Source organism: Roseovarius albus (assembly GCF_900172335.1).
Taxonomy (GTDB): domain Bacteria; phylum Pseudomonadota; class Alphaproteobacteria; order Rhodobacterales; family Rhodobacteraceae; genus Roseovarius; species Roseovarius albus.
Map to the genome: position 1 here is coordinate 1 of NZ_FWFX01000004.1, position 57,300 is coordinate 57,300.

Consider the following 57,300-nt stretch of genomic DNA (forward strand, 5'->3'; position numbering starts at 1 on the left):
ACCTGTTTGGCCAGATCAATGCCGATTGTTGTAACTTGCATTGGGTAGCTCCTTTCCTAGCAGTGATAAACAACTGCAGTATGGCGCATTGCGACGCCGGTTGGAGCAGGAGCTATCCACCCCATCGAGTTCGGCGGGCCGCATCGCAGCATGGCAGAAGGTGAGTGAATGTCCGGAATGGGCCGATCGCGGCTCCAGCATTTTCTTTTCAGCGTCATCCATTGTCATTAAGAAGCTCAAGAAACTCCTGTAAGATATGGGAATCTCGTCGGTCGCCCCTCCAAATGGCACAGATCGGCGTTGAATATCGATAAACCTCTGGTAGCAACTCATAGTACTCGCCACCCATCAAGTCCTGGCAGTGCAGCGGGAAAAAGCCAAGGTAGATACCACTTCTCACCAAGGCCAGAACCGCTTCGGTTTGATAGACAGTGCTGCCCACCGGAAATTTCTGTTTGCGCAGTCGTAACCTGTTGCTTTCGAAATACCCGCGAAACACTAGCTTGTGCTTGCACACCTCCTGCTCGGTCAGTTCAAGGCCCTGCTGGGCAGGCTTTGTGAGCGGATGATCTCCACCGCAGAAAAGTCCAACCGGCTCATCATAAAGCTTGTGGTATTCTAAGCTGGGATGGCGTTGGTAGTCAGGAACAATACCAATATGCAGCGTTCCATCTATCACACCACGCTCTACTTCGTTAGGAGATCCGATCATCAAGTCAACAGACACGCCCGGCGCTATGTGCTGATATTCGCGAATGGCAGGCACCAGAGGGTTCCGCAAGTCCGACACTGTGTAGTCGATCATCCCTATGTCTATCTTGCCGACCAAGCGGTTGCTAATACTTGCTATGTTTGACGTGAAGTCCTCGGCCGAGTTCAAAAGTTGATCGATATAGGTAAGCGCTTTTCGTCCCTGTTGAGTCAGGTAAAATCCCTTGCGCCCGCGATGGCAAAGACGCAGCCCTAGACGTGTTTCAAGATCTGAAATTTGCCGCGAAATAGTAGAGCGGCCGACGCCGAGCTCGGTCTGTGCAGCTGATAATCCACCACATTCGATGACGGTCTTGAAAACACGCATCAGTCGCAGATCTACCTCGCTAATTTTTCCTGAAAAGGCTTTCTTTCGTCGCGGCATAGGAGACCATTTTATAGATATGTTTGTTGCATATAAATGCAACAAACATTTGTTTTGTTCAAGTTTATACCTCCCTCAATTCATACTACTACTGCTGGAACACCATTTACGAGGCAGCGCGTGACCTGGACTCCCGAAAAACTATCCACCCTCAGACAAACGTTCTCCCATGCCACCGGCGGAGATATTCAAGACCTAAATTTCAGGCGGATTGCGGACAAGATTTTTTCCGAAGGTGGCCGCCGGCCGGCGCCGTACTCGGGCATGCCGACGCTGTTGGATGCTCCGCATCAAGTCGTCGGAGAAGATACGCTCGGAATCGCAGATCTGGATGTAGCCCTCTTTGGAGTGCCAATGGATCTGGGTGTAACGAACCGAAACGGGGCACGGTTTGGCCCGCGGGCCGTAAGGTCGATTGAACGCGTGGGACCCTATAACGACGCGCTTGATTGTGCCCCCGTATTTGAGATGGCCGTGGCGGACATTGGTGATGTACCGCTGCAGAGCCGGTTTGACTTAGCCCAAAGTCATGAAGATATCGAAAGCTTTGCCCGCAAGATTATCACTGATGGCGTGATCCCTCTTGCGGTTGGCGGCGATCATTCGATCAGCCATCCGATCCTGAAGGCCATAGGCGCGGATCGACCCGTCGGGATGATCCATATCGATGCTCACTGCGACACAGGCGGATCTTATGAGGGTGAGAAGTTTCATCATGGCGGACCGTTTCGAAATGCGGTGCTCGACGGAGTGTTGGACCCTGAACGTACCATTCAGATCGGCATTCGCGGCGCGGCTAAGTATATTTGGGAGTTCTCTGAGACCTCAGGAATGACAGTAATCGAAGCCGCGGACATCACAGATGCGGCCCTGCCCGACATCATACGCAGGGCCCGCGATGTGATAGGTGACGGCCCCACATACCTCTCCTTTGATATCGACAGCCTTGACCCGGCGTTTGCGCCGGGCACTGGCACGCCCGAAGTCGGCGGACTAACCACACGGGAGGCCCTGAGGATCTTGCGCGGCATGAAGGGCGCAAATCTGGTTGGCGGCGATGTCGTCGAAGTGGCACCAGCTTATGACCCAACAACAAACACAGCACAAAACGGGGCGCAAATGCTCTTTGAGATTCTGAGCCTGATGCAGTTTTCCCGGTCCAGAACAAGCTGAAGGAACATCAAGATGAAGATCACGCGCACCGAAAAGAGCACCCGCATGAGCCAAGTGGTTGTTCATGGGGACACGATTTATTTGGCGGGGCAAGTGGGCGAGGGCCCCGACATGTCAGCTCAGACCCAGCACATGTTGTCCGAGGTTGATAGATTGCTGGCCACTGTTGGAAGCGATAAATCACATATCCTGTCTGCGACAATTTGGGTTGCCGATATGGCGCAGGTCGATGACATGAATGCAGTCTGGGAGGCTTGGATTGATCCCAAAAACCCGCCTGCACGCGCCTGCGTCGAAAGCCGTCTGGTTGCACCTGAATTTCTGGTCGAGGTGATGGTGATTGCCGCCAAAGCGTAAAGCATCAGTTGCATAACAATCAATTAAACAGGGGAGAAAAGATGACACAGAAAAGCAACCAGACAATGAGCGACAGGCTGGCGCATGCCGCCCGCAAAGGAAAAATCTCACGCCGATCATTCATGAATTACTCAGCAGCCGCGGGTATGACTTCGTCTGCGGCAAGCGGCTTCTGGGGCACCTCAGCCAAGGCCGAACCCAAACGCGGTGGAAAATTCCGCATCGGTCAGCATGATGGCAACACCACTGATCAATACGATCCAGGTCAGTATATCTCATTCATGGACATTGCCTTAGGCCACACGCACCGGTCATACCTTACGCTGATCAATACAGATCAGACATTGGGGCCTGACGTGGCCTCGGAATGGTCAGCATCACCGGATGCCACAGAATGGACCTTCAAACTCAATGACCGCGCCACGTTCCACTCGGGTAAGAAGGTGACGGCCGCGGATGTTATCGCAACGATGAACCATCACCGCGGCGAGGCGTCCAGCTCTGCCGCTAAGGCGCTTTTGAGCAGTGTCGAGGATATCGTCGACAATGGCGATCACTCAATCACGTTCAAGCTTTCCGCGCCCAATGCCGACCTACCCTGGATCATGCCGGATTATCACCTGGCCATCGTACCCGGTAATGAGGACGGCACGGCCAACTGGCAGTCTGGAGATGGCTGCGGGCCCTACAAGATCGTGGAGAACGAACCCGGCATCGCCACCCGCTTGGTGCGCCACGAAGACTGGCATGGTGAGGGCGCTTGGTTTGATGAGGTCGAATTCATCATCATAAACGACCCCAATGCGCGTCAGACCGCCCTGCTGACAGGCGATGTGGATGCTATCAGCCAGATCGAAAACAAAACCATGTCCCTGCTTGCACGTGATCCCAACATCGAGGTCGAAAACGTGCCGTCGGCGCAATGCATTACCTTGCCGATGCATGTTGATACTGCGCCGTTCGACAATCCGGACGTGCGTATGGCGCTGAAATTGGCGATCAACCGTGAAGAGATGATTGAAAAAATCGCCTTTGGGGCTGCGACGATCGGCAATGATTTTCACCACTCTCCCGCCATGCCGTATTGGCCTGACGACATCCCGCAACGCGAATATGATCCGGATCAAGCCAGATCGCTTCTGAAAAAGGCTGGTATGGAGGATTTGAGCGTCAGTATCCACGCAGCGGAATCCATCACAAACGGGGCAATTGACGGGCTGATCCTTTACGCTGAACATGCCAAGGCTGCCGGCATCAATATTGACGTTGTGCGAGAACCAAATGATGGCTATTGGTCAGAGGTCTGGTTGAAAAAGCCGTGGTGCATCGTCGCCTGGGGCGCGCGCCCGACTCCTGACGTAATGTACAGCCTAGCCTACAAGGATGATGCGGCCTGGAACGAGACCCGCTGGAAGAACCCGCAGTTCAACGAAATTCTGCTGCTGGCCAAGGCCGAGTTGGATGACGCCAAGCGCGCAGAAATGTACCGCGATATGGCGTTGATCTTGCGCGATGATGGTGGCTCGGTCATTCCCTACTATCCTAATTTCGTTTATGCACGGCGCAGCAATGTGCAGCATTCCGGGCAGTTGGCCGCAAGCTGGATGATGGATGGGTTCCGCGCCGCCAGCCGTTGGTGGTTTAACGCCTAATCGAAGAAAGATGGGCGGCCTATCAGCTCTGGCAATGACCTCAGCTTGTGCATTGTCAGAGCGATTTTTTTTTGAACCACCTGGGTCGTCATGAGGTATCATCCTTCACCAAATGAACCGCGAAGGCAGAGTTATGAAAATTCCCTTTTTGTCGCAATCTGATTTGGAGGCCTTGAACCTCAGTACTCAAGAGATTGTTGACAGTATCGAGAAGGTTATCCGAGCCAAGGCCGCGGGCACCGTATGGGCAGCGCCCAAGGCTGTTGTCACGCCACCGAACGATCAGCGTTACATGATGGCGGCGTTGGCGGCGATGGACGACCCATCGCTTCTGGCCGTCAAAACAGTTGTGCTCAACCCTGACAACACGGCGAACGGGCTGCCCCAGATCAACGGTCTTGTGACCATGCTCGACAGTGTCACAGGCCTGCCCGCCGCGGTGATGGATGGAAATTGGATTACAGCTGTGCGCACGGCGGGTCTGAGTGCAGCCGCCGCGCGAAGAATGGCCCATCCGGAGGCCACGACAATAGGCTTTGTTGGCTGTGGTGTTCAGGCGCAAAGCCATCTGAACGCTTTTTCGGATATCTTTCCCCTCAGCCATGCGATCTATTACGGGCGCGGCCAGGCCAATCAGGATAAGCTTGCGGCCCTAGCCAAAGAACGCGGTATGACATCCTCGTCCTGCTGCACTGGTCAGGAGGTCGTTGAAAATTGTGACCTGTTGGTCACCACCGTCACGCATACTGGCGGCGACGCGCCATTCTTGGATGCCTCGGGCATGCGGCCCGGCGCCTTTGCCGCGATTGTAGACCTTGGTGCGCCTTGGAAACGCGAAAGCTTTGGCATGCTGGACAGGGTGGTCATTGATGATCTTGCTCAGGAAGCTGCTTTGCCCAATAAACTTTGCGACCCTGAACTTATTCATGCCGACCTTTCTCAGCTCATTCTAAGTCAGAACGATAGCACGACCGCGTCATCAGATCGAACAGCGTTCATTTTTCGAGGTCACGCCCTAGGGGATCTTGCACTGGCCGTTCTAGCCCTGGAGCGACACCACAACATAACAGGTTGAGCCTTCCTACAGAACTTCGTGATTTACGCAAAAATATTGAGCGACATTAGCATAGTTACTTCGTTCACGGGTCTTTTCAGGTGGTTGGATGGTCAGAATCTAGCTATGGATTACAGCTTTATTCTGTGCTGCCGTCGTCCAACTAGGCCAAAGTGCTGCAATCTGCACGAACGACCGCTTCGGAGAATGGGGTCGGTAAGAATTTCAGATCGTCGAATGTCCGGAAAGGGCCGTCCTTGCTGGTGATGGTGCGCCTGTGATGTGCACATGCTGCGACCGACATAATGGCGGCAGCGAGCCCAAACTGTATGGTGCTGCTCCGCGGTCGAACGGCGGCAATGCGGAGTGAACCAAACCTCCTTCTGTTGAGATCCATGTGCATTCCTAAACCCTTGTCAACCTAGCGCGTGGATCGCGTAATCCCTTTTTCGGTCGATCTGATATCTCTGGCCGACTTCTAAGAATCCTACGTACGTGATATGGTTTCGGTTGGGAAATCGCGTCTAATGAAGGGATCCAAATAAAATGTCAGCAGAAAAGCAATTGGAGGACCTGAAGGGTGGATGGGCGGCGCTCGCAGCAGGAGAGATGGACAAACTCGCCAGTTTCTATGCTGAGGACATGATCTTCGTGTTGCCAGGCCAAGACGATGTCTTGAAAGGACGGTCGGCCTTTCGGGTTGCGCTCGATGGCATAAGCCAGGCACTCCCGCCGGGTTTTGACATCACCGACCTGCGTTACTGCCAGGGTGAGAATGAGATCGTTAATATCATAGAGTTCAAGTCAGATAAGCTGCCGAACGGATCGCAATGTGCGGTCCTATTCAAGTTTGGCTCAGACAGCTTGATTATCGAAGAGCGCTGGTTCGTCGATACTGAGCAGTGGAAGGCCGCCTTTTAGAGGAAACTCTCAACTCTCTCGGCAGTATTGACGAAGCCAATCGTTCGAGCTTTCGTTACGATGGCTTGGAGCTCGTCCGCGACCTGCTCGCCACGCCCTGCTCTAGAAAGAATTCTGCCCCGTTCGGAAAAGAATCGGCTCCAGGGCAGCGGCTGTTCGCTGGTATAGTTTTCCAAGCATTGAGCATAGCGTTCTGCCTGATCCCAATCTTCAAGGTCTAGGCACACATCGATGGCGTCGCGGTAAAACCATAGTGGATTGTGTGCTCCGACGCCCTTTGCAAGCAGAGCTTCGCCCTCTTTTAATAGTGCTCGGCGTTTGTCCCCGGCTTGGCTCACGAGTGCAAGACTGCCCAGAGCACGGCCTCCCAAGAACAGCATGTTTGACACTGATTGTCGGAAACTCTCGACCGCACCGGAGATGAACCGTTCTGCTTCTTGACGATTCCCTTCGATTGCGGAGATTCGCCCAAGATACTCCCGGAAGACGTTCTCAAAGCGTGTTGCGCCAATACGGTTTGCGACTTTGATTCCGGTTAGCGCCCAATTCCGTGCCGCATCAGTATCGGTTAGTTCGAGGATGTAGACACCAACAAGCAGTGCAACAACCTCGGCGCGCGGGTTAAAGAGCTTCCGAGCGAGTTCCAGGGCGGCTTTACTGTCCGCGAGGGCGTCATGTGGTCGGCAGAGATATAGAAGGGTCTGCCCACGCATCGAGAGGTTGGCGGCGATGACATTTTCGAACCCGTGCTCTTGGCTCAGGGAAATGCATTGGTCAAACCGCTCATGGGCAGTGACCATCCGACCGGCCGCGAACTCCGCATCGCCTAAATTACCATAGGCCTGTGCTTCCAATTCTCGAGATCCTGCTTCAAGGGCAAAGTCGAGCGATCGATTGTTCTCTTTGAGACAGGCTTCGATATTGCCCCGCGTAAAATGAACACCGCCTCGAAGCTGGCATATTCTAGCGCGTTCCTTCGGAAGAGGTGACGAATTTGCTTCGCGGCGTGCGTCATCAAGTGTTTTCAAGAGTTCATCATGTGCCTCGGTGATGCGCAAACCTTCCGCTATACCAACGAGCGCCCGACATCTGCCCTTATTGTCTTGTGCCGAGTCATATGCATCGCGATAGGCTGCAATCATCTCACGGGAATTGCCCAGCCGTCGCGAGAGGTCACCCACAAGCATGTGAAGCTGAAATAGATCGGAACCCGAGGCGATCTCCCCGCCGCGCATAGCCAATTGGAGCGCACCCTCATAGCGAATTCGTTCCGCCGCTTCCTTTGCAGCGGCAAGCAAAGTGGCACCAGCCTCAGGTGCATTAGCGCGATCGAGATGTTCCGCATGCAAGGTGAGATTGCGATCTTTGTAATATACCGCCGCTCGCATGTTCAGCTCTCGCCGCCGATCACGCAGCAGGGAAGCATTCGCGCCGTCACATATGAGAACGTGACAAAATACGAATTCTTCACCTTCGACACGGAGCAACCTATGCTCGATCAGTGAGTGGCAATCATAGGATTTGGATCCAATTAAGCTGCGCAACGCCGCCAGCTCAAAGCGGTTGCCGAGCACCGAAGCAGCTAAGATCGCCTCGCGATCCTGTTCTGGTAGCCTATCGATCCGAGCTAGAACTAAGGCATGAATCGAGTCAGGCAGGTCTAAGTGTTGCTCTTCGGATAGATCGCCCATCATTTGTTCGAGGAACAGGGGATTTCCGTCGGCTCGCTCTACGATAGGCGCTAGCTCCATTATCGACGTCTGCGCGAACGCCTCAGCTAGGCGCATTGCGTCCTGGTGTTGAAGGGGTTGCAGCTCCATCATCGTAAATGGGCAGCCACGAAAGGACGATACAAAGTCTTGGGACAGAGCCCATTCCTCGGTCCGGCTCGTTAGCAAAAGCATCGATGGGCAGCTGCGAAGGTCGATCGCAAAGCCCGTCAACGCATCGAGCGTGCGTTTGTCTACCCAATGAACATCCTCAATCACGATCAGACGGGGAACATAAGCCGCCAAAGAGGAAGCTAGCGCACCCATAGTTCTCCTGATGCCAGAAAGGCGCTCGTCGCTTTGCATCTCCGCATAGCTGGACTGTAGGCGATCCGGTTGCGGCAAATCCAGAAGGTCATAAAGGAAGACCGCATCCTCGCTGGCAATGACATCTGATGAAATGAGCTGTTCATGGGCTCGACGCCGCTCTTTCTCACCGGCGTTGATCGGAATCTCCAACAAGCCCGCAACGAGGTCTCGTAACACCCGTGGCCCTCGCACAACCCCAAAGTCGACAATCTGAACAATGTGGGGAGCAAATCCAATCGCCTGGGCCGTTTTTAGAAACTCGCTGACGAGTCGCGTCTTGCCTATACCAGCCTCTCCGCGTAGCAATACAATCTGTCCTGATTGTTCCGCGAGAATGCTTTCCGATATAGCATGTAGCTGTCGACTCTCGGCTTCGCGACCAACGAAGACCGAGTCTTCTGCGTCCAGCATCGATTGCCGAAAACCCTCGAAAACCCATGCTGGAATAGGCGCTTCCAGCCCTTTCACTTTGGCGCTTCCGCGCGACTTGAAATTGGCGATCGTTGCAACGGCGCGATGTACTGCATCAGAAACAAGTGTCTCGCCGGGCTCTGCCATGTCGTCAAGCCGGGACGCCAGGTTCACGGTATCGCCAGTAACGGTGTATTCGACGTGACGAGCACTGCCTGTCTGGCTTGCGACTACACGACCCGAGGCGATTCCAAGGTGCGTGCGAAGCAAATGGCCTGATTGTTCGCTCAATCGGTGCATCGCCCTATGGATCTCAGCCGCGGCACGCAAGGCACGTTCTGGGTCGTTAGAGTGCGCAACCGGTGCGCCGAAGACAGCCATGACGCAGTCACCGATATGCTTATCTACTCTGCCGCCATGTTCTTCGATGATTGCGTCGACTGCGTTGAAGTAGCTGTTAAGCAATTGGTGCGTCTCTTCTGGGTCCAGCGTCGCCGAAAGCCTAGTGTAGCCGCTGAGATCAGCAAACAGCACTGTAACCGGCCGCCTCTCTGCGGGAAGCTGTGGTTCGTCAGCGCCAATTTGCCCTATCGCCTTGAGAATCTTCTTTCTGTGACCGAGTAAGACGCCGATTGAAGAAAGGTCGGCGTCCGTCAGCTCTGGCAGGGTCTCCATATCGATCGCGTTCTCGTCGAAGATCGTGCCATATTGATCTAGGCCGATTTCTTTCAACCAATCCAATACAGACATCGATAGTGATTCCCGGTTTCGATTTGAAGGTTAGGATAGCAAAGCCCGGAGCCTATGTCGTGGCTGCAAGTCGGGTCACGCTTTGTCGCTGTGCGGCACGAGGCCGATCTAGCCTCAACGGCAGCAATCAAAGCCAACCGGGACATTCGAAATCTGGCTCAAACGGTAGCTTATGTCCGCGATGTGTGAGTTCGACAAAGCCCGGAATTCGCACCCGTAGCGAATGACCGCAAAGCGGGCTGCGACCGCAGCATCTTGACCGGTCAGTGAACGGCAGGAATGGGCCGTGAGCTCCAAGCTAATTGGGGGGTAAATCCGAAATTCTGCGCTACCTCCGAGGTCTGCTGTGAGCCCATTCTGACTAATGCTGCAAGACGCATCAAAGGCAGCTTTGGAACAAGCCCTATGCTCCCTTTCGAACCTAGTGCGTTGTCTGTAGGTCATGTGAGGCACCTATTAAATCTTTGCGGGGGACGCGAATCTGGCCGCAAGCGCAAGGCGCTTGACCAGAAAATAAGATCACGCAACTCTGTTGAAGTGGAGCTAGCCACTTCGAGCAAGTTGGACAGGGTAGGTTTTACATAGTGAATGGATGGGGGAGATATTAAATTTCGATGGGATGCCAAAATTCCTAACAGTTGATTGGAATTGCGGAGACTCAATACTGGCGGCGTGTTTCCTCGCACCGGGCAATGGCATCATCGACCTCGGCGAGGAGCAATTCGAAAAAGAGGCTAGTGTTGCTATGGAAGCAGAATTCATGACCTCCTTCCCAAACCCTAAACTCACGCGCGATTTCTTCCGATTGGCTAGGGATCACGGCGGTTTTGATTGGACCCTTGAAGGCCACCAAGCGGAAACTGGAAACTCATTGGATTCAACACGTAGTTCGCAGGCCAAACGGTGCGACAAGCAATGACCATGCAGAACCGAGAAGTAGCGGCAAGCATTGGGCTGGTGATCGGTGGTGCGCTCTGGGGGCTTTACTGGCTGCCCTTGCGTTTTTTGGCAGAGCTGGGCCTGCCCGGCGTCTGGGCCGGCTTGATCATCTACCTTGGATGCGGCTTAGTGGTAGGCACACTCGTGTTTTCGGGACGGTTCGCGATCAAACATCGAAGTCTCGATTTGGCCATCTGCGGGTTGGCCACCGGTGCCGCATTCAGCCTTTATTCAACATCTCTGGTGTTCACGGATGTGGTGCGAGCCATCTTGCTATTCTACCTCACCCCTATCTGGGGCACACTATTGGGTCGGGTATTTCTGGGCGAGGCGCTGACATCTGCCCGGGTGTTCGCACTTGCAATGGCCTTTGGGGGGGCTTTTGGTGGTTTTAGGCCTCGGCGATGGCTGGCCAGTCCCCCGGAACATCGGTGACTGGCTTGCGCTGGCCTCTGGCATGGCCTGGGCCTTTGGCTCGATGCGCGTGTACCAACTTACAGATGTGACCACCTTCGAACAGATGGCTGCGTTTGTCATCGGGGCGCTGGTCATCACCGGCCTAACCATGATTGCGGCACCAGAGTTACTTACGGCAGGCACAGGAATTTCGGACGGTCTTCGCGCCCTACCTTGGGGCCTGCTCATGGCTCTTTATGTTATTCCGATGTTAGTGCTCACTGTGGGACCTGCACGGTTGCTGACGCCCGGTCGTGTTGGAATATTGCTGATGAGTGATGTGCTTGTTGGCGTAATGTCCGCAGCAATATGGTCCGGCGAGCCGTTTGGCTGGCGCGAGGTGTTAGGCAGTGCACTCATCATCGGCGCGGCGGTGGTCGAAGTGGCCGGGCAGCGTCCTCAGGGACGCATGCCTTCATCTGAGTGACACAGGTGGGTTAAAAATCACGTTCTTGGCTGATTAAGGCACTGACATATGGCTGGCAGAAGCAACGCTGATCACTATGGGCACCGCGCGAAGAGCCTTTTCCTGGGTGGTGTTCACCTGAAAGTTGCTGAGGCTTCACGCTGCGAATTGCTGGTTTTGATGCTAGTTGGTGCTGCTAAGTGAACAAATAGCGGAGCCTCGACGCAAATATACAAAGGACCAATTCATCAGAAATTTTGCTGAAATACCTTAGTGGGCGGTTTTAACCGACCACGATCAATTGGTGAAAAAGCCGAATGGGTATTTACGAATGAATTGACCTCTCAACAAGCGCGAGGCCGCTCCATTTCGTTGACCTCCGTCCCTAAACTATCCCGGATGCAAGTGTTCCGGGGCCTTTTTAAAGGTGCCTAATGGAATTTTTACCGCGAAGTGAACGCCGTCGCATCGGTCTTATCGCTGGGTCCGGCCCCGAGGCCGGTGCCGATTTGTGGATAAAGGTAATAGAAGAAACCAAGGATCTGTTAGGTGAAAGATACGCAGGTGATCTGGATGGGCCGCGCGTTCGAATAATTTCATCTCCGATTCTTGGGCTTTCCATGGAGCTTGAGACCAATGACGTTGCGGTCTGGCCGGAGCTGGAGCGGGTGTTTTCCGACATCGCGGGCCAGACGGATTTTGTTGCTATCGCATGCAACACGTTGAATTACTACGAGCGTCAGATCAAAGCAGAACCGCGTATTGCAGAATTGGTCTCTGTCGGGGATGTCGTTGAACGCTATCTGACTGAACATGGCCACGATTCCGTCGCTTTGCTCGGATCAGCACCAGTGACGAAAATGGATAATTGGTCAGCCTATCAGCGCCTCGCCAGAAAATTTAACGTCGAAGTACCCGATGATACGGCAGAGCTCCACCAGATTATTTATGACGTGAAACGCTTCGGCGGAAATGATGCCAGCGTCGTGAAGCGGTTCGGCGAAATGATTGACAAGCTTGAGAGCGAAACCGTACTGCTTGCCTGTACTGAACTGCCGCTCATCAATTATAAAAATGCGCAAAAGGATCTAATCGATGTCACGCGTTTGCTGGCAAGGCGATTGGTTGAAAAATCCTTTTGCAAGGATGCATAAGTCATGAGAACGCTTGTTATTCATACCGGGGGAACCATCGGAATGGTTCAGACCGCTGAGGGTTACGCTCCTCAACTGGGCATCGTGGAGGATTGCCTTGTTGAATTGCACAGCATGAACAAGATTACCGGCGACTTTGAACTGGTTGTGGCCGACCCCTTGATCGACAGCGGCAAGGCAATGCCCCATGATTGGAATTGGATTGGCGGTACTATCTCTGATCATTACAACGATTTTGATGCTTTTGTCGTGACACATGGATCAGACACAATGGCATTTACATCTTGTGCGCTTAGCTACGCTCTGGAAGGGCTGGACAAGCCGGTTATTCTAACTGGGTCCATGCTACCGCTCACGGTTCAGAACAATGATGGCTTGCGAAACCTGACAGACGCCATGAATGCGGTTCATGATGCGGGCGCCGGCGTCTGGGTGCAGTTTGCGGGCCGTCGGCTCCATGGCACCCGTGTCCGAAAGTCCCATTCATCTGCCTTTGATGCCTTTCACGATGCTGCCATGGATGTTCCTGCGCGCCGGATTGTGGATGCGTTCAAATGGCAAACCTACAGTACTTTTAATGTGCCAGTTCTCGCATTTACGCCCGGAATGGACGGTGAGATATTGGAACATTGTGCTGAGCGCGCTGACGGGATCGTTCTGCGATGTTATGGTTCGGGTACGGTCCCGGACTTACCGGAACTCGCACCAGCACTCGGTTTGGCTAAAAAGCGCCATGTTCCCGTAATCGCGACCAGTCAATGCGCAGAAGGAGGGGTCGCGCTTGGGACATATGCTGCAGGTGCCGCATTGCTGGAAGCAGGTGTTATCGATGGGCGGGATGCAACAGTTGAAGCTGTCTATACAAAATTGTTGTATGGGCTGAGCAAAGACAGTTCTGAATGTGATCTCAGATCGACGTTGGCGGCCCCCATATGTGGAGAGTTTGCTCGCACAATTCTCAGATAGGCGCTGCTTCCAGAAGATGCGTCCCTTCGCGCAAGTCGCCGCTGATCATGCGCTGGACATCCGCGGGTATTCGATCATCACCGGGCAATAACAATCCGCAAAGTCCCAAAGATTTGCGAATATCCACGTTTGTGCCAAGAAATTGTAGCACGATTTGTGTGGCTGTTGGTGGTCGAGAAGCATGCGCCGCGACACCAGACATCACGCCACTCAGATAACGAATGCGGTTGGTGTAGCTTGGGTAGAGAATAATCTGGATCGCCTCATTGCGGGTAAGCGTTTCCATCGCAGTGATGAACAAGCGATCCCCTAAAGTGAAGCAGGCTCCCTCGTATTTGCAAGTAAATCCATCGTGGTTCTGCTCTCCGATGACTTCTAGTGTTTTAATATTCATACTGAAGGGAGTGCGATATATTTTTGTCAAACTTTTCAGAATCTTGCCGGGATTGGACATGGAGTTGTAGTAGGAGAAATAATATCCTGCGTAAGCATCAAGTTTGGAGCGAGAGTCCTGGATAACTTTCTCGGCCTCAAACATGATGACATTTTTATCAATTTCGATGCCGACCCCTTGAGGCTTTAACCGGACCAACTCTTTAAACTGGCCGTGGGGCATCAATAACTCCGCTTCTTCAACGCCAAAGAAATCACATATCTTTCGCATCAGACGCAGCGAGGGTAATGTTTGGCCGTTCAGGTATCGATTGAATTGTGAGCGGTTCATCCCAAGTTTGCGGCAAACATCTGCAATAGAATGATGATAGCTGCATAACAGTCTTAGATTGTCTGGTAAGTCTCTCGGCACTGCTTGGGCTCTTCATCGCTACTTGATGCTATTTATGGACCAAGTAGTAAACGAAATACCCTGTCTTGCAAATCGCACTTCTAAGACCTCACGCCTAACGTTCCGCTGTTCAAACAAAATAATCTACTGAACGGAGGGATATATGGAACTGCTAGAAAGATTATTCGGGGTTATAGGAGACCTCACCTGGGGATGGTCACTCATTCCCATACTCGTCATCTTTGGGGTTTTCCTGACAATTGCTACAGGATTTGTCCAATTTCAATTTTTCAAACGGATGTTTCGGGTTTTGAGCAATAAACAGGCCGACCCAAACAAAATTTCCGCGCGCGAGGCTTTGTTGATTTCGGTCGGCGGGCGTGTTGGCGGTGGTAACATTGCTGGGGTGGCCGTGGCGATCACTCTGGGCGGTCCCGGCGCTGTTTTCTGGATGTGGGCGATTGCCATTGTGGGTATGGCGACCAGTTTGGTCGAATGTTCAGTGGCACAGCTTTACAAACGTGCTGACGGAACCGGATCGTATCGTGGCGGGCCTGCACGCTCCATCATTCACGGATTAGGTGAGGACTATCGCTGGTTGGCGATTATCTATGCAATCTGTCTAATTGCCGCCTTTGGTGTCGGCTTTGTTGCATTCCAAGGTAACACGGTGGCGGGTGCGGCCTATGATAGCCTGGGGATAGATCGGCTCTGGACTGGTATCTTCCTGACTGCTGTAACTGGGTTTGTTGTCTTCGGTGGTATTCACCGGATCGCCAAAGCTGCTGACATTGTCGTGCCAATCATGGCCATTGGATATATCGGGATGGCGTTGATCATCATCGTGATGAACATAGGTGAAGTACCTGCTGTATTCTCCATGATTATTAAAAATGCTTTCGGGTTTGAAGAAGCCGTTGGCGGAGGCATGGGCGCTGCAATCGCACAGGGTCTGCGACGTGGTTTGTTCTCTAACGAAGCTGGTTTGGGTTCAGCTCCGAACGTTGCGGCCACCGCAGAAGTACGCCACCCGATCAGCCAGGGCATCACACAGGCGTTCTCGGTTTTCATTGATACAATCCTGATCTGTTCTTGCACAGCGTTCGTGATCCTGCTGGGTGACGTTTATGTACCAGGCGCCGAAGGCATCGATGGTGTTGCCCTGACACAGCAGTCTCTGGTCCATCACCTTGGCGACTGGGCGCAGTACTTCCTGACCGCTGCGATCCTGCTGTTTGCATTCAGCTCGGTCATCTACAACTACTATCTGGGTGAAAACGCGATCACCTTTCTGACCGACAGCCCGATGGGGATTCTGGGCCTGCGCCTTCTGGTTATGGGCGTGATCATGTTGGGGGCCGTTGCGCCAAATGCAACTGCGGTATTCTTTTTCTCGGATCCTATGATGGGTATTCTGGCACTGGTGAACCTGTTGGCCATCATGATGCTTTTCCCGATTGCTCGGCGCATCCTTCAGGATTTCCGCAAGCAGTTGAAAGCAGGTGTTGAACGCCCGGTATTGAACATCGACGATTTCGCTGATCTAGATCTCGACCCGGAAGCCTGGCCTAAACGTGAAGAGAAAGCGACCTAGTTGCTGATAACACCACTTTCGGGAGGCGCGATCTGCGGCTCCCGATTTGCTTCTGAACCAGAGGCGGCTCGAAATCATCGTCAGCGGCTCAGAGAAAACAACTGCAACAGGTTTCCCTTGGTGACGAGACTTTTGAGTTACATGACGGAGAGGCTAGAGTTTGCAAATGTCTAATTCGCTCGGTGTCCAGATAATGCCCGTTGAATCATGCCAATACCTTTTACGAACAACCGATCATCGCTCAACACGCATGTGAATCAGGTCCTACAGGTCACCGACAATTTAGCAATCTACACAAATAGTAAGTTTGTAAATTGAAAGAAGCCGTCATTGGCGCGCGCGCGGCGAAGGTCTGAAAAGTCCGCGTTGCTGCCATTGATAGAACGACGATCTAAGGTCGGCTTTGCGGACTGAGCGGACTTGTGCAGCTGCAGCTATTGCTCACGCAGCATTTCTTCGCGCCTGTGGCAAGTTTTTCGCTGCGATGCAGCCCATGTCACCGAAGTGGTCATTGAACTCCGTCATGTGACGCCGAATCCAAACTGTTCTTTTGCAACGTTCTGGCTGAACCAGAAAGGAGCCGGCCTTTGCCTCCGTTTGAGCGACAGCAATGGGAAACAGGTATGCGGTTGTAGCGTGCAATTCTGAGGAATCTGATGTACTTTACTCAGACTTTTGGAGCTTCATCTCAGAAGCTTTTATAACTTTATTTTGGAGGCAATATGATTAAGCTATTTTTAAGTACCGCATTGATAACGATTATTTTTTCGCAGGGCGCTCAAGCGAAAACCTACGAGTGCGACGCTGTTGAGAGTATTGCCATGCTTGGTATATCGCCTCGATCTCCTGTGTCGATAAGCGCCGATGAAGACGAAGATGAGTGCAAGTTTTCAGTCAATGGGGCAAAAGTTGGCAGCCCTCCCCAAGAACAGATATCGGACGCATTCAACCGGCTACTTTTCCAAGATCGATTGCTGTTCAGTGGTCAGTTTGATGCGACTGCGCTTGCTGCCATGATGTTAGCGGCGGGTCCAGATGATAGCACTGATGAAGTATCTTCGCTTCTATCCGACGCTGAGACAGAAATTTCCGGATGCATCAGCGATCTAGAAATGCGGGCGCCAGGGTCATTCAATGACCTGTTCGTGCAAGAATTTTCATCCTTTGATAGTTCCGGCTTGTGCGTCGTACTTGACTCAGAGGGTTTTGAGTTTGAGGCAATCTCTTTTCGATATGACGAGGGCGACAATATTCCAGTATTACTGATCTTCTTGAAACGGGGATCGGTCACCAACCTCTTGGCTATTCCTAGGCCGCCGCAATGACCGACGAAGACAACACTGAGAAACCTCATTGGCTTGTCCGGTTCATTCGAAAGCTCATCTTCGAGTCGGGGTGGGACTTTCTTAAGGCGGGCATCCTTGCCGCGTTCTTCTTCGTTTGGGGGAACTTCTTAGGATTGTTCGTAAACGAACCCCGAGAATTTGATTTCTCACGGGGGTTAATGGGCGAGTATTTTGAAGGTTACGGTTATCTTACAACTGCGTTTCAGCACTTTAGCGACGACACCGAAGAGCGGGTGCCGCTGTTGTTCGAACCGCCCGAGTTAGCAGACGTCAGGGTCTGCAAGGATACCGTTGGATTCGAAGACACGCCAACGGGCTTTAATTACATGACGCTGCTAGCGGCACGATTGCCAAAATGCTTGGTGTTCAAGCAAACAGATCGAAATGAGACGACGGTTGGAGTGTTTTCATTGCCAACTGATGCGAGCGAAATAACCACGGTCGAGCGTGGTGGAGAACAGCGGTATTTTTGTGGATGTCCAGAACAAGTAGTTACCGAGTATTTAAAACATCCCGATTTGTATCCAGACCCTCCAAAAGACTGAGAAGTTACCCGGCTGCGTACTGAACCGTGGTGGTTTGCCATGGGGCGCTTATCATGATTTGGTGTTCTCTTGCTCTCTGAGTATTGCCTGAATGGGCAGTTTCTCCGCCGCATTGCAGCGGCGACGATCACGCAATAGCTGCGTTCTTACTCTGCGATCGCACGCAGCGGGAAATTCTGATTCACAATTTGGGCTCCAAGTCGACCTTTGCTGCAATTCCTGTGAGTGTCAGCTATGAGATATTTTGGCTTGTTACATAAATCAGATGCTGTGAGTTATAGGTTCAGAAAGTTTGAAATCCGGCTCATCCGAGTAACCCATGAAAACTGGGGTTGGGGTGGTATTAAATGTGGTATGAATTATATATTAATCAATTAAATAAATTATGAACAATACATTAAGAGATTTGTTTTGCTGACTGTCGCTCCGCCAGAATGATTGTAAGTATTTGAAATATAATAGTTTTATTTTTAGATGTGGTGCAAAATGTGGTGCAATTTGTGTCCAAGTGACGGAGTAATTACTGTTAGAATCTGCAGTTCTCATATTGGCTGAATCGCGTCTCAAAAGCTTCAACCGGTCCTTCTCGAAAGTTTCGACATGCTAAGTACGCTAAAAACTGATGCTTGCCTCAATTTCCAGCATCCAGCCAAAGGCAGAAACACGGTAAACGAGCTCTATAGAGGCGTAGATAGCAACCTTAGCAAATTCAAAGTTGTTTCCTTAAAGCGGAAGTTCACACAACAAGTGATTTAGACACAAGAGCCCATAGCCATCAATTGCTATGTGAACTGATCGATGCTGGTGCATTCGGCAGCTACAAAGCTGAATCGGACTTCCCTGATTCATTCGGCCACTCTTCAATTTCGTCCAGATGTTTCTGAGCTGCGCTTCTAACGTCCGGTGCAATTGTGTTATCGAGCGTAATTCGCTTGAGGCGCTTTTTTACGCCATTAACACCTTCAAAAAATGAATTGAGCGTCTCAGGACGAATATTGTAATTTACACCACCAGGCGAAGACTCGCTCCAGCTAGTCATTGCTCCCAACACCTTGATAAAATCCTCATCACGTTCAGTCTGATCTCTGATCCACGTCCGAGGCCCATCAGTATCCCCAAGCTGATACCAAGCAAACATTAACTTTAAAAAATGGGGGACATTGAGAAGCTCCGCAGGAGGCGTTTCTGTCAAACGAGTAACAAACAATTTTTTGCAGATTTCGAATTCGTCTTCCGAGAGTAGCCATGATTCTTTGGGTTCACCCTTCGTCCCGACCGTGCCATGTGCGAAAGTTGTTTCTCTAATGATACTGGCCAACCAAGCGAAAGATTTGGCTGTAGTGAACAGATTCTGCAAAGTTTTTGTTCTTGCTTCTTTGACTTCTATCTGATCGATCAATCCAAAGATTTCGCGACGGTTCCCCTTCAAAAACTCTACATAACCGGAATTCGTTTTGGCAAAAGGTACCAATTCGTCAATTGCCTCTCCCATCACTTGAAACAAGCCTGCAACTTGATTGGCGGATATATTTGCGCTTAAGCCAACTATACGATCAATAAGAACCTCAGCGAGGCGTCCACCTTGAGGTCGCTGCGAGTTGATCAATTTCCGAAAACTTGCAAGCGCCTTCTCTGGTTGCTGCTCGCAAGTAATCAAGAACTGATCGACGTAACTATCGTCGAGGTTCCCAGAGGGGCTCGAAAATGAGAAGTAATAACTGAAGTGGCTTGGGCTTGCCAATCTTTGTTCGCGCATAAAAGCTTTCAGCTCGTCAGCACTGCTCAGTGAGAAAACTTTGAATTCATTGCGTTCTTGTGTCAAAGATATCCTGTTTAGCCCAGGTAGATGAGATTGTAAGTCAAATATAAACCTTATTTCTTCCTCACCGCTTTTGTCGATTACTTCCAAAAGCTCTCTGCCAAAGCGCCTGTCTGCGCCTGGAGCAACGTAACCCCAGTCGCCAATTCCCGAAAGTGTGGATACGTATCTCTCAATCCAGTTAAAGAGGTTATGATTTTTGGAGCGTACAAGATGAAGAAACACCATATCGCCAGGATCAACTTTATCACGGACAGGTACAAAATTAAGCTTTAGAGAATTTACAACACGTACCACGTCACGGGGGGTCTCCAAGAACTCATTGCACCATTGGTGATAAACGCCTTCCAATCGGCTCTCGACTCCAGCCTCCATCTTCGCACCGTTCAAAAGTTTAGACATTTCGGCTTTCAACCAGTTACGAAGATCAAAGCTCATCGCATTTGGGACTTTAAATGAGGCCTGGACAACCTTCTCAAGGTACGACTTTCCATTAGGTATTTGGAGCGCGGTTTGAACACTGGCTGCGATTACATCCAGATCATAAGCCAAGATGTATGCAACATTTGGAAAATCCGCGACCGCTTTCACCAGTCGAAGAACTTCGGCAACTTCTGATGGTTCCAAGCGATCTAAGTCATCTACAAAAATGACGATGGGACGATTGAGTAATTCGAGTTTTCCTCGGAGTTTTTCATTGAGTTCGCCCAGCGAAGTTTCTGAAAGCTCGGCCGCCTTGTCTCCCGACTTTCTTAAAAACTTTGCAACGAATCCAGCATACGGCGCACCTGCCAACTCCGCGAGATCGGCCAGTGCTGCTATGCTAGAGGAAGCTTGTGCATATCGCTCAAGAATCTTCTTTGTGTCGTCTTTTTCGCGTTCTGGGAGTGTTTCAAGAACTACTGGCTCTAGATCGGCAAAGAGTTGCGCCAGTAGTTCATTCCGACTGCCCACTAACCAAGGAGCAAACCTAATTACCTTCGGTCCACCCTGACGCTTCTCAAGTTCGTCCAAAGCCATATTAACTAAGGATGACTTTCCTGATCCCCAAGCGCCTTCGACGCCTACTACGAACCCTCGGCTCAGATCGTTTTGAAGAAATGCTGACGCTAGGTTATCAGCTATTGCTCTGAAACCTAATTTATCTTGCTTGGCATTAACTAGTGGTTCGTCGTCAATCAACCTACTTTGTCCTTCAATTCTCTTTGTAAAATATAATCTTAGCCTTAACCTCGCCTACTCCGGGAGTCTACGAAAACTGACTTGAACAGCTCGGATCGCAATTTGTTCTTTTCGCTGAGCAGCACTCTTCCGATGGATGGGAGGGGAGGCCGCTCTTCAAGGCAATGCAATCTTAGATAAAATCAAGGTCAAGATCGCCGATAAGTCCAATGGATTGATCAACCATTGTCGCGGGTAGTTTAGATCGCTTGCGAATACCTGCCAATTGCTGCCGTTTGCGAAACGCGGTGTCGTAGCTGCGGCGAAGGTCAGCTGCGTGGCCTCTTTTTGTCAACTTCGGTCGATGGTGGAGCGTCTGTTTTCTTTGAGCTGGCGCCTATGAAAGGGGTTGCTTCGGGCTGGCTTCTGTTACTCGATCGACCTTGGAGATCGGTAGTTCGATCTGCTGAGCAGAAGTGCTTTCTCTATTTATTGATTGGCTTGTAATGTTGTCCCGCTGAAGGGAGGGCAGTACCCTTGTATATGGCGAGCGTTTTTAATTTATGGATCGCCTTAGAGGCGAATATGGCCATTATTAGGCCTAAATTTGTGGTGCAAAATGTGGTGCAAAATGTGGTGCAAATTTACTAAACCTATCCGATAATAGTTATAAATATCTGCTAGTTATATGTTAATTGTCTTAAATTTGAAGGGCTGTCGCTCCGCCACCCACACCTGTCTCATTTTTCCATGTCCAAATTGCCTGGATTTCATGCGCAATTCCTGCGGCTTGCGAAACCCCCTCACCACCAGAGACGTCCCGTGGTGATGTCAGCCATGAAGGACATCAATGGGGCGTATAGTCGTCGAGCCGCTTAGAACCTCTTATGGTATTGGAAATGGTCCTGGTGCGATGGCAGCCATGCGTCAGCGCGATATCCATTCATGAATGTGTTCTTTTGCCCGTGTGCATGCTTCGCGTAGATCAGATCCCCAAGCGATTTCGCAGGCCACAACAGTAGCAAGCGAGCATCCGGTTCCTCGTTTTTCCTGTTCGAGGCGCGGCAGACAAAATTTGTGTTTACCTTCCTTGTCAACGAGGTGGTCGCAACAAGTGTGTTCTGCACTGTGGCCTCCCTTTATCAAAACGGCTTTTGCTCCGAGTTTGAGAATCATACTTGCCTGAGTTATTATTTCTGCTTCGGACCGCGCAATTGGGTGCTTAGTTAGGGCACCAGCTTCGATCAGATTTGGGGTCAAAAGGCGTGACATCTGGATGAGGCGAGCAAGAGCTGTTTCATCGCCCAAGCGGCCGCCGGACGAGGCTTTCAACACCGGGTCAATCACGATCGGGATTACACAGCCTGTCAGGGCATCGGCTATGGCATTTGTGGCGTCTTTGCTGCCGACCATCCCGATCTTGATGGCATCTGGCGGGCCGTCTGCAAGGGCGGCATGAATTTGCGAAGCGATCACCGGGGCAGGCAGCTCGTGCACCAGGTGAACCGCTGCATTTGTTTGTGCTGTGACACAGGTCACCACCGGTTTGGCAAGGCAATTGAACTCGTGCGCCACTGCTGTATCGCGGGTCAGACCAGCACCGCCACTGCTGTCGCTTCCTCCAATGATAAGGACCCGTTTCATTCGCAGGCGCTCATCGCCAAAAGTGCTAGATTTCTATGGCCAATCGCTCGCAATCTGCTTGCGGCTCGCCAGGCTCGCAGTCCGCTGGTACAGCAAAGGACCATCCTCCGGTCAGTATCAGATCGATATGTTTCAATATCTTCGACCTTCATACGTTGGGCCGAGGCGGAGGCAGATTCGGGCGCTTCGGAACTGCTGCGTAACTCAACGACCTGATCTTCGGGGCGCAGCGCGTCTCGCGACAAAAAGGGAAGAGCGGTCTCTGGCTCTGGAGCTTTGTGAAAAGTGAAGCCTCCAAATTGCAGCGCCTTCAAATCAAGTGTCACCATCCGGCCCATCGGTGATGGATCTTGCTGTAAAATGATTTGCAATGTGATTTGTGCTTGCAGCGCTCCGATCATACCTACAACTGGGCCCAGTACGCCTGCGCTCGCGCAGGTCCCGCCGCGTTCAGGTAAATCTGAAAACACCGCGCGCAGGGACGGGGTTTTATCCCCGCAAAATCCCCCGACATATCCGGTTTGGCCCAAGGCGCTGGCGGAGACCAGCGGGACACGTGCGTGCTGACAAGCATCGGACAGTATATAAGAGACGGCAAAACTGTCTGCCGCATCGATCACAACATCTGCAATGCTTACCAAATCCTCAGCAAGATCCGGATGTATCGCCTGCACCCGGGCTTCTACCTCTATGTCGGGATTGGCTGCAAACAGATGCACGCGGGCGGCAAGGGCCTTGGGTTGTCCCAGATCTGACATGCGGTAAAGCGGCTGTCGATGCAGGTTGCTTTCCTCGACATGGTCGGGGTCGATTAAGGTGATGCGCCCAACGCCTGCACCCGTAAGGTATTGCAAAGCCGGGCAGCCCAGGCCACCAGCTCCGACCACCAGAACATGGGCTTTTGCCAATCGTTTTTGCCCATCTTGGCCGACTTCGGGCAGGATCATTTGCCGTTGATAGCGGGTCATGTTGCACAGACCCTGAGCCACTTGCGGGTCTGCGTCTCGGGATCTGAAGCCTGCTGAATGTCCGTCACAACTGCCGCACTATCTGCACCAGCAGCAAAAACACCGGGTGCCCGCTCGGGTGTCAGTCCTCCAATGGCAACGAGTGGCGTTTTGCCCGCAATTTCTTTCCATTTGCTGACACGTTCCAGCCCCTGCGGTGCCCATTTCATTTTCTTGAGCAGGGTCGGATAAACAGGCCCAAGCGCAACATAGGCTGGGTCATGCGATAACGCGCGCTCAAGTTCCGTTTTGTCATGGGTCGACAGGCCAACATGAACCCCAGCACGACGAAGAGCGGCAAAATCTGCTTGATCCATGTCCTCCTGTCCAAGGTGAACAAAGTTGCAATTTAAATCGAGAGCAATTTCCCAAAAATCGTTCACCACCAATTGAGCGCCGAGCACGGCGCACAAATCCCGGGCGCGGGCGATCTGACGGCGCACTTCGATTTCAGACTCATCCTTGATCCGCAATTGCACCAACTTTACGCCCAGCGGCACCAAAAGCTCCAGCCGTCCAACGTGCCCCGTGATCAGATAAAATCGTTCCATCATGCCAGCTCCGCCATGCCAAGAATAGGGGTTGAGGGCACCGCCATGTCACGAGGTTCCATCGGATCGGCCAGATAACCACTGCGTCCGGCGGTGAGGGCCTGCGCCATCGCCTGCGCCATCAAAACGGGATCACCTGCCTTCGCCACGGCGGTGTTCAGCAAGACCGCATCCATGCCCAATTCCATTGCTTTGCAGGCATCTGATGGGCGGCCAATACCTGCATCCACGATCAACGGCACATCCGGGAAATGCGCCCGCATCGAGCGCAGGGCGTCTGGCGTGCGCAACCCTTGCCCCGATCCGATGGGTGCGCCCCAGGGCATCAAAATCTCGCAGCCAGCGGTCAGCAGTTTTTCCCCGACGATCAGGTCATCGGTAGTGTAGGGAAAAACCTTAAAGCCATCAGAGCATAGGATGCGGGCGGCTTCGACCAAGCCAAACACATCGGGCTGCAGGGTGTCTGCATGACCGATCACCTCAAGCTTGATCCAATCAGTGCCAAATAGTTCTCGTGCCATATGGGCCGTGGTCACGGCTTCCTGCACCGAATGGCATCCGGCTGTGTTGGGCAGGATGTGACAGCCCAGATCATGCAACGTATTCCAAAATCCCGCGCCAGACCCATCTGCGGTTTCGCGGCGTAGTGATACGGTGATCACGTCGACACCGCTGGCTTTGATCGCGTCTTTCAGTATCTGAGGCGAGGGATATTGCGCGGTGCCCAACAGCAGTGGGCAGGGCACTTCCGTTCCGTAAAATTGCATCTCAGCCCCCCTGCATCGGGGCGAGGATCTCGATCTGGTCGCCGCTGTTGAGAGTCGTTGCCTCACGTGCAGTGCGGGGCACAAAACTGCCATTCATGGCGGTCGCAAGCGCCGGGCTGTCATAGCCCAGCTCAAGCAAAATCTCTGCCAATGTCTGGCCGGTCACCTCATGCGGTTGCGCGTTGACGATGATGTTCATCGGGAACCTCCGAAAGTAGTAGATCTGCGGCCTTTGACGCCATGGCTGGGGCCAACAGAAACCCGTGGCGATAAAGCCCGTTTAGATGAAGCCTGCCTTCGTGCTGGATCAGGCGTGGCAGGTTGTCAGGAAAGGTAGGGCGCAATCCTGCGCCCAGTTCCATTACGCTTGCTTCGGCAAAAGCCGGATGCAGCGTGTAGGCAGCGTTCAACAACTCACTGACCGAGCGCAGGCTTGGAGGGCGATTTGACGAGCTTTCGATCATCGTGCCGCCTATCATGTAGATGCCGTCGCCGCGCGGCACTAGATAGAGCGGCATACGCGGATGTAGCAGGCGGATGGTGCGGGTAATCTCAACCTCTGGGCATTGTAAAATGGCCATTTCCCCGCGCACAGGACGTAGATCAGGAAGTTTTGCAGCCATTCCGGTGCAGTCCAGATCCACGCGATCCGGGGCAGTGGTGGCAAAGTGAATAGTGCCGCCAAGGTCCTGCACCTTTGCCGCTAGATCGGCCAAAGCCCGCCTTGGGTCCAGATGTGCCTCATCGGTGAAAAACAGCCCCTGTTCGAACTGCCCCATGAACGCTGGTTCCATCGCCGAAATCTCGGTCTTTGTGACACTGTGATGGCCGGTCGTCCGCCGCGCAAAGCGGGCCAGTTCCACCCGATCCCTCGGCGAGGCTAGAACCAAAGTCCCATTGCGCGTCACCGGGGTGACCTGCGCCCACCAGTCTGCAGCACTTGCCCCGAGCGTAATGACATCTTCCTCGGCGCTCTCACGTTCACACCACGGTGCGAGCATGCCACCGGCAAAGCGGGCGACGCTGTTTGATCCGGGCGCGTCGCCCAGATCAAACAAATCCACCGCGACCCCGCGTCTGCACAGCTCATATGCAGAGGCGAGGCCAGCCAGCCCCGCCCCGGCGATGGTGATCATGCGCCGTCGTCCTTGGCTGGCATATAAAGCTCCCCACCTTCGCGGAACTTGGCGGCCATCGCCTCCATGCCTTCCTTCTGTGCCTCTGTGCGGATGTCATGGCTGATCCGCATCGAGCAGAACTTCGGCCCACACATCGAGCAGAAATGCGCCACTTTATGCGCCTCCTTGGGCAGGGTCTGATCATGGAACTCGCGTGCAGTGTCCGGGTCCAACGACAGGTTGAACTGATCCTCCCAACGGAATTCAAACCGCGCGCGGCTCAACGCATCATCACGCCGCTGTGCGCCGGGCAACCCTTTAGCCAGATCGGCGGCATGCGCCGCGATCTTATAGGTGATCACCCCGGTTTTCACGTCATCTCGGTCGGGCAGGCCCAGATGCTCTTTCGGCGTCACGTAACACAGCATTGCACAACCAAACCAACCGATCATCGCCGCCCCGATGCCGCTGGTGATGTGGTCATAACCGGGCGCGATATCGGTGGTCAGGGGCCCAAGCGTATAGAACGGCGCTTCGTCACAGCACTCCAACTGCTTGTCCATGTTTTCCTTGATTTTGTGCATGGCGACGTGACCCGGCCCTTCGATCATCACCTGGCAGTCTTTGGCCCAGGCAATCTTGGTCAGCTCGCCCAGAGTTTCGAGCTCGGCAAACTGCGCCTCGTCATTGGCGTCGGCAATAGAGCCCGGACGCAGGCCGTCACCGAGGCTGAACGACACATCGTATTTACGGCAAATGTCGCAAATCTCATCGAAATGCTCATACAGGAAGGATTCCTTGTGATGATGTAGGCACCACTTAGCCATGATCGACCCACCACGCGAGACAATGCCAGTCACCCGGTTCACGGTCATGGGTACCATGTGCAAGCGCACGCCGGCGTGGATGGTGAAATAGTCCACGCCCTGCTCAGCTTGCTCAATCAGCGTGTCGCGGAACACCTCCCAGGTCAGGTCATCGGCGATGCCATTGACCTTTTCAAGCGCCTGATAGATTGGCACGGTTCCAATCGGCACCGGGCTGTTGCGCACAATCCACTCGCGGGTGTTGTGAATGTTGCGCCCGGTGCTCAGATCCATCACCGTATCCGCGCCCCAGCGAATCGACCAGACCAGTTTGTCAACCTCTTCCTCCATCGATGATGTCACCGCGGAGGTGCCCATATTGGCATTGATCTTCACCAGAAAGTTCCGCCCGATAATCATCGGTTCCAATTCGGGGTGATTGATGTTGGCCGGGATGATGGCACGGCCGGCTGCCACCTCATCGCGGACAAATTCGGGTGTCACATAGTCGGGGATGTTCGCTCCCCAATCATTGCCGTCACGTGCCTCAACGGCGGCCTCACGCATCTGATTTTCACGAATGGCGATGAATTCCATTTCCGGTGTTACGATGCCAGCCCGAGCATAGGCGAGCTGCGTCACCGCTTTACCATCTTTGGCGCACAGGGGGCGTGGTTTGATCGGGAACTCTGGCGTCAGGCGCTCGCCCTGAACAAAGCCATTGTCTGCCGCCGTGATTGCACGCCCTTCATACTCTTCGACATCTCCACGTGCTTCAATCCACTTACGGCGCAGGGCAGGCAGGCCTTGACGAATATCGGTCAGGATATTCGGATCGGTGTAAGGCCCCGAACTGTCATAGACGGGCAGGGGCGGCTCACCCGCTGTCGGGTGTACGGAGATCTCGCGCATCGGTACGCGGATATCCTTGTGCAGGCTGCCCTCGACATAGATCTTGCGCGACGCGGGCAATTCACCCGTGGTGATTTTGGGGTTAGGGACGTTCATTGTGGTGCTCCTCAAGCCATTAACTCAAAAAGACACCAGATGAGTTTTGGCTTGGGAAACGGAGGAGCAAAGCCCTTCCTTTTCAGATGGCATGCCCCTGCGGAGCGACGCGATCCTAGCTTCCTACGCCAGTATCAACTGGGTCAGGTTCAAAGGGTCGCGACACTGCAGACATGCTGCTATTCGCCTCTCAGTTCCTCGGTTGGAACTCCCCTGCGTGTTCTTGGGGTAGACAAAGCATTGCAGGGACGCAAGGCAAAATTTTGAGATGCGTTTTCAACATGGTCGAATTCTGCACGCCAATCTATGGCGTCGGCACTCCAACTCGTACGGCGTCATAATAGGCGGGTGTCAATCCGATTTCCTTGGCTTTGGGGGCAATGCGGCCCAGTTCGCGCAGCTCATCGATAGGGAGGCCGGTTTGCACAATGCCACGATCATAGAAATACTCGGGCAAGTAGCCATTCACCAGAATGCGCCAGTCAAACGCGTTGTGAATGCCCGCGCTTTCCAGCAGAAAATAGATTACCGTCGTACAGTTGGTGAAGATCGAGTTGTACCATTTCGCTTCTTCCGCCAATTCGTTGGAATAGCTGACATATTGCTCAAACAAACCCCGCGCGGCTGATGGGGGGATGTTGGTGCGATAAAGCTGCACGTCTTCCTCGCGGATGTTGGTGCGCAGGCCTGCAATGTCTTGTTCAACCGACGCGACGGTGACCAATGTATGTTCCTTGAAAAAATCGGCGACGGGGGAATAGCCGCTATCTGTCCGGCGGCGAACCTCCACCGACCAAACGACATGTTCGCCATCCGAGAACCCGAAGCTGACCAGAATATGCGCGATATACTGGTTGCTCCAGTAGGACATGAAAACATCCAGTGTTTCCAGCTTGCTCAGATCAAACGTTCGCGTCGTCCAATGCGCGTCGAAATCCTCTTTCGTGCGCCATCCGAATTCACGCACATTGGTCAGCGTCACCAGATCGCCATCAAACTCACCTGTGACCTGACGACTGACATCGGGGGCCCAGTTGCCCTCGCTTGGCGCTTCAATGGTGTTCCACCACAGGGCTACCGCCGCGAAGGCAACTGCAAAGAGTGTCAAAAACCGCTTTGCCTTGGCCGTGAACAGCGCCACCATTGTGGCTAGTCCGGTTAGGGCAATTCCCGCTATCAGGATGTTGCGTAATATTTCACTACCGGGGAACTGATACCAAAGCGCCAGCCCACACCAAACTGCAAGCACGGCAACGACCGGGACCAAGACAATTTTAAGAACGACCTTTAGAACTTTTAACATTTTTGGTCTGTATCCCATCCGCAGGTGTTACTCGACGGCAAAATAAAACGGCAGCGAATATCACGTCGCTGCCGTATAGGTTTAAAAGGGAAGTGGTCGGGCCACAATCACCTATGATCGTGGATCAAGCAGTTTTTGCAGAACCCGGTCTTTTGTCACCTGACCAATGATCTCGCCATTCTCGATGATGCCAACGGGCACATCGCTGTCGCCAATCCGGGCCATGACCTCGCGAATATCGGTGTCAGGCGCGACAGTGACAGATGGCGTGCCGTTGGCAGGCTCAATCACATCACGGGCACAAAGCACACCCAGCGGGTTCATGTGCGCAACAAAATCCGCAACGTATTCATTGGCAGGGGCTGAGAATATCTCTTGCGGCGTACCGCATTGCACAATTCGTCCGCCTTCCATGATGGCGATGCGGTTGCCGATCTTGAACGCCTCATCCAGATCGTGGCTGACAAAGATGATCGTACGTTTCAACTCGCGTTGAAGTTCCAGCAGCTCATCCTGCAGCTTGGTGCGGATCAGCGGATCAAGCGCTGAAAACGGCTCATCCATCAATAGAATAGGGGCTTCGGTGGCAAAAGCGCGGGCAAGGCCGACACGTTGCTGCATGCCGCCAGACAGCTCTCCAACCTTGCGGTCTGCCCAATCGGTCAGACCGACCAAGGCCAGTTGCTTGTCAACTTGGGCATCACGCTCGGCTTTACTCATCCCGCCCAGCTCAAGCCCGAGCCCGGCGTTTTCCCGGACAGATCGCCACGGCAGCAGGCCAAACTGCTGGAACACCATGGCGATGTGATGCTGACGCATCCGGCGCAGGGTGGCAGCGTCAGAGTTGGTGACATCCACCATCGAACTGCTGTCGCTGACCCGAACGGCACCGCGCACTACCGGGTTCAACCCGTTGACCGCACGCAGAAGCGTGGATTTCCCCGAGCCGGACAGACCCATCAACACAAGGATTTCCCCTTCGCCAACATCAAGCGAGCAGTTGTGAACCCCCAGAACCTGACCAGTTTCACGTTGGATTTCACCGCGCTCTTTCATGTCGTCCATCAAGGGCAAAGCGGCTTGAGGTTTGTCGCCGAAGACGATGGAAACGTTATCGAATTCTACTGCGTTACTCATATCTCAATGCTCCACTCTCAGAACCCGGTCTAGCATGATCGCCACGACAACAATGACAAAGCCGCTTTCAAATCCAAGCGCAGCGTTCACGGTATTCAACGCTCGAATAACTGGCACGCCCAGACCGTCGGCGCCAACCAGCGCCGCGATCACAACCATAGAAAGCGACAGCATAATTGTCTGGTTCAAGCCCGCCATGATCTGCGGCATGGCGTAAGGTAACTCAACCTTCCACAGGGTCTGGCGCGGTGTTGCCCCAAAAGCTTCTGCCGCTTCCAGCAGGGGCGTTGGCGTTGAAGAGACACCCAGATGGGTCAGGCGGATCGGGGCGGGCACTACGAAAATCACCGTCGCGATCAGTCCGGGCACCATACCAAGGCCAAAGAAGACGATGGCTGGGATCAGGTAAACAAAGGTGGGAAGCGTCTGCATCAGGTCCAGAATGGGCCGCATGGCCGAATAAAGTTTGGGCCGGTGGGCTGCTGCAATACCGATTGGAATGCCGATCGCCATACAGACCACACAGGCCGACAGCACCAGCGTCAGGCTTTCGGTGGTTTCTTCCCAATATCCCTGATTAACGATGAAGAGACTGCCAAGGGCAACGAACACACAGATTTTCCAATTGCGCTGCAAGATCCACGTAATGGCAACAAATCCGGCAATCACAACAAGGGGGTGCGGGGTCTGCAATATCCACAAAATAGCATCGATCAACCATTCCATGACGGTGGACAGCCCGTCAAAAAACGGCTCGCCGACATCTTGCATCCAATCGAATATGGCTTTCGAGGTCTTGCCGACCGGGATCTTATTCTCTTCCAGCCACTCCATCAGGCCCCTCCCTTGCGTATTATGCAAAACAAATGGTCCCGGAAAATCCGGGACCATTCAAAGATTTATCTAGTTTAGAGGCCGAGGGCCGCGTTCACCGCTGCGGCGGCATCTCCACCATCTTTGGTGGTCACACCGTCCAACCAAGGGCCAAGCACATCAGGGTGACCTTTCAGCCATGCTGCTGCGGCGTCGTTTGGTTCCGCTCCGTCATTCAGGATCGCGCCCATGATCTCGTTTTCCATCGCCAGGCTGAATTCAAGATTGGTCAGTAATGTTCCGACATTCGGGCACTCAGCCACATAACCCGCGCGGGTGTTGGTGTAGACTGTCGCACCCCCCAGGTTCGGACCAAAGAAGTCATCACCACCCGTCAAATATTCCATGTCAAAGTTGGCGTTCATAGGGTGGGGTTCCCAGCCCAGGAACACGATGGGCTCACTTTTACCTGACAGGCGGTCAACCTGCGCCAGCATGCCTTGCTCCGACGATTCAACAACTTCAAACCCAGACAGGTCAAAGGCGTTGTCGTCGATCATCGACTGGATCAGGCGGTTCCCGTCATTACCGGGCTCGATGCCATAGATCTTACCTTCCAGAGCGTCGGATTGACCGGCGATGTCAGCAAAATCTTTGATGCCAAGCTCATAAGCAACGTTGTTTACGGCCAGCGTGTACTTCGCACCTTCAAGGTTGGCGCGCACGGTATCGACAGTGCCTGCTTCACGGTAGGGGGCGATATCCCCTTCCATGGTTGGCATCCAGTTGCCAAGGAATACGTCAACATCACCTTCAGCCATACCAACATAGGTCACAGGCACAGACAGGATCTTCACTTCGGTATCATATCCCAGTGCATCCAGCACAACGGTGGTTGCCGCGGTGGTTGCAGTGATATCGGTCCAGCCGACATCCGAGAATGTGACCGAGCCGCATTCGGCATAGGCTGTAGAGGCAATTGCCGTAAGCGCAAGCGCAGAAACGTTTGATTTAAACATGTTAGTAGGCTCCCAGTTTGAATTTGTTATATTTGTTCAGATTCTTGTATAGCCGTTTAAGTTTTGTAAATCTAGTGGCTGAAGCAGACAAAAGCCCAGACTGGGCAATTGGTCAACCACACCACGGTGCTGCAAGTTCTTAGTTTTGTTCAAATCATTAATATGGTTCGCGCTTGATGTGAGGTTTTTCGACAAGAACCGACGAAAATTCGCATTCACTTGCAGCTAAATCCGCAAGAATAAGAATCACGGGAGAAAAGGAACAACATCATGGGCGATATCAAGACATACGATATGTTGATTGACGGCGAATGGGTGGGGGCCTCGGACGGGCAGACCTTTGACAGTATCAGCCCCGGCACCGGCGATGTCTGGTGCAAAATTCCAGAAGCCACCGCCGATGATGTTGATCGCGCAGTGCGTGCGGCGCACACCGCTTTTACCAAAGGTCCGTGGGCCAGCATGACGCCCACCCAACGGGGGCATTGCCTGCGTCGTCTGGCAGATCTTCTGGCGGATAAATCCGAAGATCTGGGCCGCACAGAATCCATCGACAGCGGTAAGATGTTCAAGGAAACCCGTTGGCAGGCCAAATACATTGCCGAATATTTCCATTTCTATGCAGGTTGTGCGGATAAAGTGAGCGGTGAGACGCTACCCATTGATAAACCGGATATTTTCGCATTTACCAAGCGCGAACCTCTGGGGGTTGTCGCCGCTGTTGTGCCATGGAATTCGCAGCTTTTCCTTGTTGCCGTGAAGATCGGTCCGGCGCTCGCAGCCGGAAACACCGTAGTGCTGAAAGCCTCTGAACATGCCTCGGCCGCCATGCTGGAATTTGGCGAGCTGATCGAAGAGGCTGGTTTCCCGCCCGGTGTGGTCAATATCGTCTCGGGCCACGGCGACCCTTGTGGTCGCGTGCTCACCGGGCACCCTCTGGTAGCGCGCATTTCCTTCACCGGCGGCCCCAATGCCGCGCGCCATGTTCTGGAAAACTCCAAACGCAACTTTGCCGAGGTTTCTTTGGAATTGGGTGGAAAATCCCCGTTTATCGTCTTTGAAGACGCTAATATCGAAAGCGCGGTCAACGCCTCCATCGCAGGTATTTTTGGCGCCACAGGCCAAAGCTGCGTCGCGGGTTCTCGGTTGTACTTGCACGAAGACATCGCTGATGAATTCCTAGAGCGCATGACCGAAATGGCGCGAAACATCCAAATCGGCGACCCATTAGTTGAAGAAACGCAAATGGGGCCGCTCTGCACCCAAGGCCAGTTAGATCACATCAAGGCCGAGGTGGCCCACGCAGAAAGCGAAGGCGGCAAGGTTCTGGCCGGCGGCAAACAGCCCGAGGGGCTAGGGGGGCTGTTCTACGAGCCCACGATCATCGAATGCCCGCGTCAGGACCTGCGCATCGTTGATACCGAACTCTTCGGCCCGGTCCTCAGCGTGCAACGCTTCAAGACCGAAGAAGAGGTGCTGGAGCTTGCCAATGATAGCGAACACGGTCTTGCCGCGGGGATCTTCACCCAAAACAGCGCGCGGTCCCTGCGCATGTCCAGTGCGGTGAATGCCGGGATTGTCTGGGTCAACACCTACCGCATGGTGTCGCCGATTGCGGAATTCGGCGGCAACAAGGGCTCGGGCTACGGGCGCGAGGCCGGGTTCCAGGCGATCTACGACTACACCCGCCCAAAAACCGTGTGGATGAACACCTCGGATGAACCAATGGCAAATCCCTTCGTGATGCGCTGAACACAAATCAAAACAACACATTAACTACAGGATACCGACATGACAGACGGAGTAACCACCCGCCGCGATGGCCATGTGCTTGAGGTCACGCTGGACCGCCCTAAGGTAAACGCCATTGATGTGCCGACGTCACAAGCGCTCGCTGCCGCCTTCAAAGAGCTGAATGATGACCCCGAACTGCGCGTCGCCATCCTGACAGGGGGCGGCGACAAAATCTTCTCCGCCGGATGGGATCTCAAGGCGCTGAACGCGGGCGAGATGCAGCTTGATAACTGGTGGGAAAGCGACGACTACGGCGATGGTGGCTTTACTGGCCTCACCGAAAACTGGTTTCTTAACAAGCCGGTAATCGCCGCAATTAACGGTCTCGCCATCGGCGGTGGCTTTGAAATGGCGCTGGCTTGCGACCTGCTGATCGCGGCGGATCACGTCGAATTCGGCCTGCCGGAAATGCCTTTGGGGATTGTACCCGATGCCGGGGCCTTGCAACGCCTGCCGCGCCGCTTGCCACATAACATCGCTATGGAACTGTTCTACCTGGGCCGCCGCATGCCCGCAGCCGAGGCTGCGCACTATGGTCTGGTCAACAAGGTCGTGCCAGCCGATCAACTGATGGATGCCGCGCGAGAATGGGCGGCCTCCTTGGCGTGGTCGGCCCCCTTGGCAATGCAAAGCGTCAAAGAAGTCCAACGCACCATTGAATGCGCGCCGCTCGAACAGGCCTTCCACAAGATGCGCAACGACCCGATGCCAACCTATCGCAAAATGCTGAAATCCGATGATGCCGCCGAAGGCGTGGCCGCCTTTGTCGAAAAACGCGAACCCAACTTCAAGGGAGAGTGAGATGTTCAAATCCCCTCAGGAGGTCACCCGCGTTACCAGCATCGGGGCAGGGCCGATTGGCGGCGGGTGGGCCGCGCATTTTCTGGCCCGTGGCTACGATGTCACCGCTTATCTGCATAGCGAGGCGGAAATTCTCGCCTTTCGCACCATCCTTGATACAGCCTGGATCAGCCTGACCGATTTGGGGCTGGCGCAGGAGGCATCTCTGGATCGATTGACCATAGAAACAGATCTGAGGAAAGCGGTAGAGGGCGCAGAATTTATTCAGGAAAGCGCACCAGAGCGCCTTGAGCTCAAGCAAGACCTCTATCAACAGTTTGATGAGCTTGTGCCCAAGGATGTGGTGATCTGCTCCTCCACCTCCGGCCTGATGATGACCGATATTCAGGCAAAATGTAGCACGCCGGAACGCACAGTCATCGGCCATCCGTTCAACCCGCCATACCTCTTGCCACTGGTCGAAATCATCGGCGGTAAACGGACCAGCCCCGAGGCCGTTGCATGGGCCGGGGAATTTTACGAGGTGGCGGGCAAAGCACCCTTGATGATGAAAAAAGAAATCCCCGGTTTTGTCGCCACCCGCCTGCAAGAGGCGCTGTGGCGCGAGGCCCTGCATATGGTCGCCAATGGCGAAGCCACGCCCGAAGACATCGATATCGCCCTGATGAACGGCCCGGCACCGCGCATGATGGCGCAAGGGCAGTGCATGGCCTTCCATGTGGCTTGTGGTGAGGGGGGCATGGCCACCAATCTGGATCAATTCGGCCCAGCGCTGAAACTGCCCTGGACCCGGCTTGAAGCGCCCGAGCTGTCACAAGAGCTGCGCGACCGAATGGTAGATGGCTGCAATGACATCGCGGGCGACAAGCATTTTGCCGATATGGCCGCACAGCGCGACAAGGAAATCGTTGCCCTGATCAACGCCCTGAAAGCGGCGCGCAGCTAATCTAAGCTGCGTCCGGTTTCTGCTTGGCCTGCAACGCCGTCAGAAATTCTGACAGCGTTCCGGGCCAGCTCGGGGCAGGCTCATCCGCCGGCCAGGCCTCGCGATATTCCGACGGACGCCGGTCAAAGAATTTGCCAAAAGAAAAGGCGAAATGCGACAGTGAGTTAAATCCAGACGCGGTGGCAATTTCTCGAACACTCAGATCGGTCGAAATCAGCAAAAGCCGCGCACGTTGTAGCCGCAATAGCAGGCCAAACTGCACCACGGTACAGCCGATTTGCTTCTTGAAATTCCGCTCCAGCTGGCGCTGCGACACACCCAAAGTGCTGGCAACTTCCGGCACACTCAGCGGTTCCTCAATATGCCGCTCGATCAGGGAAATCGCCTCGCGAATACTCACAGGAATCGCAGCGCTTCCATGGCTCAGGGTGCGCCGCTGCGGTGCTTCCATGTCTCGGATCGTGTCCACCATCAGTTGGTCGGCGATTTCCTCGGCAAAACCACTTCCATGCGTTTTATCAATGATATGCAACATCAGATCGACCACCGCCAAGGCCCCGGCACAGGTCATGATGCGGTTGTTGACGGTGAACAGCTGCTCCTTCACATCAATGGTGTCAAAGCTCTCCTGAAATCCATTGATCCACGACCAATGCGAGGTGGCTTCTTTCCCAGCCAACAACCCTGCCTGTGCCACCGGATAACAGCCCAATTCCACCGCACAAATGGTTTCCCCCGCACGCGCGCGTTTACGCAACCAAGAGACCAGATCCTTGTTGCGATAATTCTCGGCCCCCCAGCTGCCCAGAACAAACACATAGTCCGCCGCTGAAGCCACTTCTGGCGCATCGGACACCGTGACCGATACACCGCTGCTCGACACCACGCTTGCTCCATCAAATGACACAACTTCCCACGAGAATGATCTCTGCGATGACAGGTAATTCGCAATGCGCATCGTTTCGGTCATGTTGACCAGCGTCCCCAAATTGAAACGGGGAATGATCACAAAAACCATATGGGTCTGACCACGTTCAACGCTTTGATTGTGGGTGAATTCCATGGCGAATCCTCCAGAAAATGCACAGGTGAGTGTTTTCGCCAACATTGCAAGATTATAGGCGAAAAATCGACAATTATTTTGCCATTCTCAGCCACCAAATAGGGAAAGGATTAGGGAGAGCTCCAGATGAATTTCGATGTCGTTGTAACCTGCGCAGTCACCGGGGCCGGGGACACCACTGGTAAAAACCCGCATGTGCCGGTCACCCCAAAGGAGATCGCCGATTCTGCTATCGCGGCGGCCAAAGCGGGTGCGGCCGTGGCACATATTCACGTGCGGGACCTGGAAACCAAGCAGGGCTCCCGTGACCCTAAGCTGTTCAAAGAGGTGGTCGACCGAGTCCGCGACAGCAATACTGATGTGGTGATTAACCTCACCGCCGGTATGGGCGGCGACTGGGTGCCCAGTGCCGAAGATCCCGCAATGCCGGGGCCGGGAACCGATATGATCAGCGCCGAAGAACGCTTGTTGCATATTGGCGAGTGCTTACCTGAAATCTGCTCGCTGGATTGTGGCACGCTGAATTTTGGCGACGGCGACAACATCTACATCTCAACCCCACCAACCCTGCGCAAAATGGCCGAAATGGTCAAAGAGTGGGGCGTGAAGCCTGAGCTTGAAGTGTTCGAGCTGGGGCACATCCGCTTTGCCAATCAGATGATTAAGGAAGGGCTGATCGCCGATCCGCCGATGTTCCAGATCTGCCTTGGCATCCCATGGGGCGCTGATCAAAGCGTCGATACGATGAAAGTGATGAAAGATCACCTGCCGCAAGATGCCAGCTGGGCCAGCTTTGGCATCTCGCGCATGCAGATGCCGATGGCGGCTGCGGCTGTGGCGATGGGCGGCAATGTCCGTGTCGGGCTTGAAGACAACATCTTCCTCGACCGTGGCGTGCCTGCGCGCAACGAAGATCTGGTCACCCGTGTGGTTGAGATCATCGAACGCATGGGAGGTCGCGCCGTAACCCCGCAAGAGGCCCGCAACAAGCTAAGCCTGCGTGGGGCTGACGCCTCCTGAGCCTTCGGCACACTGGTAAAGACCCATTTTCAAGGAGAACGCCATGACTTTGGTTGTGTCCCACGAAGACGAACTGTTGCAAAAAACTGTCCGCAGCTTTTTTGACGAGGCGGTGATCCCGCATGAAGAACTGGTCGACCGTCTGGGCGAAGTGCCCGAAGAAATCGGTCGCGAGATTGAAACCAAATCCAAGGAACTTGGCCTTTTTGCTTCCAACCTGCCCGAAAGTGTTGGCGGCGGCGGTCTGACCTATAGCCAAAGCGCGATTATCGAACGCGAATTTGGCCGCACCAGCCACGCCCTGCATGCCTGGGTAGCCCGGCCAACTGAATTGCTGATGGCTTGTGAAGGGGACCAGATCGCCAAATACCTGACCCCCTGCGTCAGCGGCGAAAAACGGGAACTCTTTGCCCTGACCGAACCTGAGGCCGGATCGGATGCCATGGGGATGAAAACCAACGCCAAACGGGATGGCGACGACTGGGTCCTTAACGGCTCCAAGCACTTCATTTCCGCGCCCACAATGGCGGATTTTGCCATCGTCTTTGCGGTCACCGGCGTGGATGAAACCCCACGCGGCAACCGCAAACGCATCACCGCCTTTCTGGTGGATCGCGATCTTCCCGGCGTGGAGTTTCGTGAAGGCAACAAATGCGTCTCGAATCGGGGCTACAAAACCTATGAGCTGATGTTCGACGACGTGCGCCTTGGCTCCGGTCAAGTGCTGGGCGAAGAGGGGCGCGGTTTTGAACTGGCCGGGCAATGGCTCGGCATGGGCCGCATCTGGGTCGGGGCAACCTGTTGCGGCAAGGCTGAACGCATGCTGGAACTGGCCACCGAATGGGCCGCCACGCGCAAACAATTTGGCAAACCAATCGGCAGCTTTCAGGCCACCGGTTTCCGGCTGGCAGACATGACCATCGGGTTGCGCACCGCAGACCTGCTGGTCGCCGACGCGGTGCGTCGCGCCGATGCGGGCACGATGCAGGACCCCGATGCCGCCATGGTCAAAGTCTACTGTTCGGAAATGCTCAACAAAGTGGCCGATGACACCGTGCAGATCTACGGCGGCATGGGGCTGATGGAAGAAATGCCCATTCATCGCCTGTGGCGTGACAGCCGGATTGAACGCATCTGGGATGGCACCAGCGAAATCCAGCGCCATATCATCACCCGCTCGATCCTGAGGCCCCTTGGCGCATGACACCCGAACGCCGCAAGAACTTTGACCGGTTGCTGAACCCCCGGCACATCGCCTTTGTCGGCGGGCGCGATGCGATCATCGCCATCAACGAGGCGCGCAGGCGCGGGTTCAAGGGGGATATGTGGGCGGTGAACCCCAAGCGTGACGCGCTGGCGGGTCTCACCTGCTACGCCACGCTTCAAGATCTGCCCGCAGCTCCCGACGCGGTGTTTCTGGCCATCCCAACCCATGCCGCCGTGGCCGCAATCCAGCAGCTCTCTGATATGGGGGCAGGGGGCATCGTCTGCTACGCGGCGGGTTTCAAGGAGGCAGGCGAAGACGGCGCGCGCGCCGAAGAGGCGCTTCGACAAGCCGTCGGCGAAATGGCCCTCATCGGGCCCAATTGCTACGGCATGATCAACTACATCGGCAACGCTGCCCTCTGGCCCTTTGAGCATGGTGGCAACTCGCCGGGCTATGGCGCCGCGATCATCACTCAATCGGGCATGTTTTCGTCAGACATCACCATGAGCCAGCGCTCCTTGCCGATGGCCTATATGATTTCGGCAGGCAATCAGGCGGTGATGGGGCTGGAAGATTATCTTGAGGTGTTAAGTGATGATCCGGCCGTGCGGGCCATCGGCCTGCATATCGAAGGCCTGCGTGATATCCCGCACTTTGAACGCGCGGCCCTGAAAGCCCTGCAAAACGACACGCCGGTTGTGGCGCTCAAAACCGGCACCTCCCAAATCGGCTCAGCCCTCACCATCAGCCACACCGGCTCGCTTTCGGGCGCGAATGAGCTTTACGAGGCCCTGTTCAAACGCACAGGCGTGATCAGCGTCTCGAACCCATCACAATTTCTGGAAACGTTAAAATACCTCTGCGTCGTTGACGCCCCCAAAGGGCATCGCGTCGCAGGCTTCACTTGCTCGGGCGGCGGAGCGACGATGCTCGCCGACCACAGTGAAAAGATCGGCCTCACCTATCCCAAAATTACCGGAGATCACGTTGATAATCTAACCAAACTTCTGCCCGACATCGCGACAGTGTCCAATCCGCTCGATTATACCACCCCGATCTGGGGCCAGCCCGAACACACCTATCCGGTGTTTTCCCAGGCCATGACCGCCATGCAGGCCGACGCCGCCGTTTTGGTGCAGGATTACCCAGCCGTCGGAATCGACGATTCCAAGATCTACTACCAAAACGATGCCGCCGGCTTTGCCCAGGCTGCCGCCGCACAAGACCTTCCTGCAGCGATCTGCGCCACCATACCCGAGAATATCGACGCAGAGACACGCGAATTTCTCATCTCCAAGGGTGTCGCGCCTATGCAGGGCATCCATGAGTGCCTCAATGCGATAACACAGGCCGCAAGCTGGTGCGAGGGTCGCACCCGAATTCTGGCTGAACCACCTGATCCCCTACAGGTCGCCGTTGTTTCCGACAGAGTGACCTTGGTGACAGAAGATGCGGGAAAAGACTGGGTTGCCGACGTTGGCGTGTCCATCCCCAAGGGACGATGCGTTGGTGCGGCTGAGGCGCAAGGCGTGGCACAGAACATTGGCTATCCAGTTGTGCTGAAGATGATGAGCCATCAACTGGCCCACAAAACCGAAGCCGGGGCGGTCAAATTGGGCATCACGAATGACGAAGAACTGGCCGGTGCAATCTTCGCTATAAAGAACGATGTACAAGCCTATGCGCCCGACGCGGTTACGGATCGCTATCTTGTCGAAGCAATGTCGCCGTCCCCTTTGGCGGAACTGATCATCGGCATTCGATGCGATTCGCAATTCGGCGCCGCCCTGACGTTGGGCAGTGGTGGCATTCTTGTTGAGCTGATCCAAGATGCCCAGACGTTGCTATTGCCGTGCAGTGTGCAGGACATCAAACAGGCAATCAAGGACCTGAAGGCGGGGCAGTTGCTGCAAGGCTTCCGTGGCCGCGCTCCTGCCGATTTGGACCTGATTGCGCAAAACGTTTATCAGCTTTGCAACGCGTTCCTCGATCAAAGCGATACGCTGGCCGAGGTTGAGATAAATCCGCTGTTTGTTTACGCGGATCAAATCTGCGCGGTGGATGTGTTGCTTCATAAAGTGGCGTAATACCACGTCAAAGGGTCAACTCATAAACGCATCAATCTTGGCATCAAGTGCAGCCCAATCGGTGAACTCATGCACGCCCTTGTCCAAAGTGACGCTTTCGCCCTTCAATACCACGTTTTTGACGATCTGACTTTCGAAATAATCATAACTTCCGGCCCGCACGGCACCCGCAACCAGCAGTTCCTCCGTGGGGATAAACTTAGTCCTCATTTCCATTTCGGTCAGATAATCCCATGCTTCTTCATGCCCTTCATCAAACGCCGCCTTGAGACTGACCGAGATCATCAGCGTCGGTTTGGCCGCGAGATCTTTCTGACTTGCGGCCACAAGAACCTCAAAACTCTGAGGGTGACGGCGCTCATGCACCGAGGCCGCCAGAACGATCCGATCATATCCGGCAAAAGACAACGGCGCTGTTTTATCAGCCGCATTAAACAAGCTGACAGAGTGACCTGCGGTTTGCAGGCGTTGCTCGACATGGTGCGCAATTTTTCGTGTCTGCCCTTCAATCGATTCATAAATCACAAGGTATTGCATAAAAACCTCCACTTTTTTCGCCCGGCAAAGCCCGGCGGATAGTGATCATTTTAAGGAAGACGACACCAAAGACGTTGATCTGAATCAACGATCCAAATGCCTGTACGTACGCATTGCTGCATAAATTGCTGTGATCTGATAAATTTTGACACAGAACCCACAAATTATGTTTTTCTCAGTTTTAAGATAAATCAATCAAAGTAATGTTTTGCTGTATTTGCATCTGAAATGAAGTTTCAAAGCTTTAGGGTGAGAGGGGAACACTTATGTTCAAACTACTTTTTGCGGTTTGCGGAATTGCGATGGCTCCAATGGCCTTTGCCAGTGGAATCTTGGACAAGGTGACCGAAGGGGTTTCTGAAGGGGTCGAGAAAGTTGGCGATGCTGTGACCGGTACTGCAGACAAAGTGGGTGATACGATCGATGCCACCACGAAAAATATTGGTGAAACGATCGACGGCACCGCTGAAATGATCTCTGATGAAGAAACCCCTGAATTGACGCGCGAACGGCTTGACGCAATGGCGGATGAAACATTGGAGCGATTGTTTGCGGATAATACTGCCGCCAAAGAACTGTATGATGCTGCATCTGGTTACGCCGTTTTTGATGCGCGCCAGGTTGGTGTCGCCGGCGTGGCTGCGGGTTTTGGTCGGGGAGTTGCGGTGTCGCTGCCGTCGCGTGATCGGACGTACATGAAAATGGGCACCGGAGGCGTTGGCCTTTCATTCGGCCTCGGCGGATTCGAGCGGCGCATCGTGATCCTGTTTGAAACACCGGATGCGTTCCAGTCGTTCGTGACGGTCGGGATCGATGCGACAGCCGATGCGGGGGCCATGTTCGGTGAAGACAAATCAGACCAAGCAATCAGGTTTGTGGATGGCCGGTCCGTGTTTGTGCTGACAAAAAAGGGTTGGAAAATTAGCAGCTCGGTCACAGGAACCAAATATTGGGCGGATGGGGATCTGAACTAAGTCCGTAATACGACCAGTGGACAAAGAAACTACATCACGATTCAAAGACTTTTGTGTATGGCGGAGAGACAGTCTGCCAAACTTAATAGATAACAAAATATTATTTATAACAAATAATTAGATTTTACATTGCCATACCACGATATATACCACAACAAGATCAGGATAATCGGGAATTTTCATTTCTGGAACTCCACTTATCACCACCTGGTTCGCGTGTTGTGCCTCGAACCACAGCCCCAATGAATACTTGTTATAACTCCATTACTGCGGCGTCAGTTTGTCGAATGCCAAACCGTCGGCCCATGTTCCGTGGAGTTCTCCATCAGGCATTACCAGGTAAACAACCGGATATTCAGATCCCCAGTCAACGGTGACAATCTTTCCGTCAATCGCACCTGCGCCTTTAATGTGCTGACTACCAATCTGCCACTCAATACTAACGAATGACTCGTCCTGCACTATGTGTGCAGTGCCCTCATAACTTTGTCCTTCGACATTTCTACCGGACGTCAAATAAGTGCCCGATATTGAAATATCACCGGCAAAGGCTTGGGGAACGAACAAGATGGTTCCGGCACATAACAAGGCAGATACGAAGTGTCTTCTTTTCATCACTTTTATCCTTTTAAGTTTAAAAAATTACGTTCACTGATTTCCCCGTTCTTAAAACTGAAGGGGAAATCAGAATTTGAACTGACATGCTTTACAAAAAGAAATCGTTCTCATTCAAAGTGCCAGCAAAGGAATCTACTAGAATTTCGAAGTCGGCGGAGCCATTGCCGGTAACGTCACCTGTTACGCTGTATCCGCCGTTGAGAGTGGTTTCGACTCGTAGCTCGCCCGCAATACCGGAAAATTCTTGTTGCGCGATAAAGAAGAACTCGTCATCCCCGGCCGAATTCAGATCCGCATCCGTTCCTCGCAAATCAATGCGATCAACTCGGTCTGTAAAATCTAGAATACGATTAACTTCACCGCGACCAACGTACTCGAACCCGTTGTCAAAAATGAAATGATCCGCGCCTCCGCCACCTCGGTATTCATCATTACCCTGCGAGACGTAGAGCCTGTCGCCATTGTTGCCTCCATCGAGAAGATCATCTCCGGCGCCGCCGTCCAACGTATCCCGACCTGATCCGCCAAAGAGCATATCATTGTCGTTACCGCCAAAAAGCTGATCACTACCGGCTAGGCCATTCAAAACGTCTTCGCCGTCTCCACCATGCAGTTCGTCATTGCCTAGGCCACCGTCGATAATATCATTACCTTGACCACCATCAATAGTATCGTTGCCGCTACCGCCATCGAGGGTATCATTTCCAGCATCCCCCAGCAGGGTATCGCTGTGTGCTTGTCCAAAAATAACGTCGTTACCCGCGCCACCTTCCAGAGTGTCGCCACCCCAACCGCCGTACAGGATGTCATTGTCATCTCCACCATTCAGTACGTCGTGACCACTCCCTCCGTAGACTGTGTCAGCACCTGCGCCACCGTCGATGGTGTCGGCACCCCAATAGCCTTTCAGGATGTCATTGTCATCGCCACCATTCAGTACGTCGTGACCACTCCCTCCGTAGACTGTGTCAGCACCTGCGCCACCGTCGATGGTGTCGGCACCCCAATAGCCATACAGGATGTCATTGTCATCTCCACCATTCAGTACGTCGTGACCACTCCCTCCGTAGACTGTGTCAGCACCTGCGCCACCGTCGATGGTGTCGGCACCCCAATAGCCATACAGGATGTCATTGTCATCGCCACCATTCAGTACGTCGTGACCGATGCCTCCGTAGACTGTGTCAGCGCCTGCGCCACCGTCGATGGTGTCGGCACCCCAATAGCCTTTCAGGATGTCATTGTCATCTCCACCACGTAATAGGTCGTGACCACTCCCTCCGTAGATAGTGTCAGCGCCTGCATCGCCATTAATGACATCATCGCCCCAATAGCCATACAGGATATCATTGTCATCGCCACCGAATAACTGGTCTTGACCACGTCCCCCATAAATAGTGTCAGCACCTGCGCCACCATCTAAGATGTCGTCACCTCCGGCACCGCTAATGAGATCATCACCAAAATCCCCGATGACGGTTTCATGTTCCTTACCACCCTTTACAACATCATTTCCGCTGCCAGCATAAATAACGCCATTTGTGAAACCAAACCGCCCATAAAAGAAGTCGTCCCCTGATCCTAAGTTGACGGCCCCGTCCAGGCGGCCTTTGTTTATTATGGTTTCTACACCTTTGTCGCCAAGAACCGATACTGTTGCATCTATGGTGCCTGTGTTGATGAACTTGTTGGTTTCACCCGCTTGAGATAGGATATCTATGCCAACGTCTGATGTCGCGTTTGTTCCATTAATCTGACCCTTGTTGATGATAAGATTATCCGTTCCATCGACACGGATACCTCCAAGGTCCCCCTTGAGCGTTCCTTCATTAGTGACTGTATTGTTGTCACCCTCGATGGCGATTGCGCGCTTGGCTGAAGACGAGACGCTGCCCGATTTCTCGACCAGAACCTTATTCTTGTTTCCTTGGGCGAGTATCCCATTTTGACCAGCTAGGATGTCCCCTCGATTAATAACTCTGTTCAAATCATCTGCGACGTTTAAACCTGTTCCGGCAGAAGAGGAGATAGTACCGAGGTTCTTAATGTAGCCACGACCTCCACCTGACTGAATGCCATAATTCAATCCATTGACGCTCCCAGAATTCCAAACAGTGTTTCCTTCGCCTCTGGCGAAAACCCCCTCATCTTCTGCGGATGAAATGACACCTCTATTGTTTATGGCATTGTTGTTGCCGAAAGCGGCAACACCGCTATCCAATGCAGTTGCGATGAAGCCATCATTTGTCAGCTTGTTATTTCCGTGGAACATCTTAATTGCATCACCGGCGGTACTTATGACTGAGCCCTCATTTTTAATTTCGCTATATCCAGCTTCGGTATCAATCCCGTATTCGCCTTTTACTATTCCCGAATTTGTAAAATTGTTCCCCACGCCTGACATCCGCACGGCTATGGATGAGGAATCGATTGAACCTGAGTTGATCAAATTATTGCTGGACCCGATTACCGAAACAGCGTCACCAGATGTAGCTGTAATCGATCCGGTATTGACAACTTCGTTTCTGCCACTTCCCGCCAAAAAAATTGCTTTATCTAGAGTTGTTAGAGATCCTGTATTGGTAATTTCATTCAAATCGTCCCGGAACCAAACACCAGTACCTTGGTCGTTTGAAATCACGCCGGAATTAGTGAACTTGTTGCGGTCGCCATCCGCAACGAAGACATTTTGGCTATAGGTGGTGATGGTACCTTCGTTCACAAAGTCAAGTTTTCCACCAACACTTTGCACTGCCGAACTTGCGCTAACCAACGAGCCCGTATCATGAATATGGACTTTATTATTGCCGCCAGAATTGTCCGAAAAATCACCTAGAGCAATTGTAACGCCTTGGCTGACTAGGTTACCGCTAATGTGAAAGGTTTTGCTTCCATTTGGCCCTGATCCATCAATTGCGTTGGAGGAGGAATCGATAGTTACTCCTTCCTCAACAATCCATGTGTCCTTAGCTGTCTGAGCAAAGACAGCCGTAAGTTGATCGCTGCTGATCACATGTGTCGTCATTGTAAAAACTCCTACTAAATAGAGCCATTCTTGATGGCCCATTTGTTCTGGTACGCCGAGTGTGAGTGGTGATTTTGGGCTGCTTATGAACTGTTTAAATGCTGGCCGTCGCAGGAGCCTGAGGGTCTAAGTGCACGCAGGCCTGCGCGGTCTCGGCTATATGTCGGTGGTCCGTCCCACAACATCCTCCTAGCATGCGCAAGTTGGGTAATACGCGCGCTAAGTTGGCATTCAATCGACCAAATTCCACCGGATCACCATCGTCAAGTTCTGTGGCCTCATCCAGCTCTGCGTGGCTGCATCGCGAGGCGTTACAGCGTATTGCTCCGATCCGATAAATCCAGGAAAAATTACGATAAAGCGCGCGATCAAAGTGATCAGGATGGGCACAATTGATCATGTAATAAATTGGCCAACCACACGAATCCGCATCAACAGCTGCAATCGCCTCTCCAATGCTTTCACCACTTGGAAGTTTTCCATCTGTTTCGACAGTGAAACCGATGACGCATGGCATATCTAAATCAAGACATGACCGAGCAATACCCATGGCTTCTCTGCTGTGTGTCATCGTAACGGCAGAGATCATGTCCGCTCCTGCTTCAGCCATCGCGGCGATTTGGGGATGATGAACTGCCCGTGCCGCATCGGCGGTATAGGCATGAGAAATTGTGTAACCATCACCCGCAGGGCCAACCGCGCCGTTTATTACAATTGGATCAACGCGATCCGCCCATCTGTCGCGTACCGAACTGGCAAATTGAACAGAAACACGACAACCCGCCAGCATGTCATCCTCTGTCCGATCTAGAAATTTGGCCCAGTAGATTCCGGACCGCCAAGAGGCTGTATCCAGCATAAATCCTGTTCCGGATTTTTCGGCTACCGCTAGATACGCGTCAAAATAACGATTTAGCGCCGCACGCCCAGCATCGCTTTCTAATAGCGGCATGGATGAGAATTCAGGAAGATCGAAACCTTCGTGGAAAATCATGCTTGTCTCAAGTCCGCCGTCGCTCAGGGCGAGTTTGCCAAGCGACAAGAAACGTTCAAAAGGTGTTGTATTCGCTTTCATTTCAATAATCTCCTTGTTCTCATCATGCCAAGACGCTCTCTTGCGATTGCAAATCGTGACCGATCCGCGCGAAGTAACGTGACGAGTTCGTGCTGACTGGTTTTTGACAGCCATCACGCTCAGGTGCTTGGAGAATAGGTGGAGATTACGTGGAGATTATCCCTTGCTAGTTTCTTCAGGCTCGTCAGAACAAATGTGCCAATCATAAATTCAGCGATTTTATGTAAATCCTAACGCTCTGCGAAAGCATGCGCCCGATCCGAAAGAGCGGCACTGCGAAAATCCTGCAGGTCAAAGGAAGTAAGGTGAGAAATGGTGCGCAGCTCTCGGAACAGGGACAGGCCAGCGATCATTTCTTCCCTGATCCCGTCCATCAACCAGTTCACCGAACTATCTGGTGGATTCTGCTATTTCAATTGATCCCGTTTTTCTAACTTATATTGTCAGCGATTTGTTCCAGAAATTTGTTGTGCCAATTCAGCAATATGCTCGGTTGAAGAACCGCAACAGCCACCAAGGCATTTAATCCCCAAGTGTTGGTGAAGGGCAAAGACATTTTTACCGAATTCAACTGGGGCTTCAGTATCAATTTCATCTAGCCCGTCCAGCTCTTCGGGCGTTTTAGCCGAAGTATTCGCATCAATTCCTAGGATGCGTTCTGCTACGGAGGGGTTGCAATCATGAATATTAGCATAAACTGCGGAAAATACTGAGGTATGGACACAATTGATTGCGTAGTGTGTCGGAGGCGCTATCGATTCATTGTCGATGACATCTATGGCTTCATCCAAGGAAGTCCCGTCCAGAATATTGCCATCGCGACGTATTACAAAACTGAGCAGGTATGGTAGGCCCGTACCGACCATTGCCTGCGCAATTCCTTTCGCTTCTTCAAAACTCGGCAATGTTTGCGCCTTCAAAAAATCGACACCGGCTTCCGCCAGATCTTCGATTTGAGGCCTGTGAATTTCAACGGCATTGGCTCTATCTGGAGCTTCTTCTGAAATATAGCCGTCACCAAAGGGCCCCATCACGCCTGAAATTAGTATTGGCGAGGCATCAGGGCCATAACTTTGACGTATGCATTTGATGAATTCGACGGCATCGGTATTAACAGACTCTCCCCGATATTGGGATCGGTTGATGCGCACATTTCCAGCACGCCACGTCGGTGTCCCTGCGATCATGGGAATCCCGTATTCTTGGCCAATGTCCAAATACTCACGATGAGTATCGGCGAGCACTTCTCGACCAATTTCATTATAGAGCATTCCTGCGTGAGCAATCTCAGGGTCAAAAGCCGAATTTGCAGAACGGCGTAGTCGTTCGTACATTGAACCTTGGCCAAGAACGACGTGAAAATCATCAAACATTTTATTTTGCTGCTTTCATTTCAAAATCTAATTGTGCTCATCCTGCCAAGACGCACTCTTGTGATTTTCAGATCATAATCGATCTGTTCGAAGTGACGTGACAAGTATGTGCTGCCTGGTTTTTGACAGTCATCACTCCGTGTTGCTTGGAGGTAATGTGGAAATTACGTGGAGACTAAGCCTTGCTACTTTCTTCATGCTCATCAGGAACAAATGTGCCGAGCATCAACTCGGCGATTTTGTAAAAGTCCCGACGATCCGCGAAAGGATAAGCCTTGTCAAGGAAAGCTGCGTTGAGCTCCGGGCGCGCTGTAATAGCCTCCTCGAGAGCCCTTGTTGCTCGTTCAGTGTTCCCAAGGGCATTTAATGCTGCGGCCTCAGCCGCCTTAGCCCAGTGAGGCGCGTTGGGCATGCGTTGTGATTTTTGAGCCCAGGATAACGCGATCTCGGGACGATTCATGATCAAATTTGAAAAACACAGCATAACACAAACCGACCAACCTTGAGGGTCGCGTGGGCTCAATTCCAGAACAGTTTCGAAGTGCTCAATTGCTGCGTGTGCCCTGCCACTGAGCGACAGCGCATAGCCCCGGCCAAAATGCCCGTATGCATGATTTGGATTCAGTTCGACAGCTTCATCATATGCCGCAATAGCTTCTTCATATTCGCCGCGGGCAATGTGAGATCTTCCTAAAGCGATGTAGGAAAATGCATCCCGGGGGTCGAGATGCACCGATTGGCGTGCAACATCTAACGCCCAGTCTAGCGCTTCATCCCCAAGGACATCCTCCTTATATGCATGGCACAACGCATACGCCAATCCAGCATGGGCTTGGGCATAACCCGGATCGCTTTGACAGGCTTCCTCCAAAACTTTGATCGCTTGTTCATGCAATCCGCTTTTTTGCTGCCAGAGAAGCCAAAGCCCTTTCTGAGTGCTTTCCCAAGTTGACAAATCAGTTTCTTGTTTGTTGCGAACGCGATCTCTCTCCGCAGAAAGCAATTCGGGTTCGATCGCAGCAACGATTTTGTCAAGTATTGGATCGAGGTTTTGGAGTGATCTTTGCGCCAGAGTCCAACGCTCACTCCAAATTTGCATCTGCTCGGCGGCGTCAACGATAGAAACACGCAACTTCCATTCATGACCCTGCATACGTAGGCTGCCTTGAATGACATAGTCCGCCGATAACTCTGTGGCCGCATCAGAAAGAGCTGAGCCATGGAGATCCCGCAGTCCGAATGAAGTAAGACGAGAAATGACACGCAGCTCTCGGAAGCGGGATAGGCCAGTGATCACGTCGTCACTGATGCCATCTACCAACCAGTTCATCGAACTATCGGGTGAATTCTGCACAAAGGGTAGCACCAAAATTGTAGGATGGGCCGGGCCCCGCATTTTTTCGGCAACGTGAGCGTCATTCAAAGTTTCAAAGTCAGCAACAAAACGGTATCCGATACCGCGAGAGGTTCGTATGATGCTTTGCGCCACTCCATCGTCTCCAACAGCAGATCTAGCTGCTTTGACTCGACTGGTGATAGCTGTGTCGGACACGATACGTCCTGACCAAACCTGCTCAATCAGATCATCTTTGCTAACAATCTTATCCTTGCCCTCAATTAAGGCAACGATCACATCGAAGACTTGTGGTTCAAGTTCGATCTCTTCTCCATTCCGAAGAAGAACGCGAGTGCCCGTGTCGATTTCACAATTTCCGAACCGACCCTTCATTTAATTGAACCGAACATTTGCTTTTTTAAGGTCATTGCCGATTTCTCAATTGATCCCACCTCACTAACTTGTTTTTGCAGCGCCGTGTTCGAGAATATTGTTCTGCCAATTCAGAAATATGCACAGTTGAAGAACCACAACAACCGCCAAGGTAGTTAATTCAGAAGTTTTGATGAAGGGCAAAGACTTTCTTACCGAAATCGACTGGGACTTTGATGTCAATTTCATTGTAGAGCATATGCTATGTCAAATACGCGGATAATGCTGGCGCTGACAATTTTGCCCCGATGAAAACTGGCAGCCCAAACCGAACATGCGGCACCGACGAATCTGACTTTCGCTGCAGATGCTAGGAGGCTATGGGCCGTCGTCCTCCAATCATTCCCTTGTTAACTTCTGCCAGCCAAGACCATCACGCCTTCGTTCTTGAATGACCTTTCGCATCTCAACCCACTCCCTTGACCTCATGCCATGCCGATAGGCTGGGTTGCTATTGCCAGCGCCATGCCCGCCACCAGCACCGTGCATACGGCAGACCGCCCAGCCTCGCACCGACGGGTTCTTGCAAGGAAGACCCGTGCGTTTGCACCGTGCCGTGCATCTTGGGGCCTCATGAGCGCTTTGCATGGGGCTGGCGTCACTTTTCATCCTTGCCACTCCCCCGGTCGACGTTTCCGACAATCGCCTGGCCACCGTCTTCCACATTGACGTGCTGGACTGTCACGGTCTGCTTGCCGCCGTTTCTGTGCTTTCGCAGGGCCTCCATCTGCGCCACGTAGGCGCGCGCAAGTTTGGTGTATCCTGAGTAATGCGCCTTCGCCTGTTCGAGCTGATCCGCATTGGCCAGCCACCTTGCAGATCGCACCACCGCAACATGGGTGGCTGCCATCTGCACAGACAACAGACGCTCAAAGGCATCCCTTGGCTTCATGTCAGCAACAGCCGCGACCATGAACCGCCGCTCGTCATTGGCCGCATTTTCATCACTGGCCTCTTCGTACCTCAATACCTTCAGGCAATGCTTGAGAAGATCTTCCGCCAGCTCGGGCATGTCTGTTCCAAAAATCGTTTTGAGCGCATCCTCGTGCTCCATTAGGGCCAAATGTCCGTCCTTCGGATTGCCCGACATCGAAAGACCAACAGAACTCTCGAGACGATTGGACTTCTCCACGTCCTTCGTTTTGGCTTTCTTTTGTGCCTTCATCTGTTTTGCCATGTGCCTGTATCCTTTCCTCTGCTCTGAAGAGAGTGGTTAGTATTAGTGTTCCGTTTCAGAACCGAAGGAGCGCCTTGATTTGGCCCTGACGGGTTCTGAGATGGAACCATGAGCGGGTTTTGGGTTCTCAAATGGAACCACAGAAGACCCTGACGGTTCCATTTCAGAACCGCGTTTTGTTTTTTCTGCGCGCCAGGAGCGCCAATCCTGGGTTGGCGTCTCGCGCCCTTTGGCGCGCTGCATCGGCTTTGTGGTCAGTCGCCATTGGTGAGCGCGACGGTGATACCAGTTGCCTTCCTGCTCCATCGCAAGGAAGCCTTTCTCGACCAATTCCTGATAGGCCCGTTGCGCGCTGGCCTTGCCTATGCCCAGAAGATCCGCCGCTTCTGCATAAGACAGCGTCAACCGTCCATTGTTGCCGCCGTTGTAGCGACAGTGCAGCTCGAACCACAGGCGCATCGCAGTGCCAGACAAGGACCGCCAGGCCTCGCTTTTGATCATGGCGTAGGGCACATTCACATATTGCCCGTCTTCAGACCGTTTTCCTTTGCGCCGCCCCATTATGATCTCCCGATCTGCGCAGGCAGGCGCTCAAGGCTGGGCCAGTCGGTTGAGCCATCGACGTGAAGGCCCGTCCAGCGCCGGATCAGGGCGTCGCGGGTGCGACAGTAGGCAAAGCTATCCCATCGCACTCCACCGTGCCTCACACCGGCGCGGCGCTGGATAATCCACTGCAGATGATCCTTGCAGGCAATCACGCGGTACAAATCTCCGCGCAAGATCACGGAATGATAGCCATCCGCGCTTTCTCGGTGATTAGTACCCTGGGCCAGATCCCATGCACCCGATTGGAGTGGTTTAAATTCAGTCATTCCTGAGCACTCCTCTTCGTATTCGGATGGGTTCCACCGAGTTGGTGCCGGGGCACAGATAAAAGCGTTTGCGGATTTCAGTTGCGGGCGTGGGCCGTTTTCTGGCATCAGATGAGATGTCTCGTCTGGCATCCAATGTCAGCGGAAGAACCCCGGCCCCGAAAGTGGAGTTGGGGTTTTTCATTAGGCGGCCTCATTGCTGGGATCGATGCGGCGGGCGTTCAGCCAGGCATTCAGATCTGCCCCGTGATAAGCAATGCGCCGTCCAATCCGGATAAAGGCAGGCCCCACATTGCGGTGCCGCCATTGCGCAAGTTTTTCCCGGCTGCCCAGAACCTCAAGTTCCGGATCGCCAAGCATATACGTTCGGTTGCTTTCGAAGATATTTGTCATCTATTGAACCTCGTTGGTTGCTTCGATGACAATTCGATTAAGTAATTGTTGTTTAAATTTCAGCCAATCAAAACTACCAAAAATACAGAGCTATTTTTGAAGCCAATTCTGAGGTTTTATTTCTATTTTTGATTAGAATTTTGACTTAGGGCTCGCGATATGGTGCTGATCGAGTAATTGTTTCCAGTAAGACGCCGTACGGTTTCCGCAATTTGTTTGTGGGAGCTTTCTCCAATTCCTCGAGGGAACGCCAATTTGATATCAGAAACTGCGCTTTCTTGCTTTCTGGGTCTTCCTCTGTCCCCGGTTTTCTCTTTGTATTTACGGCGCGCGGCGTGTTTTCTCCAATAATCATCCCAATTATCTTCAACAACTTTTTTCGGTATACACAACGACCATCCCTCGAACGGCCTAATCACCTTTGCTACTGACTTTAAAGCGATAGTCTCTGAATATTTTAGTCGATCTACAAGATCGAACATGAACATTGATAGAGTGTAAGTATCCCGGGTGTAAAATAGAGGGACTTGAATATGTTCGTACTGTAGACCCAGCTCCAGAGATGCCCTCCAATAACTATCGCTTATCTTCAAACCCTGGGAAACGAAGTCTTCAATTGGTAGATCGAACAATCGCCTTGCGACCATATGACCATCCAAATCATCAGCGAACAGCCGATTTGTTTCATCATTTTGTAGGAGATCGTGAATCGTAAAGTCGTCAGTACGTGTCTGCCGCAAATCGAACCTCAAAAGCCTGCCATCTGGAGAGCATATATGTGTCTCATCCCCGCAGAATGCAAAGAAGCTGACCTCTAACCAATCGCTCGCTGTTACACTCAATGCGTATTTTGGATCGACTGCTTCAAATTCGAGGCCTATTTCAAATGCTGCATTGAAGCTTGCTTCAGGGATCTGGTCCCTAAGGATCGAAAAAGGCACAAAGCCCGTTGGGCAAAACATCAAGCTTCCTTTCGAAACTGATTTGACGTCATTACAATTAGCGTCCCCCAATTCTGCATTAATTCGCGTCGCCGCTCCAGCAAATCCGACCGCGCATAGGCGCGTTCAACTTCCGTTCCAACCTGATGCGCCAGGGCGGCCTCTGCCAATTCTCGTGGTGCCGTGGCGCATTCCGCCGCCCAATCGCGAAAGCTGCTACGAAAGCCATGCACCGTCACATGCTTGATCCCGATCCGGCGCAGCAACATGAGCATCGACATATTAGACAACGGCTGATGACGTTTCTGCCCTTCAAACACGTATTCTGATGCCATGGCTTGCAGCGGCTCCAGAATAGACAGCATTTCCTCCGTCAGCGGAACGCGATGTTCGACAGCGGTTTTCATCCGCTCGGCCGGGATCGTCCAAAGCTTGGCGTCAAAATCAACTTCGGGCCATTTCATCTCTAGTACTTCCGAGGTGCGACAGGCCGTCAGGATGGTGAACCGCAGGGCCTTGGCCGCCATCGCCTTGCGCTTGGCCAGACCTGCATAGAAAGCTGGCACCTCTTGCCATGGCATGGCCTCGTGATGCTGTACCTTGGCGCGCACCGTGGGCAGGACTTTGGTATCGCGGATTTCCGTCACCGGGTTTTCACCAGAGCGAAACCCTTTTGACTTCGCCACATCCAAAACCACTTTGATGCGCTGCGACAACCGGCGGGCCGTTTCATACTTTTCCGTCCAGATCGGCGAGAGGCACATCAACACCTCGGGCTGGCCAATGCTATCCACTGGCATGCGCCCAATTTTGGGAAAGGCATAGTCCCTCAGCGTGTTCAGCCATTGCTGCCCATGTTTCGCGTTCTTCCATGTGGGCAGGCGTTCAATATGCACCTGTCGGCATAGCTCTTCGAATGTCGGGACTTCTTGGATTGCATTATATCGCGGATTGAGGCCCGCCTTGGCCATACGCCGATACTCAAGCGCGCGCTCGCGGGCTTGGTTCAGGGTCACCACATCAGCGCCACCTAAACCAAAATCTGTTCGAAGCGGCGCGCCCTTGCGGTTTTTCTGCCCTTTGACCGTGACACGCACAATCCAGCGCCGTGCACCGGACAGATCGACAACCAGATACAGGCCAGACCCATCCCCATGACGCCCCGGTCCAAGATTCTCAACCAGCTTCTTTGTTAGCTTTCCGCTCAGTGCGGCCATGCATCATACCACAAATTATACCACTCAATGCAAGTATACGGGTATAATCAGGTGAAATTCAATGAAATCCTCGGGTGGAGAAATCGCCATAAAAATATGGCATTAAAGGCATCTAACTACACCAGATGAAATTGAATGAAATGTGGTAGTGGCGGAGAGACAGGGATTCGAACCCTGGGTGGGCTTGCACCCACAACGGTTTTCGAGACCGCCCCGTTCGACCACTCCGGCACCTCTCCGCGGGGGTCTGTGGCGGGCGTTTAATTGCCTTTTTCGGGCGGCACAAGGGGTTTTGCATTGTTTGCCGTCAGAAAGTCATTAGCTTGTCGTTCAGATTAATTGAGGGGCCAATCGTGATTTTTACAGCGCTGCAACCGAATTCATCCTGGAAAAGCCTGTCCATCTCAGGGCTGGCGACAGCGCTGGTGTTGCACCTGACCCCGGCACAGGCGGCCGAGGAGGAAGAGATCGCCCAGTTGATCGAGGTGCTCAAGTTCCATGAAACCGCCGAGATCATGCGCGAAGAGGGTCAGAAATACGGCGCCGAGATTGCGGTTGAGATGCTGGGCGGCACAAATCTGGCCAGCTGGCAACAACAGGTCAGCCGGATCTATGACGTCGATAAGATGAACACACTGGTGGCCGCGCATTTCAAGGCCGAAGTTGGCGATCTGAACCTTGCGCCTGCCGTGGCCTTTTTCACCTCGGATCTGGGGGCCGAGATCACAACGCTGGAACTGGCCGCGCGCCGGGCTTTTCTGGACGACGAGATCGAGGATGAAGCGATTGAGCAATACCTTGACCGGAAAGACGACGAAGACGTGCTGATCGGTCAGATCGCCACCATCATCGACGACAGCGATCTGATCGAGTTGAACGTCATGGGCGGGCTCAATGCCAATTTCATGTTCTATCGTGGATTGGCAGAAGGCGGCGCGCTGGACATGAGTGAATCCGACATGCTGGCTGACGTCTGGGCGCAGGAAGAGGGCATTCGCACCGATACTGAAGAATGGATCAACGCCTTTCTGCTGATGTCTTATGAGCCGCTCGGGCAGGACCAACTGCAGTCCTATATCGAGTTCTACCGCACGGAGACCGGCCAAAAGCTCAACCACGCTATGTTCGCCGCCTTTGACCAGATGTATGATGAAATCTCCTATCTTCTGGGCCAAGCCGTGGCTCAGCAGTTGCAGAGCGAGCAGTTGTGAGAATGAACGGGCAATCCACGTTGATCGGTGTCTTGCGCTGTATTCGACTAGTTATAGGCATTTTGTTCTGGATTATTTTGCTTGGAAAGTTCGTTTTGAATTGGATCGTTGGCGGAGAAATTGTTTCGTGGAAAATAGATGGAGAACGTTATTTTCTCATGTTCAAGCAATCTGCTGGCGATTGGATTGAGACGTCATACATTTTTTATGTGTGGAGCGCGGTAACTTTTCCCTTGATAATTGTGAGTGTTTTAGGATTTGGTTTGATGCAGTATTTGATTAAATCCACTGAGAGAGGATTAGCAAGACGTAGGGTGGGCAATGACTGCCCACCGCCGCGCGCTCCACACCTGTAAACATCGATGTTAAGCCAGATGGTGGGCAAAATTGCCCACCCTGCACATCACTCACCAAATTCACTTGTACTACCGCACCGAGACCGGCCAAAAGCTCAACCATGCCATGTTCGCCGCCTTTGACCAGATGTACGATGATATCTCTTATCTTCTGGGGCAGGCCGTGGCACAGCAGTTGCAGAGCGAGCAGCTATGAGTGAGTGCGAATTTAAAGCGGGATGCGGAGTATATTTTATGCTCGGTGCAATCTCTCATTTTGAATTTAGAGGTATAAATGAGTTCGAGTGATTTCCCTTGGAATGGGAACCTAACAAAAGGAAGCCACAAAGAAAAATATCCAGAGATGTGGGCCTCAGTGACATCATACGATGATTACACAAAGATAGAGGAATATGTTCTTACCCATATGCGAAACGTAATGGAGGAAGGGGATTTTCTACAAAGTATGTCCCGCCATGTTATTGAGAATTATGAGAAGATTCCTGATTTGCGCGATGAACTGTTGAAGGATTCAAAGCTTACGGCAGAAGCGTTTGAGACTGGAGATAAACCTGACCTCTATAACCTTGAACGATATTCTGTAACTCATCGGGCCACCGACTATTTAATTGCTCATAAACAAAGAAATCCTTTGCATGATATCCTGAAAACGACAGAGTTCTTTATTGATCATGTTAAAGCTGCCGTGACCATTCACTACCTCAATGAGATCGGCTTCGAACTTGAGCCGATCAAGCTGGACGAAAAAATGAACTATGATCGGAGTACCTGAGGGTGCTAGAACCTCGCGTTGTATTGGGACTTAGCGCATGATTGTGATCGCAAGAAAAACATACGAATGGATGACGTCTGGACTTGTTGGGCCAATCTTTTGCGTGGTTATTCTCACTGTCGCGATAATGAACGGCCATCACTGGATCCGCCAGCAGGGGGTTTCCCCACTCATTGAAATCGCAATATTAATGGCTGGG

General features: G+C 52.9%; 55 protein-coding genes, 1 tRNA gene and 1 riboswitch (1 of these 57 only partly in view). Of the genes, 25 read left to right on the forward strand and 31 right to left on the reverse strand.

The window, feature by feature from the left end:
- Positions 1–214 precede the first annotated feature (214 nt).
- A complete protein-coding gene (locus tag ROA7450_RS07380; protein ID WP_085805069.1) occupies positions 215–1,135 on the reverse strand; it encodes a LysR family transcriptional regulator in 921 nt (306 codons plus the stop codon).
- Between the two features lie 264 nt (positions 1,136–1,399).
- Between ROA7450_RS07380 and speB the strand changes: the two genes are divergently transcribed.
- The 5 genes from speB to ROA7450_RS07405 all read left to right on the forward strand — a co-directional run bounded on the left by speB (position 1,400) and on the right by ROA7450_RS07405 (position 6,292).
- Positions 1,400–2,308: an agmatinase gene (speB, locus tag ROA7450_RS07385; protein WP_234999465.1), complete on the forward strand. Its 909-nt coding sequence runs from the start codon at positions 1,400–1,402 to the stop codon at positions 2,306–2,308.
- Positions 2,309–2,320: 12 nt separating this feature from the next.
- On the forward strand, positions 2,321–2,665 hold the full coding sequence (locus ROA7450_RS07390; protein WP_085805071.1) for a RidA family protein: 345 nt from the start codon (positions 2,321–2,323) through the stop codon (positions 2,663–2,665).
- Between the two features lie 41 nt (positions 2,666–2,706).
- Positions 2,707–4,317 carry an ABC transporter substrate-binding protein gene (locus ROA7450_RS07395; RefSeq protein ID WP_085805072.1) on the forward strand — a complete coding sequence of 537 codons (1,611 nt, stop codon included), beginning with the start codon at positions 2,707–2,709 and terminating at the stop codon, positions 4,315–4,317.
- 133 nt (positions 4,318–4,450) lie between these two features.
- Positions 4,451–5,392, forward strand: coding sequence for an ornithine cyclodeaminase family protein (locus ROA7450_RS07400; protein WP_085805073.1), 942 nt, complete (start codon positions 4,451–4,453; stop codon positions 5,390–5,392).
- A gap of 525 nt (positions 5,393–5,917) precedes the next feature.
- Entirely contained in the window at positions 5,918–6,292 is a 375-nt protein-coding gene (locus ROA7450_RS07405; RefSeq protein WP_085805074.1) for a nuclear transport factor 2 family protein, read from the forward strand.
- On the opposite strand, the gene ROA7450_RS07410 is transcribed toward ROA7450_RS07405, so the two are convergent.
- Positions 6,289–9,531: an adenylate/guanylate cyclase domain-containing protein gene (locus ROA7450_RS07410; protein WP_085805075.1), complete on the reverse strand. Its 3,243-nt coding sequence runs from the start codon at positions 9,529–9,531 to the stop codon at positions 6,289–6,291. The genes ROA7450_RS07405 and ROA7450_RS07410 overlap by 4 nt on opposite strands.
- A 54-nt stretch (positions 9,532–9,585) precedes the next feature.
- On the opposite strand from ROA7450_RS07410, the gene ROA7450_RS21420 reads away from it, so the two are divergent.
- From ROA7450_RS21420 to ROA7450_RS07435, 6 genes are all read left to right on the forward strand, one after another.
- A complete protein-coding gene (locus ROA7450_RS21420; protein WP_268808453.1) occupies positions 9,586–9,720 on the forward strand; it encodes a hypothetical protein in 135 nt (44 codons plus the stop codon).
- Positions 9,721–10,123: 403 nt separating this feature from the next.
- Positions 10,124–10,450, forward strand: a complete 327-nt coding sequence (locus ROA7450_RS07415) for a hypothetical protein (RefSeq protein WP_085805076.1) — start codon at positions 10,124–10,126, stop codon at positions 10,448–10,450.
- A complete protein-coding gene (locus ROA7450_RS07420; protein WP_085805077.1) occupies positions 10,447–10,905 on the forward strand; it encodes an EamA family transporter in 459 nt (152 codons plus the stop codon). The genes ROA7450_RS07415 and ROA7450_RS07420 overlap by 4 nt, the downstream gene beginning before the upstream one ends.
- Positions 10,856–11,353, forward strand: a complete 498-nt coding sequence (locus ROA7450_RS07425; protein ID WP_143534392.1) for a DMT family transporter — start codon at positions 10,856–10,858, stop codon at positions 11,351–11,353. The genes ROA7450_RS07420 and ROA7450_RS07425 overlap by 50 nt, the downstream gene beginning before the upstream one ends.
- A gap of 413 nt (positions 11,354–11,766) precedes the next feature.
- Complete coding sequence (locus ROA7450_RS07430; protein ID WP_085805079.1) at positions 11,767–12,486, forward strand: aspartate/glutamate racemase family protein; 720 nt, start codon at positions 11,767–11,769, stop codon at positions 12,484–12,486.
- A 3-nt stretch (positions 12,487–12,489) separates the two neighbouring features.
- On the forward strand, positions 12,490–13,452 hold the full coding sequence (locus ROA7450_RS07435; RefSeq protein ID WP_085805080.1) for an asparaginase: 963 nt from the start codon (positions 12,490–12,492) through the stop codon (positions 13,450–13,452).
- On the opposite strand, the gene ROA7450_RS07440 is transcribed toward ROA7450_RS07435, so the two are convergent.
- On the reverse strand, positions 13,445–14,257 hold the full coding sequence (locus tag ROA7450_RS07440) for a helix-turn-helix domain-containing protein (RefSeq protein ID WP_268808454.1): 813 nt from the start codon (positions 14,255–14,257) through the stop codon (positions 13,445–13,447). The two genes, ROA7450_RS07435 and ROA7450_RS07440, sit on opposite strands and share 8 nt — an antisense overlap.
- A 142-nt stretch (positions 14,258–14,399) precedes the next feature.
- Between ROA7450_RS07440 and ROA7450_RS07445 the strand changes: the two genes are divergently transcribed.
- The 3 genes from ROA7450_RS07445 to ROA7450_RS07455 all read left to right on the forward strand — a co-directional run bounded on the left by ROA7450_RS07445 (position 14,400) and on the right by ROA7450_RS07455 (position 17,721).
- Positions 14,400–15,830, forward strand: a complete 1,431-nt coding sequence (locus tag ROA7450_RS07445; protein ID WP_085805082.1) for an alanine/glycine:cation symporter family protein — start codon at positions 14,400–14,402, stop codon at positions 15,828–15,830.
- A gap of 722 nt (positions 15,831–16,552) precedes the next feature.
- The gene (locus ROA7450_RS07450; RefSeq protein ID WP_085805083.1) at positions 16,553–17,155 is read left to right on the forward strand and encodes a hypothetical protein; all 603 of its coding nucleotides are present in this window, start codon (positions 16,553–16,555) and stop codon (positions 17,153–17,155) included.
- A complete protein-coding gene (locus tag ROA7450_RS07455; protein WP_085805084.1) occupies positions 17,152–17,721 on the forward strand; it encodes a hypothetical protein in 570 nt (189 codons plus the stop codon). Before ROA7450_RS07450 ends, ROA7450_RS07455 begins: the two co-directional genes overlap by 4 nt.
- A gap of 817 nt (positions 17,722–18,538) precedes the next feature.
- Here the strand turns inward: ROA7450_RS07455 and ROA7450_RS07460 are convergent.
- The 12 genes from ROA7450_RS07460 to choX all read right to left on the reverse strand — a co-directional run bounded on the left by ROA7450_RS07460 (position 18,539) and on the right by choX (position 31,874).
- A complete protein-coding gene (locus ROA7450_RS07460; protein WP_159454018.1) occupies positions 18,539–20,722 on the reverse strand; it encodes a KAP family P-loop NTPase fold protein in 2,184 nt (727 codons plus the stop codon).
- Between the two features lie 906 nt (positions 20,723–21,628).
- A complete protein-coding gene (gene thiD, locus ROA7450_RS07465; RefSeq protein WP_085805086.1) occupies positions 21,629–22,345 on the reverse strand; it encodes a bifunctional hydroxymethylpyrimidine kinase/phosphomethylpyrimidine kinase in 717 nt (238 codons plus the stop codon).
- The gene (locus ROA7450_RS07470) at positions 22,342–23,313 is read right to left on the reverse strand and encodes a HesA/MoeB/ThiF family protein (RefSeq protein ID WP_085805087.1); all 972 of its coding nucleotides are present in this window, start codon (positions 23,311–23,313) and stop codon (positions 22,342–22,344) included. Before ROA7450_RS07470 ends, thiD begins: the two co-directional genes overlap by 4 nt.
- Positions 23,310–23,903 (reverse strand): thiamine phosphate synthase, encoded by a 594-nt coding sequence (locus ROA7450_RS07475; protein WP_085805088.1) that lies wholly within the window; start codon positions 23,901–23,903, stop codon positions 23,310–23,312. The genes ROA7450_RS07470 and ROA7450_RS07475 overlap by 4 nt, the downstream gene beginning before the upstream one ends.
- Positions 23,903–24,670, reverse strand: coding sequence for a thiazole synthase (locus ROA7450_RS07480; protein WP_085805089.1), 768 nt, complete (start codon positions 24,668–24,670; stop codon positions 23,903–23,905). The genes ROA7450_RS07475 and ROA7450_RS07480 overlap by 1 nt, the downstream gene beginning before the upstream one ends.
- Before the next feature lies 1 nt (position 24,671).
- Positions 24,672–24,869 carry a sulfur carrier protein ThiS gene (thiS, locus tag ROA7450_RS07485; protein WP_085805090.1) on the reverse strand — a complete coding sequence of 66 codons (198 nt, stop codon included), beginning with the start codon at positions 24,867–24,869 and terminating at the stop codon, positions 24,672–24,674.
- A complete protein-coding gene (locus ROA7450_RS07490) occupies positions 24,838–25,806 on the reverse strand; it encodes an FAD-dependent oxidoreductase (RefSeq protein WP_085805091.1) in 969 nt (322 codons plus the stop codon). The genes thiS and ROA7450_RS07490 overlap by 32 nt, the downstream gene beginning before the upstream one ends.
- Positions 25,803–27,602, reverse strand: coding sequence for a phosphomethylpyrimidine synthase ThiC (thiC, locus tag ROA7450_RS07495; protein ID WP_085805092.1), 1,800 nt, complete (start codon positions 27,600–27,602; stop codon positions 25,803–25,805). Before thiC ends, ROA7450_RS07490 begins: the two co-directional genes overlap by 4 nt.
- Before the next feature lie 103 nt (positions 27,603–27,705).
- A riboswitch (TPP riboswitch) is annotated at positions 27,706–27,827 on the reverse strand.
- A gap of 79 nt (positions 27,828–27,906) precedes the next feature.
- Positions 27,907–28,905, reverse strand: a complete 999-nt coding sequence (locus ROA7450_RS07500) for an Lnb N-terminal periplasmic domain-containing protein (protein ID WP_085805093.1) — start codon at positions 28,903–28,905, stop codon at positions 27,907–27,909.
- Between the two features lie 111 nt (positions 28,906–29,016).
- The gene (choV, locus tag ROA7450_RS07505; RefSeq protein WP_085805094.1) at positions 29,017–30,042 is read right to left on the reverse strand and encodes a choline ABC transporter ATP-binding protein; all 1,026 of its coding nucleotides are present in this window, start codon (positions 30,040–30,042) and stop codon (positions 29,017–29,019) included.
- 3 nt (positions 30,043–30,045) lie between these two features.
- Positions 30,046–30,876 (reverse strand): choline ABC transporter permease subunit, encoded by an 831-nt coding sequence (choW, locus tag ROA7450_RS07510; protein ID WP_085805095.1) that lies wholly within the window; start codon positions 30,874–30,876, stop codon positions 30,046–30,048.
- A gap of 74 nt (positions 30,877–30,950) precedes the next feature.
- A complete protein-coding gene (gene choX, locus ROA7450_RS07515; RefSeq protein ID WP_085805096.1) occupies positions 30,951–31,874 on the reverse strand; it encodes a choline ABC transporter substrate-binding protein in 924 nt (307 codons plus the stop codon).
- A 270-nt stretch (positions 31,875–32,144) separates the two neighbouring features.
- On the opposite strand from choX, the gene ROA7450_RS07520 reads away from it, so the two are divergent.
- From ROA7450_RS07520 to ROA7450_RS07530, 3 genes are read left to right on the forward strand one after another with little or no spacing between them, the layout of a single operon-like run.
- Entirely contained in the window at positions 32,145–33,626 is a 1,482-nt protein-coding gene (locus ROA7450_RS07520; protein ID WP_085805097.1) for an aldehyde dehydrogenase, read from the forward strand.
- A 39-nt stretch (positions 33,627–33,665) separates the two neighbouring features.
- Positions 33,666–34,469, forward strand: coding sequence for a carnitinyl-CoA dehydratase (locus ROA7450_RS07525; protein ID WP_085805098.1), 804 nt, complete (start codon positions 33,666–33,668; stop codon positions 34,467–34,469).
- A gap of 1 nt (position 34,470) precedes the next feature.
- A complete protein-coding gene (locus ROA7450_RS07530) occupies positions 34,471–35,415 on the forward strand; it encodes a 3-hydroxyacyl-CoA dehydrogenase NAD-binding domain-containing protein (protein ID WP_085805099.1) in 945 nt (314 codons plus the stop codon).
- Position 35,416: 1 nt separating this feature from the next.
- Here ROA7450_RS07530 and ROA7450_RS07535 read toward each other — a convergent pair whose 3' ends face one another.
- Positions 35,417–36,478, reverse strand: a complete 1,062-nt coding sequence (locus ROA7450_RS07535; protein ID WP_085805347.1) for a GlxA family transcriptional regulator — start codon at positions 36,476–36,478, stop codon at positions 35,417–35,419.
- A gap of 126 nt (positions 36,479–36,604) precedes the next feature.
- On the opposite strand from ROA7450_RS07535, the gene ROA7450_RS07540 reads away from it, so the two are divergent.
- From ROA7450_RS07540 to ROA7450_RS07550, 3 genes are read left to right on the forward strand one after another with little or no spacing between them, the layout of a single operon-like run.
- Positions 36,605–37,498: a beta-keto acid cleavage family enzyme gene (locus tag ROA7450_RS07540; RefSeq protein WP_085805100.1), complete on the forward strand. Its 894-nt coding sequence runs from the start codon at positions 36,605–36,607 to the stop codon at positions 37,496–37,498.
- Positions 37,499–37,541: 43 nt separating this feature from the next.
- A complete protein-coding gene (locus tag ROA7450_RS07545; protein ID WP_085805101.1) occupies positions 37,542–38,702 on the forward strand; it encodes an acyl-CoA dehydrogenase family protein in 1,161 nt (386 codons plus the stop codon).
- Positions 38,699–40,792, forward strand: a complete 2,094-nt coding sequence (locus tag ROA7450_RS07550) for an acetate--CoA ligase family protein (protein WP_085805102.1) — start codon at positions 38,699–38,701, stop codon at positions 40,790–40,792. The genes ROA7450_RS07545 and ROA7450_RS07550 overlap by 4 nt, the downstream gene beginning before the upstream one ends.
- A gap of 15 nt (positions 40,793–40,807) precedes the next feature.
- On the opposite strand, the gene ROA7450_RS07555 is transcribed toward ROA7450_RS07550, so the two are convergent.
- A complete protein-coding gene (locus tag ROA7450_RS07555; protein ID WP_085805103.1) occupies positions 40,808–41,329 on the reverse strand; it encodes a flavodoxin domain-containing protein in 522 nt (173 codons plus the stop codon).
- Positions 41,330–41,595: 266 nt separating this feature from the next.
- Between ROA7450_RS07555 and ROA7450_RS07560 the strand changes: the two genes are divergently transcribed.
- Entirely contained in the window at positions 41,596–42,303 is a 708-nt protein-coding gene (locus tag ROA7450_RS07560) for a lipid-binding SYLF domain-containing protein (RefSeq protein WP_085805104.1), read from the forward strand.
- A 264-nt stretch (positions 42,304–42,567) separates the two neighbouring features.
- Here ROA7450_RS07560 and lfb1 read toward each other — a convergent pair whose 3' ends face one another.
- From lfb1 to ROA7450_RS07620, 14 genes are all read right to left on the reverse strand, one after another.
- Positions 42,568–42,918, reverse strand: a complete 351-nt coding sequence (gene lfb1 / locus ROA7450_RS07565; protein WP_143534393.1) for an LIC10280 family protein — start codon at positions 42,916–42,918, stop codon at positions 42,568–42,570.
- 91 nt (positions 42,919–43,009) lie between these two features.
- Complete coding sequence (locus tag ROA7450_RS07570) at positions 43,010–45,988, reverse strand: calcium-binding protein (protein ID WP_085805105.1); 2,979 nt, start codon at positions 45,986–45,988, stop codon at positions 43,010–43,012.
- A gap of 52 nt (positions 45,989–46,040) precedes the next feature.
- Entirely contained in the window at positions 46,041–47,021 is a 981-nt protein-coding gene (locus ROA7450_RS07575) for a homocysteine S-methyltransferase family protein (protein WP_085805106.1), read from the reverse strand.
- A gap of 230 nt (positions 47,022–47,251) precedes the next feature.
- On the reverse strand, positions 47,252–47,407 hold the full coding sequence (locus tag ROA7450_RS20965; RefSeq protein WP_159454019.1) for a hypothetical protein: 156 nt from the start codon (positions 47,405–47,407) through the stop codon (positions 47,252–47,254).
- A gap of 57 nt (positions 47,408–47,464) precedes the next feature.
- Positions 47,465–48,394, reverse strand: a complete 930-nt coding sequence (locus ROA7450_RS07580) for a homocysteine S-methyltransferase family protein (protein WP_085805107.1) — start codon at positions 48,392–48,394, stop codon at positions 47,465–47,467.
- A 175-nt stretch (positions 48,395–48,569) separates the two neighbouring features.
- Positions 48,570–50,123, reverse strand: a complete 1,554-nt coding sequence (locus tag ROA7450_RS07585; RefSeq protein ID WP_085805108.1) for a winged helix-turn-helix domain-containing tetratricopeptide repeat protein — start codon at positions 50,121–50,123, stop codon at positions 48,570–48,572.
- Between the two features lie 637 nt (positions 50,124–50,760).
- Complete coding sequence (locus ROA7450_RS07590; RefSeq protein WP_085805109.1) at positions 50,761–51,339, reverse strand: hypothetical protein; 579 nt, start codon at positions 51,337–51,339, stop codon at positions 50,761–50,763.
- A gap of 42 nt (positions 51,340–51,381) precedes the next feature.
- Complete coding sequence (locus ROA7450_RS07595) at positions 51,382–51,900, reverse strand: helix-turn-helix domain-containing protein (protein WP_085805110.1); 519 nt, start codon at positions 51,898–51,900, stop codon at positions 51,382–51,384.
- Complete coding sequence (locus tag ROA7450_RS07600) at positions 51,900–52,211, reverse strand: hypothetical protein (RefSeq protein ID WP_143534394.1); 312 nt, start codon at positions 52,209–52,211, stop codon at positions 51,900–51,902. The genes ROA7450_RS07595 and ROA7450_RS07600 overlap by 1 nt, the downstream gene beginning before the upstream one ends.
- Positions 52,204–52,395, reverse strand: a complete 192-nt coding sequence (locus ROA7450_RS20755) for a hypothetical protein (RefSeq protein WP_143534395.1) — start codon at positions 52,393–52,395, stop codon at positions 52,204–52,206. The genes ROA7450_RS07600 and ROA7450_RS20755 overlap by 8 nt, the downstream gene beginning before the upstream one ends.
- The gene (locus ROA7450_RS07605) at positions 52,395–52,604 is read right to left on the reverse strand and encodes a helix-turn-helix transcriptional regulator (RefSeq protein WP_085805112.1); all 210 of its coding nucleotides are present in this window, start codon (positions 52,602–52,604) and stop codon (positions 52,395–52,397) included. Before ROA7450_RS07605 ends, ROA7450_RS20755 begins: the two co-directional genes overlap by 1 nt.
- Positions 52,605–52,726: 122 nt before the next feature.
- Entirely contained in the window at positions 52,727–53,566 is an 840-nt protein-coding gene (locus ROA7450_RS07610; RefSeq protein ID WP_085805113.1) for a hypothetical protein, read from the reverse strand.
- A complete protein-coding gene (locus ROA7450_RS07615; RefSeq protein WP_085805114.1) occupies positions 53,566–54,762 on the reverse strand; it encodes a tyrosine-type recombinase/integrase in 1,197 nt (398 codons plus the stop codon). The genes ROA7450_RS07610 and ROA7450_RS07615 overlap by 1 nt, the downstream gene beginning before the upstream one ends.
- A gap of 149 nt (positions 54,763–54,911) precedes the next feature.
- A tRNA-Ser gene (locus ROA7450_RS07620) sits at positions 54,912–55,001 on the reverse strand.
- Positions 55,002–55,115: 114 nt separating this feature from the next.
- On the opposite strand from ROA7450_RS07620, the gene ROA7450_RS07625 reads away from it, so the two are divergent.
- The 4 genes from ROA7450_RS07625 to ROA7450_RS07640 form a co-directional block, all read left to right on the forward strand.
- Positions 55,116–55,973 (forward strand): DUF2059 domain-containing protein, encoded by an 858-nt coding sequence (locus tag ROA7450_RS07625; RefSeq protein WP_085805115.1) that lies wholly within the window; start codon positions 55,116–55,118, stop codon positions 55,971–55,973.
- Between the two features lie 387 nt (positions 55,974–56,360).
- Positions 56,361–56,525 (forward strand): hypothetical protein, encoded by a 165-nt coding sequence (locus tag ROA7450_RS20970; RefSeq protein WP_159454020.1) that lies wholly within the window; start codon positions 56,361–56,363, stop codon positions 56,523–56,525.
- A gap of 78 nt (positions 56,526–56,603) precedes the next feature.
- The gene (locus ROA7450_RS07635) at positions 56,604–57,101 is read left to right on the forward strand and encodes a hypothetical protein (protein ID WP_143534396.1); all 498 of its coding nucleotides are present in this window, start codon (positions 56,604–56,606) and stop codon (positions 57,099–57,101) included.
- 37 nt (positions 57,102–57,138) lie between these two features.
- Positions 57,139–57,300: the 5' portion of a hypothetical protein gene (locus ROA7450_RS07640; protein ID WP_085805118.1), read on the forward strand. 63 nt of this gene lie beyond the right edge of the window; the window shows 162 of its 225 coding nt (coding positions 1–162); its start codon is at positions 57,139–57,141; the stop codon falls past the right edge of the window.

Excerpts from the sequence above, each read along its gene's own strand:
- ROA7450_RS07380 (WP_085805069.1), bottom strand. The coding sequence starts at position 1,135 with ATGCCGCGACGAAAGAAAGCCTTTTCAGGAAAAATTAGCGAGGTAGAT.
- speB (WP_234999465.1), top strand. The coding sequence starts at position 1,400 with ATGCCGACGCTGTTGGATGCTCCGCATCAAGTCGTCGGAGAAGATACG.
- ROA7450_RS07390 (WP_085805071.1), top strand. The coding sequence starts at position 2,321 with ATGAAGATCACGCGCACCGAAAAGAGCACCCGCATGAGCCAAGTGGTT.
- ROA7450_RS07395 (WP_085805072.1), top strand. The coding sequence starts at position 2,707 with ATGACACAGAAAAGCAACCAGACAATGAGCGACAGGCTGGCGCATGCC.
- ROA7450_RS07400 (WP_085805073.1), top strand. The coding sequence starts at position 4,451 with ATGAAAATTCCCTTTTTGTCGCAATCTGATTTGGAGGCCTTGAACCTC.
- ROA7450_RS07405 (WP_085805074.1), top strand. The coding sequence starts at position 5,918 with ATGTCAGCAGAAAAGCAATTGGAGGACCTGAAGGGTGGATGGGCGGCG.
- ROA7450_RS07410 (WP_085805075.1), bottom strand. The coding sequence starts at position 9,531 with ATGTCTGTATTGGATTGGTTGAAAGAAATCGGCCTAGATCAATATGGC.
- ROA7450_RS21420 (WP_268808453.1), top strand. The coding sequence starts at position 9,586 with ATGTCGTGGCTGCAAGTCGGGTCACGCTTTGTCGCTGTGCGGCACGAG.
- ROA7450_RS07415 (WP_085805076.1), top strand. The coding sequence starts at position 10,124 with ATGGGGGAGATATTAAATTTCGATGGGATGCCAAAATTCCTAACAGTT.
- ROA7450_RS07420 (WP_085805077.1), top strand. The coding sequence starts at position 10,447 with ATGACCATGCAGAACCGAGAAGTAGCGGCAAGCATTGGGCTGGTGATC.
- ROA7450_RS07430 (WP_085805079.1), top strand. The coding sequence starts at position 11,767 with ATGGAATTTTTACCGCGAAGTGAACGCCGTCGCATCGGTCTTATCGCT.
- ROA7450_RS07435 (WP_085805080.1), top strand. The coding sequence starts at position 12,490 with ATGAGAACGCTTGTTATTCATACCGGGGGAACCATCGGAATGGTTCAG.
- ROA7450_RS07445 (WP_085805082.1), top strand. The coding sequence starts at position 14,400 with ATGGAACTGCTAGAAAGATTATTCGGGGTTATAGGAGACCTCACCTGG.
- ROA7450_RS07450 (WP_085805083.1), top strand. The coding sequence starts at position 16,553 with ATGATTAAGCTATTTTTAAGTACCGCATTGATAACGATTATTTTTTCG.
- ROA7450_RS07455 (WP_085805084.1), top strand. The coding sequence starts at position 17,152 with ATGACCGACGAAGACAACACTGAGAAACCTCATTGGCTTGTCCGGTTC.
- thiD (WP_085805086.1), bottom strand. The coding sequence starts at position 22,345 with ATGAAACGGGTCCTTATCATTGGAGGAAGCGACAGCAGTGGCGGTGCT.
- ROA7450_RS07470 (WP_085805087.1), bottom strand. The coding sequence starts at position 23,313 with ATGACCCGCTATCAACGGCAAATGATCCTGCCCGAAGTCGGCCAAGAT.
- ROA7450_RS07475 (WP_085805088.1), bottom strand. The coding sequence starts at position 23,903 with ATGGAACGATTTTATCTGATCACGGGGCACGTTGGACGGCTGGAGCTT.
- ROA7450_RS07480 (WP_085805089.1), bottom strand. The coding sequence starts at position 24,670 with ATGCAATTTTACGGAACGGAAGTGCCCTGCCCACTGCTGTTGGGCACC.
- thiS (WP_085805090.1), bottom strand. The coding sequence starts at position 24,869 with ATGAACATCATCGTCAACGCGCAACCGCATGAGGTGACCGGCCAGACA.
- ROA7450_RS07490 (WP_085805091.1), bottom strand. The coding sequence starts at position 25,806 with ATGATCACCATCGCCGGGGCGGGGCTGGCTGGCCTCGCCTCTGCATAT.
- thiC (WP_085805092.1), bottom strand. The coding sequence starts at position 27,602 with ATGAACGTCCCTAACCCCAAAATCACCACGGGTGAATTGCCCGCGTCG.
- ROA7450_RS07500 (WP_085805093.1), bottom strand. The coding sequence starts at position 28,905 with ATGTTAAAAGTTCTAAAGGTCGTTCTTAAAATTGTCTTGGTCCCGGTC.
- choV (WP_085805094.1), bottom strand. The coding sequence starts at position 30,042 with ATGAGTAACGCAGTAGAATTCGATAACGTTTCCATCGTCTTCGGCGAC.
- choW (WP_085805095.1), bottom strand. The coding sequence starts at position 30,876 with ATGGAGTGGCTGGAAGAGAATAAGATCCCGGTCGGCAAGACCTCGAAA.
- choX (WP_085805096.1), bottom strand. The coding sequence starts at position 31,874 with ATGTTTAAATCAAACGTTTCTGCGCTTGCGCTTACGGCAATTGCCTCT.
- ROA7450_RS07520 (WP_085805097.1), top strand. The coding sequence starts at position 32,145 with ATGGGCGATATCAAGACATACGATATGTTGATTGACGGCGAATGGGTG.
- ROA7450_RS07525 (WP_085805098.1), top strand. The coding sequence starts at position 33,666 with ATGACAGACGGAGTAACCACCCGCCGCGATGGCCATGTGCTTGAGGTC.
- ROA7450_RS07530 (WP_085805099.1), top strand. The coding sequence starts at position 34,471 with ATGTTCAAATCCCCTCAGGAGGTCACCCGCGTTACCAGCATCGGGGCA.
- ROA7450_RS07535 (WP_085805347.1), bottom strand. The coding sequence starts at position 36,478 with ATGGAATTCACCCACAATCAAAGCGTTGAACGTGGTCAGACCCATATG.
- ROA7450_RS07540 (WP_085805100.1), top strand. The coding sequence starts at position 36,605 with ATGAATTTCGATGTCGTTGTAACCTGCGCAGTCACCGGGGCCGGGGAC.
- ROA7450_RS07545 (WP_085805101.1), top strand. The coding sequence starts at position 37,542 with ATGACTTTGGTTGTGTCCCACGAAGACGAACTGTTGCAAAAAACTGTC.
- ROA7450_RS07550 (WP_085805102.1), top strand. The coding sequence starts at position 38,699 with ATGACACCCGAACGCCGCAAGAACTTTGACCGGTTGCTGAACCCCCGG.
- ROA7450_RS07555 (WP_085805103.1), bottom strand. The coding sequence starts at position 41,329 with ATGCAATACCTTGTGATTTATGAATCGATTGAAGGGCAGACACGAAAA.
- ROA7450_RS07560 (WP_085805104.1), top strand. The coding sequence starts at position 41,596 with ATGTTCAAACTACTTTTTGCGGTTTGCGGAATTGCGATGGCTCCAATG.
- lfb1 (WP_143534393.1), bottom strand. The coding sequence starts at position 42,918 with ATGAAAAGAAGACACTTCGTATCTGCCTTGTTATGTGCCGGAACCATC.
- ROA7450_RS07570 (WP_085805105.1), bottom strand. The coding sequence starts at position 45,988 with ATGGGCCATCAAGAATGGCTCTATTTAGTAGGAGTTTTTACAATGACG.
- ROA7450_RS07575 (WP_085805106.1), bottom strand. The coding sequence starts at position 47,021 with ATGAAAGCGAATACAACACCTTTTGAACGTTTCTTGTCGCTTGGCAAA.
- ROA7450_RS07580 (WP_085805107.1), bottom strand. The coding sequence starts at position 48,394 with ATGTTTGATGATTTTCACGTCGTTCTTGGCCAAGGTTCAATGTACGAA.
- ROA7450_RS07585 (WP_085805108.1), bottom strand. The coding sequence starts at position 50,123 with ATGAAGGGTCGGTTCGGAAATTGTGAAATCGACACGGGCACTCGCGTT.
- ROA7450_RS07590 (WP_085805109.1), bottom strand. The coding sequence starts at position 51,339 with ATGGCAAAACAGATGAAGGCACAAAAGAAAGCCAAAACGAAGGACGTG.
- ROA7450_RS07595 (WP_085805110.1), bottom strand. The coding sequence starts at position 51,900 with ATGGGGCGGCGCAAAGGAAAACGGTCTGAAGACGGGCAATATGTGAAT.
- ROA7450_RS07600 (WP_143534394.1), bottom strand. The coding sequence starts at position 52,211 with ATGACTGAATTTAAACCACTCCAATCGGGTGCATGGGATCTGGCCCAG.
- ROA7450_RS20755 (WP_143534395.1), bottom strand. The coding sequence starts at position 52,395 with ATGAAAAACCCCAACTCCACTTTCGGGGCCGGGGTTCTTCCGCTGACA.
- ROA7450_RS07605 (WP_085805112.1), bottom strand. The coding sequence starts at position 52,604 with ATGACAAATATCTTCGAAAGCAACCGAACGTATATGCTTGGCGATCCG.
- ROA7450_RS07610 (WP_085805113.1), bottom strand. The coding sequence starts at position 53,566 with ATGTTTTGCCCAACGGGCTTTGTGCCTTTTTCGATCCTTAGGGACCAG.
- ROA7450_RS07615 (WP_085805114.1), bottom strand. The coding sequence starts at position 54,762 with ATGGCCGCACTGAGCGGAAAGCTAACAAAGAAGCTGGTTGAGAATCTT.
- ROA7450_RS07635 (WP_143534396.1), top strand. The coding sequence starts at position 56,604 with ATGAGTTCGAGTGATTTCCCTTGGAATGGGAACCTAACAAAAGGAAGC.